At 50.6% G+C, this 57,671-nt stretch carries 52 protein-coding genes (1 of these 52 only partly in view); 22 read left to right on the forward strand and 30 right to left on the reverse strand.

Annotation, left to right across the window (positions count from 1 at the left end; genetic code table 11):
- Window positions 1-217: 217 nt before the first annotated feature.
- Both ABD852_RS21580 and ABD852_RS21585 read left to right on the forward strand, forming a co-directional pair.
- Window positions 218-2,110: an amidophosphoribosyltransferase gene (locus ABD852_RS21580; protein ID WP_345032719.1), complete on the forward strand. Its 1,893-nt coding sequence runs from the start codon at window positions 218-220 to the stop codon at window positions 2,108-2,110.
- 151 nt (window positions 2,111-2,261) lie between these two features.
- Entirely contained in the window at window positions 2,262-2,558 is a 297-nt protein-coding gene (locus ABD852_RS21585; protein ID WP_345032721.1) for a hypothetical protein, read from the forward strand.
- Between the two features lie 583 nt (window positions 2,559-3,141).
- Here ABD852_RS21585 and ABD852_RS21590 read toward each other — a convergent pair.
- The 4 genes from ABD852_RS21590 to tatC form a co-directional block, all read right to left on the reverse strand.
- Complete coding sequence (locus ABD852_RS21590; protein WP_345032722.1) at window positions 3,142-4,605, reverse strand: amino acid permease; 1,464 nt, start codon at window positions 4,603-4,605, stop codon at window positions 3,142-3,144.
- A 121-nt stretch (window positions 4,606-4,726) separates the two neighbouring features.
- Window positions 4,727-7,708: a protein translocase subunit SecDF gene (gene secDF / locus ABD852_RS21595; RefSeq protein WP_345032724.1), complete on the reverse strand. Its 2,982-nt coding sequence runs from the start codon at window positions 7,706-7,708 to the stop codon at window positions 4,727-4,729.
- A 100-nt stretch (window positions 7,709-7,808) separates the two neighbouring features.
- Window positions 7,809-8,186 carry a hypothetical protein gene (locus ABD852_RS21600; protein ID WP_345032725.1) on the reverse strand — a complete coding sequence of 126 codons (378 nt, stop codon included), beginning with the start codon at window positions 8,184-8,186 and terminating at the stop codon, window positions 7,809-7,811.
- Window positions 8,187-8,313: 127 nt separating this feature from the next.
- The gene (gene tatC, locus ABD852_RS21605; protein ID WP_345032726.1) at window positions 8,314-9,183 is read right to left on the reverse strand and encodes a twin-arginine translocase subunit TatC; all 870 of its coding nucleotides are present in this window, start codon (window positions 9,181-9,183) and stop codon (window positions 8,314-8,316) included.
- 118 nt (window positions 9,184-9,301) lie between these two features.
- Between tatC and ABD852_RS21610 the strand changes: the two genes are divergently transcribed.
- Entirely contained in the window at window positions 9,302-9,637 is a 336-nt protein-coding gene (locus ABD852_RS21610) for a translation initiation factor (protein WP_345032727.1), read from the forward strand.
- 45 nt (window positions 9,638-9,682) lie between these two features.
- Here the strand turns inward: ABD852_RS21610 and ABD852_RS21615 are convergent, their stop codons facing one another.
- Both ABD852_RS21615 and ABD852_RS21620 read right to left on the reverse strand, forming a co-directional pair.
- Complete coding sequence (locus ABD852_RS21615) at window positions 9,683-10,159, reverse strand: hypothetical protein (protein WP_345032728.1); 477 nt, start codon at window positions 10,157-10,159, stop codon at window positions 9,683-9,685.
- A 64-nt stretch (window positions 10,160-10,223) separates the two neighbouring features.
- On the reverse strand, window positions 10,224-11,465 hold the full coding sequence (locus tag ABD852_RS21620) for an ABC transporter permease (RefSeq protein WP_345032731.1): 1,242 nt from the start codon (window positions 11,463-11,465) through the stop codon (window positions 10,224-10,226).
- 193 nt (window positions 11,466-11,658) lie between these two features.
- On the opposite strand from ABD852_RS21620, the gene ggt reads away from it, so the two are divergent.
- Window positions 11,659-13,422 carry a gamma-glutamyltransferase gene (gene ggt, locus ABD852_RS21625; protein WP_425568828.1) on the forward strand — a complete coding sequence of 588 codons (1,764 nt, stop codon included), beginning with the start codon at window positions 11,659-11,661 and terminating at the stop codon, window positions 13,420-13,422.
- Here the strand turns inward: ggt and ABD852_RS21630 are convergent.
- Window positions 13,419-14,399, reverse strand: a complete 981-nt coding sequence (locus ABD852_RS21630) for a hypothetical protein (RefSeq protein ID WP_345032734.1) — start codon at window positions 14,397-14,399, stop codon at window positions 13,419-13,421. The genes ggt and ABD852_RS21630 overlap by 4 nt on opposite strands.
- Before the next feature lie 90 nt (window positions 14,400-14,489).
- Complete coding sequence (gene pdhA / locus ABD852_RS21635; RefSeq protein WP_345032735.1) at window positions 14,490-15,518, reverse strand: pyruvate dehydrogenase (acetyl-transferring) E1 component subunit alpha; 1,029 nt, start codon at window positions 15,516-15,518, stop codon at window positions 14,490-14,492.
- A 221-nt stretch (window positions 15,519-15,739) separates the two neighbouring features.
- On the opposite strand from pdhA, the gene recF reads away from it, so the two are divergent.
- From recF to ABD852_RS21655, 4 genes are all read left to right on the forward strand, one after another.
- Complete coding sequence (recF, locus tag ABD852_RS21640) at window positions 15,740-16,831, forward strand: DNA replication/repair protein RecF (protein ID WP_345032736.1); 1,092 nt, start codon at window positions 15,740-15,742, stop codon at window positions 16,829-16,831.
- Window positions 16,832-17,300: 469 nt separating this feature from the next.
- Window positions 17,301-18,569 carry an aspartyl protease family protein gene (locus tag ABD852_RS21645; protein WP_345032737.1) on the forward strand — a complete coding sequence of 423 codons (1,269 nt, stop codon included), beginning with the start codon at window positions 17,301-17,303 and terminating at the stop codon, window positions 18,567-18,569.
- A gap of 64 nt (window positions 18,570-18,633) precedes the next feature.
- A complete protein-coding gene (gene mnmC2 / locus ABD852_RS21650) occupies window positions 18,634-19,314 on the forward strand; it encodes a tRNA (5-methylaminomethyl-2-thiouridine)(34)-methyltransferase MnmC2 (protein WP_345032739.1) in 681 nt (226 codons plus the stop codon).
- A gap of 37 nt (window positions 19,315-19,351) precedes the next feature.
- Entirely contained in the window at window positions 19,352-20,212 is an 861-nt protein-coding gene (locus ABD852_RS21655; protein WP_345032740.1) for an aminotransferase class IV, read from the forward strand.
- 57 nt (window positions 20,213-20,269) lie between these two features.
- On the opposite strand, the gene gldF is transcribed toward ABD852_RS21655, so the two are convergent.
- From gldF to folP, 11 genes are all read right to left on the reverse strand, one after another.
- Window positions 20,270-20,998 (reverse strand): gliding motility-associated ABC transporter permease subunit GldF, encoded by a 729-nt coding sequence (gldF, locus tag ABD852_RS21660; RefSeq protein ID WP_345032742.1) that lies wholly within the window; start codon window positions 20,996-20,998, stop codon window positions 20,270-20,272.
- A gap of 42 nt (window positions 20,999-21,040) precedes the next feature.
- Entirely contained in the window at window positions 21,041-21,556 is a 516-nt protein-coding gene (locus ABD852_RS21665; protein WP_345032744.1) for a DUF4199 domain-containing protein, read from the reverse strand.
- An 87-nt stretch (window positions 21,557-21,643) separates the two neighbouring features.
- The gene (locus tag ABD852_RS21670; RefSeq protein ID WP_345032745.1) at window positions 21,644-22,189 is read right to left on the reverse strand and encodes a DUF4199 domain-containing protein; all 546 of its coding nucleotides are present in this window, start codon (window positions 22,187-22,189) and stop codon (window positions 21,644-21,646) included.
- 15 nt (window positions 22,190-22,204) lie between these two features.
- A complete protein-coding gene (locus tag ABD852_RS21675) occupies window positions 22,205-23,488 on the reverse strand; it encodes a dihydroorotase (protein WP_345032746.1) in 1,284 nt (427 codons plus the stop codon).
- 147 nt (window positions 23,489-23,635) lie between these two features.
- Window positions 23,636-24,016 carry a glycine cleavage system protein GcvH gene (gene gcvH, locus ABD852_RS21680; RefSeq protein ID WP_345032748.1) on the reverse strand — a complete coding sequence of 127 codons (381 nt, stop codon included), beginning with the start codon at window positions 24,014-24,016 and terminating at the stop codon, window positions 23,636-23,638.
- A gap of 121 nt (window positions 24,017-24,137) precedes the next feature.
- Entirely contained in the window at window positions 24,138-25,262 is a 1,125-nt protein-coding gene (gene hemW / locus ABD852_RS21685) for a radical SAM family heme chaperone HemW (protein WP_345032751.1), read from the reverse strand.
- Between the two features lie 71 nt (window positions 25,263-25,333).
- Entirely contained in the window at window positions 25,334-25,774 is a 441-nt protein-coding gene (rplI, locus tag ABD852_RS21690; protein ID WP_345032754.1) for a 50S ribosomal protein L9, read from the reverse strand.
- A 27-nt stretch (window positions 25,775-25,801) separates the two neighbouring features.
- Window positions 25,802-26,053, reverse strand: a complete 252-nt coding sequence (gene rpsR, locus ABD852_RS21695; RefSeq protein WP_345032756.1) for a 30S ribosomal protein S18 — start codon at window positions 26,051-26,053, stop codon at window positions 25,802-25,804.
- A gap of 2 nt (window positions 26,054-26,055) precedes the next feature.
- Window positions 26,056-26,430 carry a 30S ribosomal protein S6 gene (gene rpsF, locus ABD852_RS21700; protein WP_345032759.1) on the reverse strand — a complete coding sequence of 125 codons (375 nt, stop codon included), beginning with the start codon at window positions 26,428-26,430 and terminating at the stop codon, window positions 26,056-26,058.
- Between the two features lie 185 nt (window positions 26,431-26,615).
- Entirely contained in the window at window positions 26,616-27,437 is an 822-nt protein-coding gene (cdaA, locus tag ABD852_RS21705; RefSeq protein ID WP_345032762.1) for a diadenylate cyclase CdaA, read from the reverse strand.
- A gap of 85 nt (window positions 27,438-27,522) precedes the next feature.
- A complete protein-coding gene (gene folP, locus ABD852_RS21710; protein WP_345032764.1) occupies window positions 27,523-28,350 on the reverse strand; it encodes a dihydropteroate synthase in 828 nt (275 codons plus the stop codon).
- Between the two features lie 101 nt (window positions 28,351-28,451).
- Between folP and ABD852_RS21715 the strand changes: the two genes are divergently transcribed.
- From ABD852_RS21715 to ABD852_RS21730, 4 genes are all read left to right on the forward strand, one after another.
- The gene (locus ABD852_RS21715; RefSeq protein WP_345032767.1) at window positions 28,452-28,988 is read left to right on the forward strand and encodes a DUF1599 domain-containing protein; all 537 of its coding nucleotides are present in this window, start codon (window positions 28,452-28,454) and stop codon (window positions 28,986-28,988) included.
- A 97-nt stretch (window positions 28,989-29,085) separates the two neighbouring features.
- Window positions 29,086-30,183 carry a BT_3928 family protein gene (locus tag ABD852_RS21720; RefSeq protein ID WP_345032769.1) on the forward strand — a complete coding sequence of 366 codons (1,098 nt, stop codon included), beginning with the start codon at window positions 29,086-29,088 and terminating at the stop codon, window positions 30,181-30,183.
- Between the two features lie 2 nt (window positions 30,184-30,185).
- Window positions 30,186-30,701, forward strand: a complete 516-nt coding sequence (locus ABD852_RS21725) for a shikimate kinase (RefSeq protein WP_345032771.1) — start codon at window positions 30,186-30,188, stop codon at window positions 30,699-30,701.
- Window positions 30,702-30,798: 97 nt separating this feature from the next.
- Window positions 30,799-31,683, forward strand: coding sequence for a sulfite exporter TauE/SafE family protein (locus tag ABD852_RS21730; protein WP_345032773.1), 885 nt, complete (start codon window positions 30,799-30,801; stop codon window positions 31,681-31,683).
- A 48-nt stretch (window positions 31,684-31,731) separates the two neighbouring features.
- On the opposite strand, the gene ABD852_RS21735 is transcribed toward ABD852_RS21730, so the two are convergent.
- The 3 genes from ABD852_RS21735 to ABD852_RS21745 all read right to left on the reverse strand — a co-directional run bounded on the left by ABD852_RS21735 (window position 31,732) and on the right by ABD852_RS21745 (window position 36,105).
- Window positions 31,732-32,442, reverse strand: a complete 711-nt coding sequence (locus ABD852_RS21735) for an SAM-dependent methyltransferase (RefSeq protein ID WP_345032776.1) — start codon at window positions 32,440-32,442, stop codon at window positions 31,732-31,734.
- A 39-nt stretch (window positions 32,443-32,481) separates the two neighbouring features.
- On the reverse strand, window positions 32,482-34,113 hold the full coding sequence (locus ABD852_RS21740) for a M28 family metallopeptidase (protein ID WP_345032778.1): 1,632 nt from the start codon (window positions 34,111-34,113) through the stop codon (window positions 32,482-32,484).
- A gap of 78 nt (window positions 34,114-34,191) precedes the next feature.
- Window positions 34,192-36,105 carry a S9 family peptidase gene (locus tag ABD852_RS21745; RefSeq protein WP_345032780.1) on the reverse strand — a complete coding sequence of 638 codons (1,914 nt, stop codon included), beginning with the start codon at window positions 36,103-36,105 and terminating at the stop codon, window positions 34,192-34,194.
- A 221-nt stretch (window positions 36,106-36,326) separates the two neighbouring features.
- Between ABD852_RS21745 and ABD852_RS21750 the strand changes: the two genes are divergently transcribed.
- The 10 genes from ABD852_RS21750 (at window position 36,327) to ABD852_RS21795 (ending at window position 50,381) form a co-directional block, all read left to right on the forward strand.
- Complete coding sequence (locus ABD852_RS21750; RefSeq protein WP_345032783.1) at window positions 36,327-37,715, forward strand: 3-keto-disaccharide hydrolase; 1,389 nt, start codon at window positions 36,327-36,329, stop codon at window positions 37,713-37,715.
- Between the two features lie 145 nt (window positions 37,716-37,860).
- Window positions 37,861-39,201 carry a Gfo/Idh/MocA family protein gene (locus ABD852_RS21755; RefSeq protein WP_345032785.1) on the forward strand — a complete coding sequence of 447 codons (1,341 nt, stop codon included), beginning with the start codon at window positions 37,861-37,863 and terminating at the stop codon, window positions 39,199-39,201.
- Between the two features lie 143 nt (window positions 39,202-39,344).
- On the forward strand, window positions 39,345-40,538 hold the full coding sequence (locus tag ABD852_RS21760; protein ID WP_345032786.1) for a cytochrome-c peroxidase: 1,194 nt from the start codon (window positions 39,345-39,347) through the stop codon (window positions 40,536-40,538).
- Between the two features lie 150 nt (window positions 40,539-40,688).
- Entirely contained in the window at window positions 40,689-41,405 is a 717-nt protein-coding gene (locus ABD852_RS21765) for a FadR/GntR family transcriptional regulator (protein ID WP_345032788.1), read from the forward strand.
- Between the two features lie 23 nt (window positions 41,406-41,428).
- Complete coding sequence (locus ABD852_RS21770) at window positions 41,429-42,364, forward strand: dihydrodipicolinate synthase family protein (RefSeq protein ID WP_345032789.1); 936 nt, start codon at window positions 41,429-41,431, stop codon at window positions 42,362-42,364.
- A gap of 1 nt (window position 42,365) precedes the next feature.
- On the forward strand, window positions 42,366-43,301 hold the full coding sequence (locus tag ABD852_RS21775; RefSeq protein WP_345032792.1) for a hypothetical protein: 936 nt from the start codon (window positions 42,366-42,368) through the stop codon (window positions 43,299-43,301).
- 23 nt (window positions 43,302-43,324) lie between these two features.
- Entirely contained in the window at window positions 43,325-44,374 is a 1,050-nt protein-coding gene (locus ABD852_RS21780) for a hypothetical protein (protein ID WP_345032793.1), read from the forward strand.
- 105 nt (window positions 44,375-44,479) lie between these two features.
- Window positions 44,480-47,590, forward strand: coding sequence for a SusC/RagA family TonB-linked outer membrane protein (locus ABD852_RS21785; RefSeq protein WP_345032795.1), 3,111 nt, complete (start codon window positions 44,480-44,482; stop codon window positions 47,588-47,590).
- 6 nt (window positions 47,591-47,596) lie between these two features.
- Entirely contained in the window at window positions 47,597-49,075 is a 1,479-nt protein-coding gene (locus tag ABD852_RS21790) for a RagB/SusD family nutrient uptake outer membrane protein (protein WP_345032796.1), read from the forward strand.
- A 67-nt stretch (window positions 49,076-49,142) separates the two neighbouring features.
- On the forward strand, window positions 49,143-50,381 hold the full coding sequence (locus ABD852_RS21795) for an MFS transporter (protein WP_345032799.1): 1,239 nt from the start codon (window positions 49,143-49,145) through the stop codon (window positions 50,379-50,381).
- A 24-nt stretch (window positions 50,382-50,405) separates the two neighbouring features.
- Here ABD852_RS21795 and ABD852_RS21800 read toward each other — a convergent pair whose 3' ends face one another.
- The 8 genes from ABD852_RS21800 to ABD852_RS21835 form a co-directional block, all read right to left on the reverse strand.
- On the reverse strand, window positions 50,406-51,758 hold the full coding sequence (locus ABD852_RS21800; protein WP_345032801.1) for an LTA synthase family protein: 1,353 nt from the start codon (window positions 51,756-51,758) through the stop codon (window positions 50,406-50,408).
- A 382-nt stretch (window positions 51,759-52,140) separates the two neighbouring features.
- Window positions 52,141-53,364, reverse strand: coding sequence for a hypothetical protein (locus ABD852_RS21805; protein WP_345032803.1), 1,224 nt, complete (start codon window positions 53,362-53,364; stop codon window positions 52,141-52,143).
- On the reverse strand, window positions 53,354-53,935 hold the full coding sequence (locus tag ABD852_RS21810; RefSeq protein WP_345032806.1) for an RNA polymerase sigma factor: 582 nt from the start codon (window positions 53,933-53,935) through the stop codon (window positions 53,354-53,356). The genes ABD852_RS21805 and ABD852_RS21810 overlap by 11 nt, the downstream gene beginning before the upstream one ends.
- Before the next feature lie 42 nt (window positions 53,936-53,977).
- Window positions 53,978-54,892 carry a hypothetical protein gene (locus ABD852_RS21815; protein ID WP_345032809.1) on the reverse strand — a complete coding sequence of 305 codons (915 nt, stop codon included), beginning with the start codon at window positions 54,890-54,892 and terminating at the stop codon, window positions 53,978-53,980.
- Between the two features lie 43 nt (window positions 54,893-54,935).
- The gene (locus ABD852_RS21820; protein WP_345032812.1) at window positions 54,936-55,583 is read right to left on the reverse strand and encodes a hypothetical protein; all 648 of its coding nucleotides are present in this window, start codon (window positions 55,581-55,583) and stop codon (window positions 54,936-54,938) included.
- Between the two features lie 50 nt (window positions 55,584-55,633).
- On the reverse strand, window positions 55,634-56,278 hold the full coding sequence (locus ABD852_RS21825; protein ID WP_345032815.1) for a hypothetical protein: 645 nt from the start codon (window positions 56,276-56,278) through the stop codon (window positions 55,634-55,636).
- Window positions 56,279-56,416: 138 nt separating this feature from the next.
- Window positions 56,417-57,076 carry a bifunctional 4-hydroxy-2-oxoglutarate aldolase/2-dehydro-3-deoxy-phosphogluconate aldolase gene (locus ABD852_RS21830; RefSeq protein ID WP_345032817.1) on the reverse strand — a complete coding sequence of 220 codons (660 nt, stop codon included), beginning with the start codon at window positions 57,074-57,076 and terminating at the stop codon, window positions 56,417-56,419.
- Between the two features lie 3 nt (window positions 57,077-57,079).
- Window positions 57,080-57,671, reverse strand: the 3' portion of a protein-coding gene (locus tag ABD852_RS21835) for a sugar phosphate isomerase/epimerase family protein (RefSeq protein ID WP_345032819.1). 260 nt of this gene lie beyond the right edge of the window; only the last 592 of its 852 coding nucleotides appear in the window; the start codon falls outside the window, past its right edge; the stop codon is at window positions 57,080-57,082.

Here is a 57,671-nt window from a genome sequence, read left to right on the forward strand (position 1 = left end):
TTTTCTGAGGCTTTTTTTAGGGGTGGAAATCGGGGCCCGACGCCGGGAAAGTATTCCCCTTATTTATATCTCTTCTTTGCTTTCAATATTCGTAACTTTATGGTCACATTGGCGAACTAATTGTACACACAACAGGTTTTCCAGTTATTCGTTACAGTCATGGAGAGGACGGGGCCGTCCATCTTCGGGTTGCATTAGAAACTAGTATGCGTTAACCATGAGCGATGCTATCAAGCATGAATGCGGAGTCGCACTGATTCGATTACGCAAACCTTATCAGTATTTTATTGATAAGTACCAAACGCCACTCTATGCGGCATACAAGCTTTCCCTGATGATGGAAAAGCAGGTAAACCGGGGGCAGGACGGAGCAGGAGTGGCCAACATCAAAATGGAAGTCCCCCCGGGCAAACGCTACATCAGCCGTTACAGATCAGTAGGCGCTCAGCCTACCAACGAGATTTTCAAAAAAGTACACAAAAAGTTCCGAAAAGCTCTTAAGGGAAACAAAAGCAAGACTTTTGACGCCAAATGGCTCCAGGAAAACGTTGCCTTCACCGGGGAGCTATGGCTCGGTCACCTGCGCTATGGTACACACGGCGCCAACGAGATTGAGAACTGTCATCCTATGCTGCGTCAAAGTAATTGGCGGAGCAGGAACCTGGTCATGGCGGGTAACTTTAACATGACCAACGTAGACCAGCTGTTCAATAAGCTGGTATCGCTGGGACAGCACCCCAAAGACACGGTTGACACGGTTACCGTGATGGAAAAGATCGGTCATTTCCTGGATGAGGAAAACCAAAGGGTATTCGATCGGTTCAAAGGAATTTTCGAAAATCCCACGCTTTCGGACGTCATAGAAGATAACATTGACATCCAGCGTGTGCTGCATCGGTCCTGCCGCGATTTTGACGGCGGGTACGTAATGTCCGGATTGCTGGGCCACGGGGCTGCATTCGTTATCCGGGACCCCTCAGGGATTCGCCCGGCATTTTATCATGCTGATGACGAGGTGGTGGTAGTAGCTTCCGAGAAGCAGGCCATTAAAGCAGCGTTTAACGTTGATTTCGATGAAATCCGGGAGCTTACACCCGGCAGTGCCCTTATTATTGATAAGTACGGCGGGTATTCGGAAGTTCCTATACTGCCTCAGCGGGAGAAAAGGCCGTGTTCGTTTGAGCGCATTTATTTCTCCCGGGCTACTGATCCGGATATTTACAACGAGCGTAAGATGTTGGGGAAATTGTTAATCCCCCAGATTCTGAAAGAAATTAATTACGATCTCGAAAATACGATCTTCTCCTATATCCCCAATACAGCGGAAACAGCTTTCTTCGGGATGATAGACGGCCTGGAAGAGTACCTCTACCAGAAACGGAAGCAGGCGATTGTCCAGGGGATTCTGTTTGAGGAGGAGCTGGACAAGGTGCTTTCGTTCAGGCCCCGTATAGAGAAGCTTGTGGCGAAGGATGTTAAGTCGCGTACTTTTATTACTGCCGATGAGTTCCGGGACGAAATGGTTTCCAACGTTTACGATACTACTTATGAAGTGGTGCGGAAGGGCGTAGATACGGTGGTGGTAATCGACGATTCCATTGTAAGGGGTACCACTCTGGAGAAAAAAATCCTGAAGATGCTGGACCGCCTCGGTCCGAAGAAAATCGTGATTGTTTCTTCAGCACCACAGATCCGCTACCCCGATTGCTACGGGATCGATATGTCCAAAATGCAGGAATTCGTGGCTTTCCGGGCCATGTTGAAACTGCTCGAGGAAAATGACATGAATTACCTCAAAGAGGAAACCTATACGCAGTGTGTTTCAGCGCTTGCCTCTAAGAATGCAGGCTCCAGGAACATTACTTCGGCGTTGTACGAGCCGTTTACCTACGAAGAGATTTCGGAGAAAATCGCCGGGATTATTCGTCCCGATGACCTGAAAGCCGAGCTTTCAGTGGTGTATCAGACCGTTGAAAACCTGCATGCTGCCTGCCCTGAGCACAAAGGCGACTGGTATTTTACCGGGAACTATCCGACTGAAGGCGGGAATCGTACCGTAAACCGCGCTTTTGTTAACTTTTACGAAGGGAGAAAGGTCAGGGCTTATTAACCCCGGGCTGCTTTCTTTGAATCACCTGGAAAAGCTCCTGCATGATTGTCTCATTGCAGGAGCTTTGACGTTGTCGCCTCGGGTTTTCTGCAGGCAGGCGTAGCCACTCATCTCTATCACCGTGCAGCAGCAGCCTATATACGAAGTCAAGGTGGAGCCTTTTTTAAGTGTCGATCCGGACAGGCCGCACGTCGCTGAATACACCTATTTTTCTAATCTGAAGAAGGCGGTTGATACCATTCGGCTGGTGCTGGAGGCAAATGGGTGGCCGGTTACGGTCAGCTATTCATCGGTATACCGCCAGATTCCTGAAAAGGGTTTTTTCTCGACAGTTTTCACCGTTGAAAATGTCCGCTATTTCCGGTTGACGATTTCCCGCAGGATGATTAACCCGGTGCTAACCGGTTTGGGGATAGAAGAAATGCCTCGCCGGAGGCGAGGCATTTGATGCTGATATGATTTTTACTATCGATCCCTATCCTGCGTCGTTAAATTATCTTCTGCTAACACTTTTTCTTCTTTTTCTAAATGTTTTCTAAAGATCACTCCAAACGTCGTTAGATAGGCCCTAAATGGCATTTTTGATATGCTGTTCTTCTAAATCTTCTTCTAAGTCTTCTTCTAAATTGTCTTCTTGGAAATTATCCAACTGGGATCTCTGTACGTCCCCATATTTTTTATTTTACCCAGAGTCCGTAATTCATAGACCAGATTTTTTACCTTATTTTTTTTCTGAACTTCGTCCATCCAATCGGGTAGCTTCATCCAGAGCAACTCATCTATTTCTTTTCTTGACATGCTTCCATGCTCTGCTATTGCTTTTTGAACCAAGTCAAGATAATTTCATTCAAAAAGCGATAAATGGTAATATCTCAAAGCTCCTGGTTAGCATACGCAAAAGCATTACACGCCAATGGATAGGGTGTAATGCTTCATAACGAAATAAAGCAAGGAAGGCGTTTAAAGATCTGGGAAAAGCCCGGGTATCTCCGGATTTAAAAAGTCCGAAAGCAGCGCTGACTAACCCTTGCTTACTTGTTATCGCTCCCCTGGTGTAATTTGCTGTGTTTTTTGCTGTAGGACCAGTAAATCACAAGTCCCAGTGCAAGCCAGATGGCCAGCCGTGCCCAGCTTTCGTTCGGGAGAGAGTACATCAGGTACAGGCAAACTACAATTCCCATCAGCGGTACGAAAGGCACCCAGGGGGTTTTGAAGCCCCGGGGGAGATCCGGGCTTTTGACGCGCATGATCCAGACGCCGATACAAACCAGGCAAAACGCAAACAAAGTCCCGATGCTTACCATATGCCCGAGGTCGCTGACGGGCACAAAGCCCGCAAAGATGCTTACAAATCCCATGAAGAACAGGTTGGTTTTCCAGGGGGTACGGAACTTCGGATGAACTGCCGAGAAGAATTTCGGGAGGAGCCCGTCACGGCTCATGGTATAGAAAACGCGGCTTTGACCGAGCAGCATGACGAGCATTACCGAGGTATAACCTGCCAGGATGGCGATGATCAGGGCGTTCTGGAGAAAATCATACCCGGTTACGGCAAAAGCCGTCGCTGCAGGTTTGGCGTCGCCGGCGAAGTCCTTGTAATTCACCAGGCCGGTCATGACGTGCGCAAACAAAACATAGAGAATAGTGCAGACGACCAGTGATCCGAGGATTCCGATAGGCATGTCGCGTTGCGGGTTTTTAGCTTCCTGGGCTGCGGTAGAAACGGCATCGAAACCGATAAAAGCGAAGAATACTACCCCTGCACCGGCAGCGATTCCCGACCACCCGAAATGCAGGTAATCGCCTGTGTTTTCCGGAATATAGGGAGTGTAATTCGCCGGGTCGATATGGCTCCAGCCTAAAACGATAAATACCAGTACTACCACCACCTTCACTACGACGAGAAGGTTGTTAATGAACGAACTGCCTTGCGTACCGCGGATAAGCAGCAACGACAGGAGGCAAACGATGAAAATGGCGGGGAGATTGATTATCCCGCCGTCGAGTACTTCTCCGTTGCTTAATTTGAGTGTTTCAAAGGGAGAGCAGACCAGTTCGGCCGGCAGATGAATGCCGAAATTGGAAAGAAATTCAAGCAGGTACCGCGACCAGCTTACGGCCACCGTCGCTGCGCCTAGAGCATACTCAAGCACGAGGTCCCAGCCTATAATCCATGCCAGGAACTCACCCAGCGTGGCATAAGAGTACGTATATGCGCTTCCTGCGATGGGAATCATCGAAGCGAATTCGGCATAGCAAAGTCCGGCGAAAGCGCAGCCAACCGCGGCTAAAACGAAGGAAAGGGTAACAGCAGGGCCTGCGTGCTCGGCTGCAGCAATTCCTGTCAATGAGAAAAGTCCGGCCCCGATGATCGCACCGATTCCAAGCGCGACGAGGCTCGTGGCGCCCAGGGTACGCTTTAACTGGTTGCCTTCGTTGGACGATTCAGTCAGGAGACTCGAGATCGGTTTTTTAGCCCAAAGTTGGTTTGCCATGCTGAAGATTGGTTAGAGGTAAAGTACGCCGTCTATAAAACTAACTAAAAAAGTGTAAACGGTCCGGTTTGTGAAATAAAAAAGGGGAAAGCACCCGCTTCCCCCTTTTTTATTTCACAAATCAAGACTTTGTTTTCTTCGCTGCCTTCGCCGGTGTTTCCACAACCGCCGCAACCGTTTCCGGAGTCTTGGCACGCTGACGCTGGAGTGAATCAACTACGATAGGCGCTGCGATGAACAACGACGAGTAGGTTCCGACGATTACCCCGATCAGCATTGAGAACGTAAAGCCACGGAGAACTTCACCACCAAAGATCATGAGCACCACCAGTACCATCATGGTCGTAATACCTGTTACGGCCGTACGGCTGAGGGTCTTGTTCAAGGCGTTGTTGATAATGACCGGGATGCTTTCTTTCCTGCTTTTCGGGTCGTTCAGGTAAGAACGGATACGGTCAAAAATTACCACGGTATCGTTCATGGAGTAACCCATGATGGTAAGGACGGAACCGATAAATGCCTGGTCTATATCCAATGAGATAAAGGGAATCCAGCCGTTGAAGAGAGAGAAGACTACGAGCAGGACGAAAACGTCATGCGCGAGAGAAATCAGAGCTGCATACCCGAACGCAAGGTTGCGGAAACGGAGGAAGATATAAACAAAGTTCACCACAATGGCCAGCAACACGGCCCAGAATGCGGAGTAAATCATATCGTTCGCAATAGTAGGCCCTACTTTGGATGAGCTCACAATTGTACCCTTGTTACCCGGAACCTTAGCGGCTGCATCGGCGATCAGGTCCTGGGCTTTCCGGTCGGCTTCAACGGAAGTGTCCTCAATAAGGTAGTCCGTCGTCAGCTTGATCTGGTCAAAGCCGTCGAACGTTTTTACTTCGGGGGCTTCGCCTAAAGCGTCGGTGAAAACCTGCCTTACGTCGTCGGTGCTGACATTCTGTTCAAAACGAATGGTATAGGTACGGCCGCCTTTGAAGTCTACGCCCAGGCCGAATCCTTTGAAGATGAACGAAGCGATCCCGATCACGAGAATTACCCCGGAAACAATGTAGAATTTCCTTCTCTGGCTGACGAAATCAAACTGGGTGTCTTTGAACCAGTTTTTGGTCAGGCCGGAAGCGAATGCCAGTTTGTTCCCTTTTTGCACCTGGTAATCCAGAAGCAATTTTGTGATAAAGATGGCAGTGAAAAGCGACGTGATCAAACCGATCACGAGCGTTGTGGCAAAGCCGAGGACAAGCCCTGTACCAAAGATGAAGAGGATAGAACCGGTAAGCAGTGTAGTTACGTTGGAGTCGATGATGGCAGTAAGCGCGCCCTTGAAACCGTCCTGAACTGCCTGCCCGAAAGGTTTTCCTTCTTCGATTTCAGCTTTTATCCCCTCGTAAATAAGCACATTGGCATCTACCGACATCCCTATGGTAAGTACGATACCGGCTATCCCCGCAAGCGTGAGAACGGCTCCCAGCGATGCCATAATCCCCATCAGGAAGAAAAGGTTAATGAACAGCGCGATGTCGGCAATCCACCCGGCTTTGCTGTAGTAAACTACCATGAATGCAAGTACCACGATAAGCCCCACCAGTGAAGAAATGAGCCCTTTGGTTACCGCTTCCGAACCAAGTGTAGAACCTACTACGGCTTCCTCTACGATATGGGTAGGGGCAGGCAGCTTACCTGCTTTCAGGACGTTGGCCATGTCCTTGGTTTCATCAATTGTGAAGTTCCCGGAGATACTTGAATTACCGGTAGGGATTTCACCATTTACGTTCGGCGCGGTGTAAACCAGGTCGTCAAGAATAATAGCGACCGGGCGGCCGATGTTCGCAGCAGTGAGGGTCCTCCATTTGCGGGCGCCTTCACCGTTCATGCGCATGGTCACTTCGGGTTTGCCGTACTGGTCAAAATCGCCTACGGCATCCACGATCACATCACCTTCAAGCGGGGCAACACCACCCGGCTTTTTGATGAAATAAAGCGGGAGCAGGGTTTGGCCCGGTGCGCCGCTCATTTCTTTCCTGTCCCACATAAAGACCAGGTCGCCCGGGAACATGGCTTTTACTTCCGGGTTGCGTAATATTTCGTTGGCTCTTGCGGTATCTTTTATCTGAACGCCAAGTGCGCTGTTGGATATCGGGATAAAAAGATTGGTAAGCGCGGCATTTTGTTTGTTAATCGCGCTGGTATCGGTAGCCGTAGAATCTGTAGTGGAGCGTTTTGCCAATTGTGAGGCAAGGTCGCTGCCGGCAGCGGTCGTATCTTTGGCTGCGGTGGCGGCGGTCGTTTTGGCGGCTGCGCTTTCGGCTTCCTGCTTTTTGAAAAGGAACGCGCCCAGCTGATCAAGTCCGAACCCGATTTCGTTGAGGTTATAAACTTCCGCGAACTCAAGTTTAGCAGCGCCGGAAAGGAGCCGGCGTACGCGCTCAGGGTTGTCGATACCCGGAAGTTCAATTAAAATGCGGTTTGAACCCGGAAGACGTTGGATATTGGGGTTGGCTACCCCGAATTTGTCTACCCGCGCCTGCAGGATCTTGAACGCGCGATCGACCGACCCGTCCAGTTCGGTCTTAAGAAGGCTGATTACCTCGCTTTCCGAAGAGTTGATATTGATGTGGGTCCTGTTGGCGCTATTGGAAAACAGCAATGCCAGGTTGGCATCCGGAGCCAGCTTTTTATATTCCCTCACGAAAAGGTCCACATAATTTGACTGGCTGCTGACGGCAGCCTGAGTGGCATTCTTGAGTGCCTGCTGGAAAGCTGCGGCTTTGGCATTGTTCCCGCCCATGCCTTTGACTATGTCCGCAGGAGATACTTCCATTACCACGTGCATACCACCCTGAAGGTCCAGGCCGAGCCCAAGCTCCCTTTCTGTGACCTGCTGCAGCGTCTGACCGAGGTATACTTTCTCTTTCCAGAGAGAGTCAATAAAGCGTTGTTTTTTTGTAAAGTCTACTTTTCCCTCAGCATCGGTGGCAAAAGCCTGCGCCTTGTCTTTGTAATGTTTGGAAACAAACGTAAAAGAGAGATAGTAAATACTGATTAGCCCGAGCAGGACGGAGAAAAATATAACTCCCGATCTATTACTCATTTGGTAACTTCTTTAATTGGAACAATTTGTTAGTAAGGAGAATACAACTATAGCAGGCCACCTGGAACAGGTTGCCGATTGGCCATATGCCGGCTTAGCGCTAGGGTGCGTTGGCGGCTATTTGTTTGCCGAATACTTTTTGGAAATAGGAGAAGAAGAATAGCGGCTCCGAGAAACAGGCCGCGAAAATGGCGCTGGCAAGTTCAGGAAAGCCTGTTGAAAGCTGCGGAGCAGGAAGGAAATATTGCGAAAAGTGAAAGCTGAAAACCGAAATAACGACGGCATCCAGCGTAAGCGCCCGTACTTCTGTTTGTTCGGAGGGGGTTTCAGAAGCGGCTTTCCCTTCCTTTTGCCGGGTAATTTCGTGAGAACTCGTCCCCGCTTCAGGGGAAACCGTTGGAAAACCAATAGATACCACCAACAGGATGGTCGCAACCATCCAGCAAAAAAAGGACCTTATTCCCTTTGTATGTGGCATTACCGGAGTTCTTTGATAATTAGGGTGCAAATTTTAGCTTAAATATTTAAAATTCCAAACGGCCGGCTTCTCCATTCAGGGGGAAGCCGGCCGTGAAGAGGTTTATGTTTTCGGAAATCTGCGCGGTTTAATCGCCTTCTTCCAGTCTTTTTTGCAGGGCAAGATCATCCGTTCTGCGTTGCCGTTCTACCCGCGCAGATACAAAAATACCCACTTCGTACAGCAGGAAAAGCGGCAATGCGACGATCACCTGGCTGAAAATATCCGGTGAAGGGGTGATAATTGCAGCGACGATCAGGATTACTACTACGGAATGTTTCCGGTATTCCCGCATAAAGGCCGGCGTAACGATACCCGCTTTCGATAATACAAAAATAACAATAGGCAACTGGAAGGCCACCCCGCAGGCGAGGGTCAGCGTTGCTATCGTCGAAATGTAGGATTTGATATTAAATTCATTGACAATAGATTCATCCAACGTGAAATTGGCAAGGAAGTTAATAACCAGGGGGGTGACGACATAATACCCGAATAAAACGCCGGAAAAGAAAAGGAGCGTAACAAAGAATACGGCGCCACGTGCTGCTTTTTTCTCACTGATTTTGAGACCCGGCTTAATAAAGCGCCAGATCTCCCAGAATGCATAGGGGAAGGCAAACAACAAGCCCACAATACCTGCGGTTGTAAGCGCCATTTTAAACTGGCCGCCCACTTCGATGTTTTGTAATTTAAAGTTGATAGACTCTACGCACAGGCCGTCAGTTCCCATCATGTGTCCTACTTTACACATCATCTGGTAGGTCCAGAATTCCGGTTTGCTGGGGCCGAGTATCACTACGCCGTAAATCCATTCCCGATAAACCCATGCCAGAATAGCGAAAATTACAATAGAGCCTACTGCCCTAATAATGTGCCACCTGAGTTCTTCGAGATGTTCCAGAAAGGTCATTTCCTGACCCTCATCAATTTCACTTTCAAAGTCCTGATCTGAAGCCATTTGTCTCTTACCAAGGTTGCACAGACAACCATCTGAATAGTTTTTGGTATATTCCGGGGTTGAAATTACTCAATTCAAATTGTTAGTTAAAATAACCTAAAGAAAAAACAGAATAATAATGTCGAAAAGAAATCATTCGGGAATTGTTTATTCTACCGATCCGGATTTTAACTTTGACGAGGATCTGTCGGACGAATCTGAGACGCCGCCGCCGGGGAGCCAGGACCTGCGCATATGGCTGGAACGAAAGGGCGGAGGCAAGGTCGCGACCGTCGTACGCGGCTATGCCGGAAGGCTCAGCGACCTGGAGCAATTGGGGAAACAATTGAAGGCGCTGTGCGGAAGCGGTGGTACGGTAAAGGATTTTGAAATCATTGTCCAGGGGGATCACCGCGACAAAGTACTGTCCTGGCTGATCTCGAAAGGGTATAAAGCAAAAAAGGCGGGTGGTTAGCCAGTCCGCCTTTTTTGCTTTATACCGGATTTTGTTTCGTGCAGGTTACAGGGTAACGGCAGTGGTGTCTGCCGGTGTCTGCCTGGGCGTAGTATCTTCGGGTGTCGCCGGGTTGGGAACGACGCCATTCTGGTAAGGCATAATGCCCGGTCCTGATCTGAGTACTTCTACATCGGTGATAAAGAATTTTGTATCACCATTCCAGGGTAATACAAAGAATTTCTCTTCATAAGTCAGTGAGGCGCGTTGACCGGTTGCGATCGCTTCTTCCAGTTTTTTGATGGCTTCCTGGTTGTTCGAGGCTACGGAAAATGCCCACTCTGTGGCGTTCATGGTTCCTTCTCCGTCATAGAGTCCACCGATACGGAGCTCGCCTTCGTAGGTTTTGAAAACGTATCCCTTTTTGCTGAGTTTCAAAACGAAACCTGCGCGGCGGCCTTCACTGTAGGAACCGAAACTGATGTAATACAGGATTCCCAGTAAAAGAGCCAGGAAAATAATAAGGAAAGTCCACTTGCGCATCGTTGAAAGTCGGTTGGTTTTCGGCTGCTAACTTCGGAATAAGTTTGTTGAATTGCAATACGGGCTATTTGGCGCGGATGGCCACCACCGGATCCATACGTGAAGCCATCATGGCGGGTATGAGACCGGATAGCATACCGATCAGGGAAGAAACCCCAAGACCAAGGATGATGTTGCCCGCCTTCATCACGAGCTGGAATTCTCCCAGGGGGATCAGCGTGATCAGGTAAACCAGCAGAACACCTACCAGGCCCCCGACCAGGCTGAGCATAATTGCTTCAAACAGGAATTGCAGCAGGATAAAGTAGTTTTTAGCCCCCAACGATTTCTGGATTCCTATGAGGTTGGTTCTTTCCCGGACTGATACAAACATAATGTTGGCGATTCCGAAACCGCCCACCAGTATTGAAAAGCTGCCGATTATCCAGCCGGCCAGCGTGAGTACGGCGAACATTCCATCGATAGCTTTTGCGGCCGCATCGGGGCGGTTGATGGAGAAATTGTTCTCGTCACGGGGCTTGAGCGCACGCTTGGAACGCATTAGCCCGGTAATTTCTGCCTCTAGTTCCTGCAGGCCGTGATCCCGCTCAAAACCTTTTACGGCGATATCTACATTCATTCGCCCTGAAGAAAAGTACTTGGCGAAGGCCCCGTAGGGGATATAGCATTTTTCATCCGCTTTCCCGTTGAACTCCAGCATACTGCTTCCTTTGCGCTTCTGGAGACCTATTACGGTAAATTTATTCCCGGCTATTTTTATAACCTGCCCCAGCGGGTCCTGTCCCGGAAAAAGCCAATCGGCTACTTTTGCACCGATTATGGTGACGTTTTTGGAGGTATTGGTTTCAAGCGGGGTAAAATAACGGCCGCTCTCAATTTCGATTTCCGAAATCTTGTTATAATCCTGGGTGATCCCCCACACGCTCCCTTTCCCATTGTTTGACCCGTGTTTGAAGTCAATGGACCCGCGCGCATCAAGCACGGCAACCGCTTCGGCATTTTCCAGTTTGTCTGCCAGGAAGCGGAATTCGTTGTAGTTCGGTTCCGGCCACCTGAAATATTTCCACCAGGCATATTCTCCACCGAATCCCCAAGGCCATTTTTGTACATATACCACCCGGTCGCCAATTTCTTTCAGGCTTTCTTTGACATTTTTTTCGAGAGAATCGACGATGGTAAATACCGCTACAATAGCAAAAATGCCCACCGTAACGCCGAGCAGTGACAAGGTAGTGCGGAGAATATTGGATTTTAACGCCTGCCAGGCGAATATGAAGCTTTCTATGACTTGTCGGATGAATACCATGCGGGCGATATCGGTTTTCCAGCTAAGAGCACAAATTTTGCGCAAACAAAAGGAAAAAAGCAATTTAATTCATGATGAATGGTTCATGCGGCCTTTGAGCTGTGTTATGCGGTCGTGATGACGGCGGGTTTTCCGGACGAGACCACTTTTTGTTAATTTCACTGTTCCCTTGTTAACCAGTCCCTGAATACGTATGAGGAAATTTATTGTGGCCTTTTTGATGTCCGTCACCGTTGGGTCGGCAGTTCTTTCGCAAAACCCGGCCAGGGAGCCCGGCGGCTTTTACAGGTTCCTTTCTGATGAGCCCGGTCACCACCCCTTTGTCAGTGACCGTGAGGGAGTAAGGGGCCGGAACGGGATGGTGGCCTCGGCGCATCCTTTGGCCTCGGAAGTAGGCGCCGAAATACTGAAAAAGGGTGGAAATGCCATTGATGCGGCTATTGCGGTACACTTTGCACTGGCAGTGGTGCACCCTTCCGCCGGAAATATTGCAGGCGGTGGTTTTCTTGTTTTCCGATCGGCTTCGGGTGAAAGCTTTGCGCTGGATTTCAGGGAGAAAGCCCCGCGAGCGGCATCGAGGGATATGTACCTGGATAAGACTGGGAATGTGGTAGAAGGTTTGAGCACACTGGGCCACCTGGCGAGCGGGGTGCCCGGATCGGTAGATGGAATGGCGGCTGCCCATGGTCGCTTTGGCAGGCTTCCCTGGAGGGAACTGCTGGATCCGGCGATCAGGCTGGCCGCAAACGGGGTTCCGCAGACGGAGAAGGAAGCGCGGGGGCTCAATGCCTTTAGACCGACGCTGGAGGCGGTGGATCCTGCCAACCCGTATTATGTGAAGCCCGGCGGGACCGATTGGAAAGCCGGGGATACCTTGATTCAGAAAGACCTCGCGCGGGTGCTGAGCCAGATCAGGAAGAAGGGGCGAAACGGGTTTTACCGGGGGAGAACCGCGCGGCTGCTGGTCAGGGAAATGCGTAGGGGGAAAGGGTTGATTACCAGAAAGGACCTGGCGGAATACCGTTCTGTCTGGCGGGATCCTATAGTAGAAGGGTACAAGGGATATCGGGTGATTACTATGTCGCCGCCATCGAGCGGCGGCGTTGCGCTTGTGCAGTTGCTTCGCCTGGTGGCGCCTTACCCGTTGAAGGAATGGGGCTGGAATACGGACTCTACCGTCCAGGTGATGATTGAAGCCGAAAGGCGGGTATATGCCGATCGGGCGAGGTATATGGGCGACCCCGATTTTATAAAAATACCGGTGAAGCAAATGGTAGATGAAGCCTACCTTCGCCGGCGCTGGGCGGATTTCGATTTCAGCCGGGCAACCGAAAGCAACAGGGTAAGCGGGGGGAGTATCCCAGGTTTCGAAAGTATGGAGACTACGCACTTTTCTATCGTGGACGGGGCAGGCAATGCAGTTGCGGTTACCACAACGTTGAACGGGAGCTACGGCAGTGGTGTGGTGGTTCGGGGCGGCGGGTTTCTCCTGAACAACGAAATGGATGATTTTAGTGTGAAGCCCGGCGTGCCCAATATGTTTGGTTTGGTCGGGAACAAAGCCAATGCCATCGCTCCGGGGAAGCGGATGCTCTCGTCCATGACCCCGACCATTATCGAGAAAGAGGGCAGGCTGCTGATGGTGGCCGGTACCCCCGGCGGCTCAACGATTATTACATCCGTTTTCCAGACCATCCTGAATGTGTTGGAGCACGGTATGACGATGCAGCAGGCGGTGAATGCACTGAAGTTTCATCACCAGTGGCTGCCGGACAAAACAGTATTTGAGTCCGGGGCATTTACACCCCGGACTATCGAGATGCTGACCAGCCGGAATTATGTACTGGAACCGCAGTTTAATACGATAGGGCGTATGGACTGTATACTGGTGCACCCTGACGGAACGCTGGAAGGCGGATCCGATCCGAGAGGCGACGACACCAGCGTAGGCTACTAAGGTTGCTGGGCCGTTAGCCGGATACTGTAAAGTGTCTGGTTATATACTTTCTGATCGACCTTTCCGGTGTAGCCGCCTACCAGGTAGAGCACATCGTCGAGATAATACAATTGCGGCTCACATACAGCAGGCCCGTCGGTGATGGTGGCGGTGGTTTTCAAATCGGTTACCATCAGTTTATTCTCCGGAACATATTGTCCGTCCGAAACCCTGGGCGCCCACCCGTAAACCAGCCTGCTGTCGAGAGACGTCATGGCCGGAATTCCGTTATCAGCAGGGTGATCCAGCTGCAGGTCAACACCGGGGGCATCCTGGAGCTGGTTGTTTTTTAGTTCGTTTACCTTGCCGTCGCTGAAGAGCAGGTAAATTTTCTCGTCTACTTTGAAAGTCCTGGCCAGGTCGACTGAATTGTCGATTTTTACTTTGAACAATACTTTGAAAGCCAGGTCGCAGGCATAAATGTATTTCTGGTAAACCGTGGTGTTTGTCCCCAATTGCCTTTCATTGACGACAGTCAATAAATGGTCGGCAACGGTATGGATTTTGCCCGGGTAAGGCGCGCCGAAGTATACGTCAGGGATACTTTCCGTGGCCTTGAGATTGCCGTGTTTGTCGTAGCGGTAAAATGCCCAGGAAACGTACGCCTCTCCCTGCCTGTAACCGCCGCCGGTAATCAGGTCCCCATTCTCCGCCACGACGGCAAATTTGTCGACAATGTTCTGTTGCGGATATTCGGCAATTTTAGTAAAGCCTTCAGACGTATGGGTATAAATACTGTTGCCGACGTAGTAAGCGATTTTGTTGTTTGAGGCAACCGTTGTGTAGGCGTCCCAATGGCTGCTATATTCCGAACGCCACGTATTGGTTTGAATTTCCTGATCGATCTTTTCTTTCCGGCATCCGTAAAAAGCCAGGGTAAGGAGGCAAAGAAAGATGGCTTTCCCGCGGAACGGGAGAGTGGTAACAGGGTGAAGCATAGTGAATCAATTTAGTGCGTAGGAAGAACCCATAAAGCTATGGAAGAAAACGGGAGAAAGCCGGAACCGGCTTTCTCCCGCAGGAAAGCGCTAGTCAATCGTAAACGGGTAATTTTCCTCCAGATACACGTCCGTATAGGCCTCTTTGGGGTCCGGGAACGCGGACTCTTCGGAGAACCGTACTGATTCGGCGACGATCGCTTTTATTTTGTCTTCAATCGCGGTAAGGTCTGCCTCGGTAGCATATTTCTCTTCAAGAATGATGCTGCGTACCATTTCGATAGGGTCAAGAAGCTTGTAGGACTCAACCTCTTCTTTGCTCCGGTACTTTTGAGGGTCAGACATGGAATGACCGCGGTAGCGGTAGGTCCGGAATTCGAGGAAAGTCGGGCCATCGCCTTTCCGGGCGCGTTCGGCGGCCCTTTCAACCGCGTCGTGCACGGCTTCCACATTCATGCCGTCAACAGGTTCCGAAGGAATATCGTAGGCATCACCGATGGTATACAGTTCGGTTACGTTGCTGGACCGTGCTACCGAGGTGCCCATCGCGTAGCCGTTGTTTTCAACTACAAAAATTACAGGCAGCTTCCAGGTAACTGCCATATTTACCGCTTCATGGAATGCGCCCTGCCGGATCGCACCGTCGCCGAAGAGGCAAAGGCAGACTTTTCCGGTTTCCAGGTATTTTTCTGCAAATGCAATACCGGCGCCAAGCGGAATCTGCGCGCCTACGATACCGTGGCCTCCCATAAACCCGCGCTCCTTGTCGAAAATGTGCATGGAGCCACCTTTCCCTTTTGTGGTGCCGGTTTCTTTCCCGTAAAGCTCAGCCATGATTTTATTGGGGTCAGTGCCGAGCGCCAGCGGGAAACCGTGATCCCGGTAGGCCGTGATATACTTGTCGCCTTCCTGCAGGGCAGAAACCGCGCCGGAGGAGCATGCTTCCTGACCAATATACAAGTGGCAAAAACCCCTGATTTTCTGTTGTCCGTAAAGTTGGCCTGCCTTTTCTTCAAATCGCCGCTGCAGGAGCATGTTTTCGAACCAAAACAGGTATTGCTCTTTCGTATGCCTGCGTTTTTTTTCAGGTGCTTTCGTTTTGCCTTTTGCGGTAGCCATTTACTTGGTTCTAGATGTTAAAGACAGTACTTTGTCTGCCATTTTGTACAAAGAAAATTAACAGTTTTGAGGTGATACGAACGGGATACCCAAAAGTTTCACCCTATTTTTACCAGCCCTTTTCGGTTCCGGCAAGCTGAGCCCCGAAGGGGAATGCGTCTAGCCGGCCGCTTCCGGCCGACTGCGAAAATAAGTATAAACACCCGAACAACAAAGTAGCGGTGAGGATAGAGAAACTATTGTTGAGACAATTTAAGAATTACCGGGAAGCAGATTTTGAGTTCAGCAGCCGGTTAAATTGCCTGTTGGGTGAAAACGGTTCGGGGAAGACCAACTTAATGGACGCTATTTATTTCCTCGCCCTTACGAAAAGTGCCTTTCACAGCCAGGACCCGTTTTGCATCGCCCATGATGCGGAATATTTTATGCTGGACGGCACTTTCGCAGAGGAGGACCGGCGCACAGCCGTGAAATGCGTCGTTCACCGTACGCAGCGGAAGGCTATCTGGGCGGACGGCAAGCTTTGCGATAAATTCAGTGAGCATATCGGTCGGTTTCCGGTGGTGCTGGTCGAACCCGCTGATACCGACCTGATCCGGGAAGGCAGCGAGGTCAGGCGCAAGTTTTTTGACGGGGTGATGTCGCAGATTAATAGCGGCTACCTGGTTGATCTGCTGGCTTATAACCGGTATCTCTCCCAGCGGAATGCCCTTCTTAAAATGGCGGTATCGTCAGGCGGGTATGATGACGCGGTGTTGGGGATGTACGACGAGGCCATGATTGACCTCTGCGAGCGGTTGAGCAGGCAGCGCGCAACCTTTATCGGGCAATTTGAGACGGTTTTTCAAAAGCATTACCATTATCTCAGCGAAGGCAGGGAAGCAGTGGCGATTTCCTACGAAACCGGGTTGCTCGAAAATGATTTTCCTACGCGGTTCAAGCTGCAGCATCAGGCTGATTTGCAGGCCCAGCGTACTACGTTGGGGCTGCACCGGGATGACTACGGTTTTACATTTGACGGGGTTCCCGTCAAAAAATTCGGGTCCCAGGGCCAGTTGAAGTCTTTTGTACTGGCCATGCGGCTGACTCAGTTCGAGTTAATGGAACAGCTGAAAGGGGTTAAGCCCATTCTGTTGCTGGATGACGTGTTCGACAAGCTGGATGAAAAACGGGTAAAACGGCTGCTTTCGCTGGTGGAAAACGGTTTTTTCGGCCAGGTATTTATCTCGGACGCCCGCCCGGACCGTTCCAGGCAAATTCTCGACGGGTTGGCATGCGAGAAGCGTTTTATCGAAGTGAAGCCCGCATCATAAGCAGGCTTGCCGGTTAAAACCCGACACCTGACCGCAGGCGGGATAGAAAATGGTATTTTGTTTTTTTGTCAGAACTGCCGCCTGGCAGTCACAAGGTAAAAATTGCATTCCGCAGTTGCATCGTATAAGGGTTCGGGTGAATGGGAGAGGATTAGGCCGCTTTAGAGGATTAGGCCTTTATTTAATTATCACTATATTTTGCTCGTGCGACTTCCTGGCTTTGGATAGTTATTGCACTTTTTTGTAACGAATTGATTCCCAGATAATTTTCTTGGATACAATAGGATATATCTCAGAAAAAATGATTTATTTTGATGAGGTTGTTGCGTGAACAGGTTCGAGGTGCTATGTTCTGAGGGAAGAGGTGGTTGGCAATATCGCACGCGCCAATACCGCCTGAGGCATCCTCTCTCTGCAGGTACTCGTACCATTCGCCGATACGACTCAAACCTTTTTCGAATAAAAAGCCATGAAAACGATATCCGGGGTGTTGGTGGTGTGGCTGACCTTGTTTGCCGCCGTCTCCACAACGATAGCCCAAAAATCAAATGAAAATGAACAGGATCGCTACGGCTATTTTCTTACTGATCATAAAAAGAAGCTCAAAATTCCATTTGAGGTTCATTCCAACCTGATTATTGTTCCGGTCCAGGTCAACGGTGGTGATACCTTGCGTTTTATCCTGGATACCGGTGTGAGCACGACCATCATTACCGAGCCTGCGGCACTACGCCCGGAAAATCTCAGGTATACCCGTAAAGTAAGCATTTCGGGAGCGGGTGAGGGAAGCGCCGTAGAGGCGCATATTGCAATAGGCAACACCATCAATATGTACGGGATGCGGGCGAATCACCAGAATATGGTGGTGCTGGAGAGCGATGTGTTGCAGCTTTCAGAATTTGTGGGTATTCCCGTGCATGGAATTTTCGGATATGAAATATTTAACAATTTTGTCGTTACCATCGATTTTCAGCACAAGGAATTAACCCTTCGTGTACCGGGAACGTACCGTTTCAAAAAACGGCACGGGGACATTTACCCGATAACCATAGAAGACACCAAACCGTTTACGCAGGCTGTGACACTGCTGGCCGACGGCCGGGAGCGCCCCATTAAGCTTGCGATCGATACCGGCGCCGGCCACGCTCTTTTGCTGGATCGGAGCGCCGGTTCACACATAGAGCTGCCGCAGAAAGTGATTTACACCCAGTTGGGGCGGGGCCTGAACGGTGTTATTAACGGGAATCTGGGGAGGATAGAAATGATTAAAGTGGGCAGGCACACGATCGGAGACGTCGTGGCCTCTTTTCCGGATAGTACGTCTTTCGGCGTAAAGCTCCCCAATCACGACGAGCGGCAGGGGAACATTGGCTGTGAATTGCTGCGGAGATTCAGGATTACGATGAATTATCGCGAGGAGTATATGGTCATGAAGCCTGTGAAGAGACGGCTCCGGGAAAAATTTGAACACGACATGAGCGGGTTGGAAATAAGGGCAGGCGGAGAAAAGTTCAAGGATATTTTTATTACGCATGTGCTTGATAAATCACCGGCCAATGTAGCCGGGCTACAGCCCGGTGATCAGTTGATGTTTCTGAACAATCGCCCGGTGCAGGAAATGAATATCAGCGAAGTGTACAAGCTGCTGCAAAGAGGACATGGGAAGTCCGTCGAAATGCTGGTGAAGAGAAAAGGGGAAGTGTTCTTTACGCAGGTGGTCCTGCGCCGCCTGATCTGAACCGAGCGCGCGGGCATTTGGCCGCTGCGGTATATTTTTCCTGGGAGTTGCGTATTTTTGCCGGATGAAATCTCCGGAAGATCTGGCCCCTTTTCCTGTTCCTACTGCCGACGGCTCGCACACCCTGTTGCACCCGGTACTAAATGAACATTATCATTCCAGGCATGGCGCCATTCAGGAGTCAGAGCATATTTTCATAAATCTCGGCCTGCGGCCCAAACTAACCGGGTCGGAAGGCCGGGCAGTGCGGGTGTTTGAAATGGGGTTCGGCACCGGTCTGAACGCACTGCTGACCTGGAAGCTCGCCGATCATCTCGGGAGCGTGGTCCATTATACCGGTCTTGAAGCTTACCCGGTTGAATCAGCTGCCCAACGGCTGCTCAACTACGATACTTTGGTCCGGAAGCAGGGCTTTGACCTGCTTCATGCCTGTTCCTGGGAAGAGCAGCACCAGCTTTCCGCTTTTTTTTCTTTTACAAAGCACGAAGGATTTCTTCACCGATACCAGGCAGACAGTGCGTATGACCTGGTCTATTATGACGCTTTTTCTCCCGGCGCTCAACCCGAACTCTGGACAGTTGAAATTTTTGAAAGAATTTCGGAAATGATGACAGCGGGGGCATTCCTGGTCACCTATTCTTCGAAAGGAAGTGTAAGACGGGCTTTGGCGGCAGCGGGCTTTTCTGTTGAAAAACATCCCGGTCCCAAATGGAAACGTGAGGTGATCAGGGCGGTCAGAAAGTAGCGCCGTTCGTGTCATTGTATTAGCTAACTATTCATATATGCCATTCTTTTGTTATTTCCGGGAGCAATTTTACCCGCTTGATACGCCGATTCTGCAAAGCAATGACCTTGGGCTGCTCCGGGGCTATGGACTGTTTGATTATTTCAGGACCTACAATGGCATTCCTTTTCGTTTTGAAGATTATTGGGCAAGATTCACGAATTCTGCGGCTTCGCTGGGGCTTGAGGTTCCGTTAAGCGAGGTCGGGGTGCGTAGCATCCTGCAGCGTCTCTATGATCTTTCGGAGGAAAGGGAAGTGGCCTACCGCCTGCTTCTGACAGGAGGTTATGCACCGGATGGACTGTCTGTCAGTCAACCTAACTTTATCATCAGAACCGAGGCTTTGCCGGTTGACAATCCGGAGGGGCGGAAGAAGGGAATCAAGGTAATTCCATATGAATACGTGCGGGACCTTCCTTATGTAAAGTCCACCGGTTATGTGCACCTGATTAAAATGCGGACGGAGTTGAAACAGGAGTCCGCTGCGGATTTGCTGTTTTACAAAAACGGCCTGGTAAGCGAACTGACAAGAAGCAATATTTTCATAGTCCGGTCGGGGATACTGATTACCCCTTCAAAAGATGCATTGCGGGGAATTACGAGAAAAGTGGTCATGGAAAAAGCTGTCGGAAGATACCCTGTAGAGGAGCGTGACATAACGCTGGCGGAAGTCCTCGCTGCCGATGAGGTGTTTACTACGAGCACTACCAAATGGGTAATGCCGGTAACGATGGTAGGCGATACTAAAATCGGTTCGGGCCTTCCCGGCCCTGTGACGGCTGAATTACTGGCGGCTCTTGAAAACGAGTTTGTAGCGTATGGGAGGTCGGAAATCGGAAGTCGGAAATCGGCGGGCTGACCTCTGATTTCCGATCTCCGATCTCCGATTTCCGACTTCCGATCTCCCATTCCATCCTCACACCCTGATGCGCCGGATGCGAAGCAGCGTCAGGGAGATAAAGAAAAAGATCAGGCTCAGGAGATAGATCACGTTCCTGGAATCGATTAGCCCTTTTCCGAGTGCTAGGTACTGCCGGTCAAGGGCAAGCCAGCCGAAGAGGTCGGATAGCGGACCTGACACCAGCAGGTCTGAAAGTGCTCCAAAGCCCATATACCAGATAAAACCGACGAAAACACTGAGCACGAAGGCGACTATCTGGTTGTCATTGAGCGCTGAAATCCATACGCCCATGGCAACGAGCGCACCGCTTAGCAGGAAAAGTCCTATGTAGGAGCCGGCGACGGCTGCGCCGTCAATATTACCCCGCGGGTTGCCAAGCTGGTACAAACTGAAATAATAAACTACTGTAGCGAGCAGCGTAACTGTTACCAGCAGCCAGCAGGCCAGCAGCTTGCCCAGGACAAGCTGAAGGTCATTCAAAGGCTTGGTCAGGAGAAGTTCCAACGTTCCGTTTTTGCTTTCTTCGGCGATGGTGCGCATGGTCACAGCCGGAACCAGGAACAGCAGCACAAAGGGAGTGAGATTAAAGAACACGCCCATATCCGCATACCCGTAATCGAGTACATTGGAATCCGGAAATACCCACACGATGAGTCCTACCGCGATAAGAAAAACCGTGATGACGACATAGGCGATAACGGAACCGAAAAAAGCACTTACTTCCTTGCTGAAAATAGCGAACATGTAAAAAAGCGGAATTGCGGAAGTTGAATATGTCGTTTTTTACTATTCGAAAGTCGGGCGTTTCCGCTGGAGGACCGCAGAGATGATCAGGGCAAGTATGAAGCCGATCAGGATGGATCCGAGTACAGAGAAAAGGAAAAGAAGCCCCGGGGACTGGAATGACTTGCTCATCTCGAGGGCTTTTTCGATTTCTTCGTCGCTCATCCCTCTTTTCTCAAGTGTTTCCCGGGTTACATCGGCAATTCTTTGAAGCGGTGTATTGTCGATCACCTGCAGGTAGAAAGTGTTCAGCATGCCGCTTATCAAACCGATGATCGCGCCGGTCAATGCACCGATCCCGAGCCCCTGGCCATAGGATACAAATCCCTGGTTCTGGCGCCTATAGTCTTTGATGGCCTGGGTGATAGCCAGGATCAGGAATATCCAGGCGATGTAGGGCAACACGGGGTTGGTCTCCAACTGGAAAACATATAGTAAGATGCCATAGATACTGGATACGAGACCAAAAATAAGCCCGTAGCGAATGGCAACGCGGGTGATTGGTAAGTCTTCTTGCATGGTGACGGTTCGTGAAAAGGTGTTAGAAAGGGATGAAACTACGAAATGTTCAAACCTTCTGCAACGAAATAACCCGGGCCAGTAAAATTAACGCTGAGGTTGCTGCCTTCTGAAGAACAGGGAAATCAGCAGGATCGGAATAATTCCAAGCATGAATTTTTTACTGATTTCGTCTGTAATAAGCGTGCTGGGCTGATTTTCCTTTACCTTGTTGAGCAAAACACCGAACTCTTCTTCGCCGATCTGTTCAACAAGCTCGGTTTTCTTGGAGAGGAGCAGGTCCTGCATTTCCTGCAGGTAATTTTGAAACACCTGCGGGTCGATATAGCTAACAAACAGGTAGATAAGCCATCCGGTAACGAAGGCGGCCGTCATGTTGATCACATAGCCTATGGTCAACCCTTCCCACAGGTGCATCCAGCCCTGGCCGTATTTTTTCCGGTAGTGCCAGCAAGCGTAGCAAACCAGGATAATGTGTATCCCGAAGTCGGGTGTACGTACATTTCCCAAGGGAGAAACGTTGAGCAGGTAGAGTCCTAGAAAGTAGAAAAAAGCCAGCACGCCGGTTAGGAGACCGAAGAGCAGGGGAACCTTCAGGAGGGGTTTATTAAAGTACTCGAAAAATGTATTCATGAATTCCGGATGCTGTTAGAACCAAATAAGCTCCCCGCGGTTGCAGATGCCGTTTACGGCTCCTTTGAGCTCCTGGTTCAGGAACGGCGAGTTCTGGGAAAGGGAGCGTGATTGCGCAAACACCCATTTTTTCCCGGGGGAAAAGAAGGTAAGGTTGGCGGCGGCGCCTTCCGAAATGCTTACTTCAGGCAGACGCAGAATTCTTCTCGGGGCGTGAGTGAGGCTCGTTATAAGCGTGTCCAGTGAAGCTCCGCTGTGCATAAGTGCTACAGAGAATGCTGTTTCCAGCGCCGTGATTCCAAACTCCGCGTGGTCAAACTCGGTTTCCTTGTTTTGCGGCGCATGAGGTGCGTGGTCCGAAACGACAGCGTCGATGGTTCCGTCAGAAAGCCCTTTTTGCAATGCCAGCCTGTCGGCCCGACTGCGGAAAGGCGGGTTTACCTTGAGGTTGGTATCAAAGCCCAGCAGTGCGTCGTCTTCGTAGGCGAACTGATGAGCGGCGACATCGCATGAAACCGGCAGCCCTTTTTTCTTGGCTTCGCGTATGAGCGCTACTGACTTTTGGGTGGAAAGCATGGCAAAGTGCAGCACGGGACCCCCGAGGTCAGCGCTGTCAGTGCCCTCCAGGGCATATTCGAGAAGTTTCAGATCACGGATGATCATCATTTCTTCAGCCAGGGAAGGAATACCTTTTAACCCGAGCAGGGTACTGGTAATGCCTTCATGCATTTGCCCGTAGAGCGAGAGGTATTGTTCTTCCGGGCGATTGATCAGCAGCGCGTCAAGCGGCCTGAGGTACTGCAGCGATTTGAGGAGTATATCGCTGTTATGAAGGGGATTTACACCGTCAGTAAAGGCGACTGCACCGGCCTGGTGAAGATCGATCATTTCGGTGAAGTCTTTCCCTTCGGCGCCTTTTGTGACGGTAGCGGTCGGAAAAAACTCTACCGGACCGGTCTGGCCTTCCCGCAGCAGGTAAGTGAGCGTGCCTTTGGAGTCTACGGCCGGTTGGCTGTTGGGCATCAGCGTAAGGCCGGTAAAGCCGCCTCTGGCGGCGATCTCCTTCAGACTGGAAAGGTTTTCATCCTGCTCCCGTCCCGGGTCCCGGAGACCGGTTCGCATGTCCAGCCAGCCGGGCGAGGCATGAAGCCCCTCCACTTCGAAAACCTTTGCCTTCCCGGCTTCGAGTTTTTCCCCGATGGCGGTAATCGTTCCGTTTTCGATCAGTAAGTCCTTTATTTGTGCATGGTGCACGCTTCTTTTATCGACAATCTGGACTGACCGGAACAATAATTTCATCTGTATACAAGATTTGAGCAATGAGTGGTCAGGTTCAAGCGGGTTTTATTCATCGCAGGTTCGTGCGCCGGCCCAAACCTGATACCTCACCGCTCATGCCTATATTGGAACACCATTAAAAAAGCCCCATAGAAGGAGCTTATTGACTTACAATCCTATTAATGCCTGGTAGGCGTCGGCCGTTAGGAGCGAATCAAGTTCGTCTGCGGAGCTTAATTTTACCTTTACAATCCAGCCAGCCTGGTAGGGATCTGAGTTAACCAATTCGGGGGCGCCTTCCAATGCGGAGTTGAATTCAATAATTTCTCCGCTAATTGGCAGGAAAAGATCGGACACCGTTTTTACGGCTTCTACTGCTCCGAAAACTGCGCCTTGTTTCAGCGTTTCGCCTACCGTGGTTACATCTACATAAATAATGTCGCTCAGTTCATTCTGCGCGTGGTCGGTGATGCCAACGGTTGCAATGTCTCCGTCTACCAGAACCCACTCGTGGTCCTGCGTGTACTTTAGCTGTTGAGGAAATTCCATGAGATCGTTTTAAGTTGTCATGCTGAAACGGTGCGCAATTTACTGAGCTGGCGGCTAATTTTCAAATGTGTTTGTGCCATTGCGGTTGCGGAAGGCACGGCAAAATGCTTTTGACCGGAAGTCAGGCCAGGAAGAGGTCGGATGAGATCCGGTCGGCGAACAATTTGCCTGCGTCAGTTACAAAAAGTACACCGTCGGTTACCTGCATCCAGCCGCGTGCCACCAGCTCTTTCACCGTGCTTCTGTGTATTTCGCGGAACCGGCCCTCAGAAAGCTGGTCCAGTACATCAAGATGGCAGCCCCATTTGGTACGGAGCCCCGTGAGGAGATATTCGTTGACCTGGTCCTCGGCAGTGAGGAGCTCGACCGTGGCGGGAGATGTTCCCGCTTCCATGGCGGCCAGGTATTGGTTGTTGTTGCTGACGTTGAATTGCCGGTTGTGCCCATTGAAGCTGTGTGCGCTCGGGCCGATTCCAAGGTATGGTTTTCTTTGCCAGTAAGCCGAGTTGTGGCGACTGTATTGGTTATCGCGGGCAAAGTTCGAAATCTCGTACTGTTCGTAACCGGCGTCGGTCAGGCTTCTGACGGTGATCTCAAACTGTGCGGCGGCAAACTCTTCATTGACGGGCTGCATTTTGTCCTGCGCGACCCATTTCCCGAAAGCCGTTTCCGGCTCGATAGTAAGGCAATAGGCCGAAAGGTGCTGGGTGTGGAGGGACTGTAATTTCTCCAGGTCCAGCAGGAGCCTGCTGTGATCGGGAGCGGGCAGGGCATAAATGAGGTCGAGCGAAAGGTTGGTAATCCCGATTTCCTGGGCATTCCGCACGGCGTTCATGGCTTGCTCACCGGTGTGCGCCCGGTTGAGGAAAAGAAGCATTTCATCGTCGAAAGTCTGAATACCGATGCTGAGCCGGTTGATGCCGGCCCGGAGGAGCCGGAGAATGGTGGCGGTATCAAGGTCGTCGGGGTTGGCTTCCAGGGTTATTTCCGCTTTCTGATCCAGGCTGAAATTGGCGGCTGTCTCACTCAAAAGCAGGTCCAGTTCCTGGTCCGTTAGCAGGGAGGGAGTGCCGCCGCCGAAATAAACCGAAGTCAGCGGCTCATCGGGGAGGTAGCTTTTTTGCCGGCGTATTTCTTCAGCCATCGCCTTTATAAGCCGGTTTTTTTGCGATAGGTTGGTACTGAAGTGGAAATCGCAATAGTGACAGGCCTTTTTACAGAAAGGAATATGAAGGTACAGATGCATGCCTGGAGTGATAAAAAAATAGCGTGAGAACCGCAGGTCCTCACGCTACAAAGGTAACTAAAACCGGTTGCTTAGATCGCAACGATTTCGAGTGCCACTTTGTGTTTCACTTCTTTGTGAAGATCGATCAGGGCACTGTGGTTGCCGAGCGTTTTGATCTCGTCAACGGTGATTTTTTTGCGATCGATTTCGAATCCTTTGGCCCTGAGCGCGTCAGAAATCTGGGTAGTGGTAATACGGCCGAAGATACGTCCGCTGTCACCAGCCGCCGCCGGGATGGTCAGGATGGTTTCGCCGATTGCTGTTGCCAGGTCTTCAGCGTCTTTTTTGAGTTTCTCCGCTTTGTGCGCGGCTTGTCTGATGTTTTCTTCAACCACCTTACGGTTGGTTTTGGAAGCAAGAACGGCGAATCCCTGAGGGATCAGGTAGTTACGACCGAAACCGGGCTTCACGGTTACGATGTCGTTTTTATACCCTACGCCCGCTATATCTGTCAACAGAATAATTTCCATGTTCTAATACAAAAACCTTTATGATTGTTACTTCAACTGATCACCTACGAATGGCAGTAATGCGAGGTGACGGGCTCTTTTGATAGCCTGCGACACTTTGCGCTGATATTTCAGGCTGGTGCCGGTAAGTCTCCTTGGGAGAATCTTGCCTTGCTCGTTTACTAACTTCAGAAGGAAGTCAGCGTCTTTGTAATCGATATATTTGATACCTGCTTTTTTGAAGCGGCAGTATTTCTTTTGGTTGCGGCTTTTTTCAACCGGTTCGTTTACGAGTGTCATGGTTATTCTGCGGTTTTAGCTTCTGCTGAATTTTCTTTTTTCTTGCCAACTGCGCCTTTCCGACGTTTTTCGCTGTAAGCGATCGCGTGTTTGTCCAAAGCAATAGTGAGATCGCGGATAATGCGCTCATCCCTGCGGAACTCTGTGTTAAGAACTTCGATTGCAGTACCGGGAGCAGTGTACTCCAGCAAATGATAGAACCCTGTGTTCTTTTTCTGAATCGGATAAGCAAGCTTGCGAAGGCCCCAATCCTCTTCATTGATGATGGTAGCTCCATTGTCCGTCAGGACAGTCCGGAACTTGTCAACGGCGTCCCTTACCTGCGTTTCAGATAAGACGGGAGTTAAAATGAACACCGTTTCATACTGTTGTGACATGATCAGTTACAGTTAATATTGATAAATAAATGTTAGAACTCCGGTAGTCACGCTTTTAGTGAATGGCTGAAAATCAGCTCAGAACACATTTTTATAAACGTTTTTCCTGAAAGTGGGTGCAAAAATAGCTTTGTTGCTGCTCTTTTCCAAGTAGTTGGCGTAAAAAAGAGCGGTTGCAGGCGAGGTCAGGATTCGTTTGCGACCTTTTCGGTGACCGGTATAACATTCTCATAGAGATAGGCCCCGAGCATTTCGCCCAATTTTTTTACCGGAAGATTGCTGTGCAGTTCTGACTGAATTGCCAGCCCGATCCGCCCGGTCTGTTCGGAGATCACAATAACTGCGGCATCGGTCGACTCACTCATGCCGAGGGCTGCCCGGTGGCGGAATCCCATCGAGGTCGGGACTTCAGTTTCTTCATTCACCGGCAAAACGCACCTGGCCGCTACGATTTTGCCGTCGGCGATGATGACCGCTCCCTCGTTGAGTGCACTGTATTGACTGAAAATGGAGAGTAAAAGCTGCTTGGAAATCTGGGCATGCAATAGTACCCCCGTTTCGGCATACTGCGTGAGGTCGTCCTGTTTGGTGACCACAATAAGAGCCCCGTTGAAATCCGACGCTATACTCCGCGCCGCCTCAATAACGGTGGCCAGGTTTTCTGCTTCGATATTTTTGACCGCGTTTCCGAAAAACCGCGACAAGAACCTGCTGTTTGTGATCGTGGCATTGCGGCCGAGAACAAGCAGAAAACGGCGTATTTCCTGCTGGAAAATAACGATCAGCGCTATAGCACCCACCCCCATAAAGTACTGCAGAATGGCCGTCATCAGGTTGAGGCCCAGTGCTTTTATGATGAGGTAGAAGACATACAGCAACATGTAACCCGCAAACACACGGCTGGCAATGCTCCCCCGCACCAAATAGTAGACCTGGTACAGAAGCAATGATACCAGAAAAATGTCGAGAATGTCAGTCCAGGTAATCTTGATGAACCCTATGTCCATAGTAATGCAGGCGGGTGGTGTAATGTTAAAGGGTAAATATATCAAGTTTAACGATGATAAGGCACTATTGTGATACGTTATGGGTTCAAAGTTTGATTTTTTTGACTTTTTCTGTGAGAAGAATAGCTTCCCGGGCCGCTTTGGGATCGTGTACCCGCAGTATTTGCACGCCTGCCATCAGGGCCAGGGTGTTCAGGACTGTTGTGCCGTTCAGCGCATTTTCAGCGGTAGTACCGAGGGTTTTTACTATGGTTGATTTCCTGGAAACGCCCAGCAAAATGGGGCAGTCGAGGGTATGAAAAATCTCGAGGTCGGCTACCAGTGAGAAGTTCTGTTCAGGAGTTTTGGCAAAACCGAAGCCAGGGTCCACGATGACATCAGAAACGCCCATTTGTCTGAGCCGGAAAATTTTCTCCCTCAACTCCGTCATCACGTCCGCGGTTACTTCGTTGTATTCTGTCAGCGTATTCATGGTAGCGGGTGTACCGCGCATGTGCATGAGTACATAGGGGACCTGAAGAGCGGCTACTGCAGAAAACATTTCCGGGTCAAGCGTACCGCCGGAAACGTCGTTGACAATATGTGCGCCTGCTGCAACGGCCGCAGTGGCAACGTCGGCGCGGAATGTATCAATCGAAATAGGGGTTTCAGGGAAAGCGCCGGCGAGCAGGGCAATTACCGGGATGACGCGCTCCAATTCGGCTTCGGGGTCGACCTGCGCCGCCCCGGGGCGGGTTGAATAGCCGCCCACATCGAGAATGTCTGCGCCCTCGGCCAGCAACCTGGCCGCACGCTCCTTTATCTGCGTAAGATCGTCGGTCCGAAGTCTGCTTTCCGCGAAAAAGGAATCGGGTGTGATGTTCAGGATTCCCATCACCAGCGGGGGCTCGAGACGCAGTATTTTCCCCCTCAAGTTGAGTGTTTTTTTACTAACTTGCCGCACAATTATGTTAACTGAGGCCTTTCAGCCGGTGTCAAATGGTTGTAAGTTCTCTTTCGATTCCAGCAAATAACGTGAAATCCACCGAATCCGCCTACCAGGAAATTATAACAGAATGCAGGGACTTGTTTGAAAGGAAGAACCTTGACTACGGTACTTCCTGGCGGATCCTGAGGTTGCCTTCCATTACCGATCAGATTTTTATCAAAGCCCAGCGGATCAGGACGATCCAGGAGAAGGGGGTGCAGCGGGTAGAGGACGGAATTCCCGGCGAGTTTGTGGGAATTATCAATTATTGCGTAATGGCGTTGATCCTGTCGCAGCCGGGCGGGCTCCCGGCCGAAATTTCGCCGGAAGAGCTGCTGTCACGTTATAACGCCCAAACCGAGGAAGTAAGGGAGCTGTTGTTCAACAAAAATCACGATTATGGCGAGGCCTGGCGTGATATGCGTGTCAGTTCCATGACCGATATTATTCTGATGAAACTCCTGCGCATCAAACAAATCGAGGAGAACCAGGGACAAACGCTGGTTTCGGAAGGCGTACGTGCAGGTTACCAGGACATTATTAATTATTCAGTTTTCTGCCTGATTAAACTCAGAGAGGTGTGAGCTGCGAGGTTTTTGGCTTTAGCCCCATGTATGGGGCCAGCCACAGATGAACAATCAGTCCACGACTCACCCCTCAAGGCTCAAACCTAACTACACCATGAAAATAGTTTCCCGGATTGCCCGGTTTTTAGTGGGCATTGTGTTTATTTTTTCCGGTCTTATCAAGCTTAACGACCCGGTTGGAACACAGATAAAACTGGAGGAGTACTTCGAGGTATTCGCCCATGACATGGCGTTCCTGCATGGGTTCTTCCATGCCATTGTACCTTTTGCGCTTTATTTCGCCGTTTTCCTTTGCGTAGCCGAAGTTGTTCTGGGAGTAGCGCTGCTGGTCCGGTACCGTCCCAGGACCACCAATTTCCTGTTGCTTCTGATTATTATTTTCTTCTCGTTCCTTACGTTCTATTCCGCATACTTTAACAAAGTCACTGACTGCGGGTGTTTCGGGGATGCATTGAAGCTCACCCCCTGGACTTCCTTTACTAAGGACCTCATTTTGCTGGTTTTGATCGTCATTATCATCTGGTACCAGCGGGATATCAAACCGTTGCCGACGGCCATGGTCGTGGCGGTGGCTACCGTAGGGTCGCTTGTGCTCGCCTTTTATGCAATTACACATCTGCCGCCGCTGGATCTGCTCCCTTATCGGGTTGGCAACAGCATCCCGGAGCAGATGAAGCCCTCCGAACCTTATCAATTTGAGTATATCTTTCTGAAAGACGGCAAGACCCACCGGTTCAAGGAGTTCCCGGACGACAGCACCTATGTGTACCAGGATATGGTCACGCTAAACGCAGATAAAGCCAAGCCCAAAGTAACCGACTACCGGGTATGGAATGACACGACCGACTACACCCAGGAGAGTTTTAAGGGGAACAAGCTGATTGTTATCGTTAAAAACCTTAAAGATATCAATGCGGCGGCTTTCCCGACGATAAAGAAGCTCGTCGACGAACTGGCGGGCTCGGATATACAACCCCTGATCTTTACGTCGGCTGCGAGCAATGAAATAGAAGATTTCCTGCATGCCCAACAGCTGTCGGTGCCTTATTACTTTGCCGATGCGACAGTTTTGAAGACAATTTCCAGGTCAAATCCGGGGATTTGGCTGCTTTCGGACGGTGTGGTGAAAGGAAAGTGGCATTATAATGATACTCCTGCCGCGGCAACCGTAAGGAAACTCGTTAAGCCGTAATTATGCAGAATATATTTTTGATTGGTATGCCTTCGTCGGGCAAATCCACGCTCGGCCGGGAGCTCGCGGCTTCACTCGGATATACTTTTGTTGACCTGGATATCAGGATTGCAGAGGACCAGCAAATGACCATTCCCGAGCTTTTCGGGAAGTTCGGCGAGGGGTACTTTCGCGAAGTTGAGCGCCGCTTGCTTCTTGGTTTGCCGCCGGACAGCGGCTTGCTCGTCGCAACAGGCGGAGGAGCCCCCTGCTTTTTCGACAATATGGACTTTATAAAGAAAGCGGGCTTAAGCATTTTCCTGGATGTGCCCGCCGCCGAGCTGGCCGGCCGGATCCGCGCGCATGCCCGTGACGACAGACCGCTCCTGTCAGGCGTTTCTGACCTGGAAGCCGACCTGGAGGCCAGGTTGAACGCCCGCCGGGCTTTCTACGAGCGGGCCGATCTGACCATTCATGCAGGTACGGATATCGCTTCGCTGCTGCAGTTGTTACGGAATTCATTGAAGCATAGTCGATAAGAATTTTGGAAAAAATATACTCTATCTTTTTTATAGATTTTATAGCTTATATATATTTGCCCTGTAAATCAGTCGGCAACTACAAAGAGGTTATGGAATGTCGGAAAGTAAATCTGCAGTTTTGAAGCAAAGCAGCGCAATTTGGTGGGCACTGGGGGCGGCCGTGGTCTTTTTTCTGGGTGTCTTTTTTTGGTTGGGCGGTGCAACGACACTGACATTGGATCGTGTCGGCGATTTTCTCTCCGAGGATTTCTTTTTTTACCTGCTGGTGGGTTTAGGCGCGCAGTTGGTTGACGGCGCGCTGGGGATGGCCTACGGAGTTACCTCCACTTCCTTTCTCCTGTCGTTGGGAGTACCGCCGGCCATAAGCAGCGCCAGTGTGCATGTGGCTGAAATTTTTACTACCGGAGCATCGGCCATTTCGCATTTCAGGTTCAAGAATATCAACAAAAAGCTTTTTCGTTCCCTGTTGATACCCGGTATCCTGGGGGCTGTAACAGGCGCCTATATTCTTTCCGACCTGATTGACGGTGCTGTGGTCAAGCCTTTTATTGCCGCCTACCTGGCTTTCCTGGGGATTCTGATATTGCGGAAGGCGCTGGCCGTCAAGCGGAAAAAAACGAAAACCAAACGGATTGGTGTTTTGGCTGCAATCGGCGGGTTTATGGATTCTATTGGCGGCGGCGGCTGGGGGCCTATCGTTACTTCCACACTTTTAGGGCAGGGCCGCGACCCGCGCTATACCATCGGCTCGGTAAATGCGGCCGAGTTTGGCGTAACTTTCGCGAGCGGTATCACATTTTTGATCCTGACCGGCGTAAGCAGCTGGCAGGTGGTCGCCGGGCTGGTCATTGGCGGCGTGATCGCCGCTCCTTTCGGCGCGCTGCTCGTAACGCGGATAAGCAAGCGCAGTTTGATGCTGATCGTAGCAGTACTGGTAATTGCTTTGAGTATCCGTACCATGTGGATTTCCTGGATGTAAGCTTCAGAAGCTGCATTTGCCGGGAACTTCCTTTCTATCTCAATCTCTCTAATCCAGATTGCCCAAAAGAAAAATGGTGGGCCGCCGGTTAAGGTCGGGCGGGTTTCTGCGCCATTGCGCGATGGTTTGGGTAAGAATCAATTCGTCTGGTCCGGTGATGTTGGCTGCTACGCACAAGCGCGTGCCCGGGTTGCAGGTCTCCAGTAACGACTGTAACAATTGGTTATTACGATAAGGCGTTTCCATAAAGATCTGGGTCTGACCCGACGACATCACCAGCTTCTCCATGTGCAGGATCGCTTTCGCCCGCGCAGGCCGTTCTATCGGGAGATAGCCCGTGAAAGCAAACGACTGACCGGAAAAGCCGGACCCCATCAGTGCCATTAAGATGGAAGACGGCCCTACCAATGGTCTGACGCGGAACCCCAGTTGATGTGCACAGGCGACCGCGATACTCCCTGGATCGGCTACGCAGGGGACACCGGCTTCCGAGATCACACCGGCGTCCGACTGCAGGTTCTCCAACCTGCTTTTTATTAAATGCGGAGGGGTGTCTTTATTGAGCTCGACGAATTCCAGGTCGTCAATTACGATCCCAAGCTTAAGGCTGCTGATAAAACGTCTTGCCGTCCGGATGTTTTCTACGAAGAAAACATCCAGCTTCCTGATGGTTTGAATCACATCGGCAGGAATGGTAGCAGATGCTGTGCCTTCGGCAAGAACAGTCGGAATCAGGTAAAGTGTAAACGTGGAAGACATGCCAGGATATTGGGTGCTTGAAAATTGGACCTGTAATAATTACAGGCCCTTTAGGCTTTTTTCCCGGATTTCGCGAAACTCCGAACCTGCTTTCCAGCCGGGAAAGGTAGTCTCGTTCGATAGTTTTTCGCCTACCTCATACAGTAGCCGTATGTCTTCGAGAATACCGGAAGTATCCCAGTCGGGGCGGTATTGATCGGAGGGTGAATGGTAGTGGTTTTTCCCGTATTCTTTGTGTTTGGCATCGCCTGCCGTCTCGCCTCCGTTTCTCAGGTCTGTACCGCTGTTTGCATAGAGCGCAGGCACACCGATTTTTGCAAAGTTGAAATGATCGGACCTGAAGTAGGTCCCCCCGGAAGGATTCTTTTCCGGTTTCAGGTAGCGGCCCTGCTTTTTGGCGGCCGCTTCAATGTATTCGTCAAGCTCTGATTGCCCTTTTCCTACGATAATAATGTCTTTCGTGCGTCCGAATGGGGCAAGCGCGTCTATATTAATGGCGGCAACCGTTTTGGAGGCGGGGAAAATAGGGTGTGCAGCATAAAAGGCGGAGCCAAGCAAGCCCTGCTCTTCGGCGGTCACGGCAAGGAACAGTACGGAACGAGCGGGTTTTACCGGGTTCCGGGAAAATGCACGGGCTATTTCCAGGATAGCGGCAACACCGGTGGCATTGTCTACAGCGCCATTGTAAATGGAATCTCCGTCTACTTTTTCGCCGATACCGAGATGATCCCAATGCGCAAGGTATACAACGCACTCTTCAGGGTGTTGTTCTCCCGGCCATACGGCTGCCACGTTGTGCGAGACCGACTTTTTAACCGCGTTGCGCACGGTTAATGAAGCGGTCAGGCCCAGGGGGATTGCTTTAAAAGATTTTTGAGCGGCTTCTTTTAGGAGATCTGTCGATTTGCCTGCTGCGCCGAAGATTTTTCCGGCAGCTTCCATGGAAATCCACCCTTCTACCAGCGTTCTCTCGCCTTTCCCGTCCTCCAGGCTCAATTTTGGTCCCGACCAACTACTCCTTACCACCTTCCAGCCATAACTTGCCGGGCCCTCATCGTGAACAATGAGTACACCGGCTGCTCCCTGGCGTGAGGCTTCCTCGAATTTATAGGTCCAACGACCGTAATAGGTCATGTTTTTGCCGCGGAACAATGTACTGTCGGCGTATCCCGGATCATTTACCAGCACCACCACGGTTTTGCCTTTTACGTCAAGTCCTTCATAGTCGTTCCAGCCAAATTCAGGTGCGACGATACCGTAACCCGCGAAAACCATTTCGGATTTTTTCAGGCTTACGAGGGCATCCGTTCGCCTGGAATTGATCACGTAGTCGTCCAGGTACCGCAGCGAAAGGGACGATTTTCCGCCTCCAATCTCCAAGTGGCCGGTTGGCTTCGAGTCGATCTCTACCAGCGGGACTTCCTGGAAGTAAGAGTCGCCGTTTCCAGGCTTCAGCCCGAGCGCAGAAAATTCTCCTGCGAGATAGGCAATGGTTTTGGCTTCGCCGTCAGTGAAAGGCTTTCTGCCCTGGAGAGAATCGTCAGCCAATACGGAAACATGGCGGAGGAAATTCTTGTCATCCGGCAGGTCCGCAGTGTTTTCCACCGTATTTGCACCGCCGCAGCCGGCAAAGAGGGCCGCAGCCCCAAATAGAAAGATTGTATTTTTCATATGAATGTCTTTGTCTAGGTTTGAGGGGTGAGGTTTGAGCTGTGAGCGCACTCCAACCTCACCCCTCAAACCTCACACCTACTTTACTGTTTCTTCCAGCCAGCCGAAAAATTCGCGGTGCCAAAGGAGCGCGTTTTGGCCGGTTAATACCCAGTGATTTTCATCGGGGAGGTAAAGTAATTTGCTTTTTATACCACGTAATTGGGCTGCCTGGAAGGCCTGTAAACCCTGTTCAATCGGCACCCGGTAATCTTTTCCGCCCTGTATAATATAGATAGGGGTATCCCATTTATCCACGAAATTACTCGGCGACTGGCTGAAAGACCGCTGTGCCACTGCGTTTTGTTTGTCCCAATAAGGCCCGCCTTTCTCCCAGTTCTCGAAAAACATTTCGTCTGTTGTGCCGTACATGCTGCGGAAGTCAAACACCCCGTCATGCGAAATAAACGATTTGAAGCGTTTTTCGTGTACTGCAGCCAGGGCAAAAACGGAGAAGCCGCCAAAACTAGCGCCTACACAGCCCAGACGGTTCTTGTCGACATACGGTTGGGCGGAAACATGATCAATTGCGCTCAGGTAGTCTTTGATGACCTGCCCGCCCCAGTCTTTGCTTACCTGCTCGTTCCATTCAGTTCCATGCCCGGGCATCCCGCGGCGGTTCGGCGCTACGATGATATACCCCTGGGAAGCCATCAGCTGGAAATTCCATCTGAAGGAATAAAACTGGGTAAGAGCTGACTGTGGACCGCCCTGGCAATATAAAAGTGTCGGGTATTTTTTAGCCGGGTCAAAGTCCGGGGGATAGATCACCCAGGTAAGCATTTTCTTTTGATCTGTGGTCGGTACCCAAATCCGTTCTGTTTTTACCGGTCTGAGGTTGGCAACCGCCGATTGGTTGGCATGTGTGAGCTGTGTCATTTTGCCCGACGCTATGTCCGCGGTAAATAATTCGGGCGCGTGGTTCATATCTGCCCGTGAAACCACCAGGAGATTGCCTGACTGTCCTACGATCCCGTTCACATCAAAATCGCCCCTGGTTATTTGTCTTATAACCGGCATCATTCTGGTTCTGCCGGGATCCTTTACTTCGAAGAGCTGAAGCGTCCCGTCTATGGGGGCGGTAAAATACAGGAATTGCCCGTTATCCGCCCATACAAAGCTCTCTACGTGCAGCTCGTCGCGGTGTCCGGTTAAATTCAGCCTGGCTCCATTGTGGAGCACGACGAGGTCTTGCTTGTCGGCCTCATAACCGTCCCTTTTCATTTGCAGCCAGGCGAGCGTACCCTGCTTGCTGTAGGCAGGCGCTACGTCATAGCCGGCATTATCCGGTGTGAGGTTCCGGGTAGTGCCGCTTTCGAGGTCGTACTCGTACAGATCGGTATTGGTGCTGACGGTGTAGTCGGTGCCTGTCTTCTTTTTTGAAACATAGAGTACCTTTTTGCCATCGGGGCTCCAGATGTAATCTTCTCCGCCGCCGAAGGGCTTTTGGGGGCAATCAAATTGCTCCCCGGCCATTAGATCAAGGTCCTCAGCCGTCTTTCCATCGACTATTTTCGAAAGAAAAACGTGGTCGTAACTGCCGTCTCTCCAGGTATCCCAATGACGGTAGTCCAGCGATGTGTAGACATACCCGTCAGACTTGGGGAGGTCGGCGTACCGGTCTTTCCCGGTTATTTTTGACAATTTGACTGCCTTGTGGTGCAGCTTGAAGCGCCCGTCCGGTGATATCTTCTCATCGGGTACAACGGTAGCGGGGTCGGTAACCTCCACGGGCTGCCCGCCCCCGACGGCGATCATATAGGTTTTTCTGTTTGACTTATTTTCGGACACGTCTGGCGTAGATACCGAGTAGACGACTGATTTCTTGTCCTTACTTAATCCGACGGCCGAAACGCGGCCGAGCTGCCATAACTTTTCAGGGGTCAATACCGACTGACCAAAAATCGGGAGAGTGAGCAAAAAAAGGGATGCCGATAAAATTGTCTTTTTCATTTTTAGCATGCTGATGTTAAAATCCAAACATACGAATTATGGGGAGAAATCAGAGGCTGGAAGTCGGAAATCGGAGGTCGGAAATCGGAATCGCGCTGATTTCCAATTTCCGACCTCCGATTTCCGACTTCCCATAGCCAGAATCCCAGTGATTTCCGTATTAAAATTAAGGGTGTTACCTGCTAAATTTCGTTTTTATTTAAAACGTATTCTATCAAAGCATGTTCAAGAAATACAAAGTTTACGCGCGGGCCTTTTTTTATGCGTCCGCTCTGGTAATGGTACTGTCTGCACAGGAGGCAGCAGCGCAGAAGAAAGAGGCCGGTTGGGTCTCCCTTTTCAACGGAAAGGATCTGAAAGGCTGGAAGCAACTTAATGGAAGTGCTAAGTATGAGGTAGTTGACGGCGCGATTGTTGGTACATCGGTTGCCAATACACCTAATTCGTTCCTGACTACGGAGAAGAACTACGGCGATTTCATTTTCGAGTGCGATGTCCAGGTAGACGATAAGCTGAATTCCGGTATTCAGTTTCGCAGCCTGTCGAAACCGGATTACCGCGATGGACGCGTTCACGGGTACCAGTGCGAGATCGATCCTTCAGACAGGGCCTGGTCCGGCGGGATCTATGATGAGGCGCGGCGCGGCTGGCTTTATCCACTGGACGGTAACCCGGAGGGCAGGAAAGCTTTCAAAAGAAATGCCTGGAATCACTATCGTATCGAAGCGATCGGCAATACCATCCGGACCTTTGTAAACGGGATTCAGACGGCGCACCTGATCGACGACCTGACGCCGAGCGGGTTTATATGTCTCCAGGTGCACTCAATTCCCAATGCGGAACTTGCGGGTACCCAGGTGAAGTGGCGGAACATCCGGATCAAAACAACCGGTTTGCAGCCAAAGGCGGTCCAGAAGACCATTCACGTGGTTAATCTGATTCCGAATACCCTGAACGAAGTTGAGGAGGAGCAGGGGTTCAAACTTCTTTTCGACGGTAAAAACGCAGATCAATGGAGGGGCTATAAGCAGGAGGGGCTTCCTGCAGGCCGGTGGGATTTTGACAACGGCGCCATCACCATTGCCAAAAAGAATGAGAACAGCAAGGGCGGCGGTGATTTGATAACCAAAGAGAAATTCGGCCCGGTCTTTGATTTTAAGTTTGAGTTCAGGCTCACCGAGGGAGCCAATAGCGGCATCAAATATTTTATCGAAGAACTGCCTGACAAAGGCTCTGGGCTGGGGCCGGAGTACCAGGTACTCGATGATGAAAAGCACCCGGATGCAAAAAATGGTGTGGTAGGGAACAGGACTCTTGCTTCCCTTTACGACCTGATCCCTGCTGAGAAGCCTAAAAACAGCTTGAAGCCGATTGGCGAATGGAATTCGGGACGGATTGTTGCGTTTTCTGACGGAACGGTGCAGCACTTCCTGAATGAGCAGAAAGTGGTCGAGTACAAGCGGGGAAGCGCTATCTGGAAAGCCCTGGTCGCCAGGTCCAAATTCAAAGATGAAAAAGATTTCGGGCTGGCTCCGGCCGGGCATTTGTTGCTCCAGGATCACAGCGACCAGGTCTCGTTCAGGAGCCTCAGGGTGAAGCAAGGACTTTAATCACAGGGGTTAGCTGTGAGGGGCTAGCAGTGAGGTATGAGGTATTAGCTAAAAGCGCCTCAAATCTCACCCCTCAAACCTCACACCTCACCCCTCACCCCTCACCCCTCAAACCTTTTATACACTTGAAATACGATCTATCAAAATGAGTAACAGGAGAGATTTTCTTAAAAAGGCTGGATTGGCAACGGCCGGGTTTGCGCTGGGCGCCAACTCCCTGAATGCTGCCAGCTACCGTCGCATACTAGGTTCAAACGACCGTGTGAGAGTCGGTATCGTAGGTTTTTCGGATCGTTTCAGAAGCTCGCTGGCGCCGAGTTTCATGGACCACGCGAAAACACTCAATTTTGAATTTATGGGCGTGTCCGATCTTTGGAATCGTCGCCGGGATGAGGCCGAGCAGTACATGACGTCGAAGGGGTGGGCAGCGCCGAATTTTGTCAAGGCCCGCAACAATGAAGAACTATATGCCCGGAAAGATGTGGATGCGGTAATCATCAGTACCGCCGATTTTCAGCATGCGTTGCATTGCGCCGAGGCCGTGAATTCAGGTCGGGATGCGTATGTCGAAAAGCCTTTTGCAGAGTCGCTGGAAGACGCGAAAATTGCGTTGGCCGCCGTTCAGAAAAACAAGAAAATTGTACAGGTTGGTTCGCAGCGCCGCAGTGCGCCGAACTACTGGGCGGCATATGATTTCATAAAATCGGGCAAGTTCGGGGATATTACCACCGTTGAGATGACCTGGAACGTAAACCAGCCGGGACGTTGGCGGAGACCGCAGCTCGTATCCGAAATCCGCGAAAAGGATACCGACTGGAACCGTTTCCTGATGAATCGGCCTAAAGTCGCCTGGAACCCCCGGTTTTACCTCGAGTACCGTCTTTTTTACCCCTACTCCTCCGGAATTCCAGGGCAATGGATGGCACACCAGATAGACACCGTACACTGGTTTACAGGGTTGGAGGCGCCGCGCAGCGTGGTCGCCAACGGCGGAATTTACACCTGGAAAGACGGCCGGACCAACCCCGATACCTTCACCGCGGTGTTCGAGTACGGACCTTTTGACGATAAGAACAAGGGGTTCCAGGTGATATATTCCTCGAGGTTTAACAACTCAGCCGGTGGTACCAAGGAGTACTATTACTCGAACGGCGGGATGATCAACCTCGATACGAATGAGATTACGCCAACGGGTGGACTTGACGAAAAGAATGCGAAGCCGATGGGGCTTTCGGCCAACCAACTGGTCAAACAGGAACTGAAAAGCAATGTTAAAATTGAGACGGATGCCAATACCGGCGCAGATCCGATGACTTCGCTGCATATGCGGAACTGGATGGAGTGTGTTCGGAGCCGGAAAGAGCCGAATGCACCCGCAAGCGCAGGTTTTAACCACTCGGTTGCCAATATTATGTCGACAAAAGCGCTTCATACGGGAAAACGCGTAAGCTGGGATCCGAAGAATAAGGAAATCGTCCTGAGCTAGGAGACGGAGTCTCTTCTAAGAGGGTGCGGAGCGTCAACTGATGCCCCACACCCTCTTTTGTTAAATAAAATACAAAAATGTCTTTTATTTAATTGCTGCATTGTTTAGATTGGGCTGGTATTCCTTCAGACATTTTTACGCAAATGAAATCGTTACCGGCCCGACTGGCTTTTTTGGCTGCGCTAGTTTCCTGGTTGTTTTCGGTATCATGTTCAAGAGAAAAACCGGCGGGCGAGAGTAGGAAAAAGAAGACAGTCGAAACCCTGGCCGATCTGGGGGCGTTGCCGCTTCAGGCGACGGACCCGGCCGATAATGTGAGCAGCCCGGAAAAAATAGCGCTGGGCCGCCTGCTTTTTTTTGACCCGGTACTTTCCGGCAATAAAGACGTTGCGTGCGCAACCTGCCACCACCCGGATTTCGGCTACGCCGAGTTCCTGGAAACGTCAATAGGGGTTAATGGCGTAGGAACCGGTAGCAAACGCCGTTTTAAAGAACCCAATGATATTCCGAGGGGCAGGCGCAATTCACAATCTGTGCTGAATACCGCCTTTAATGGCTTGAATCTGACAAGTTCCTACCACGCTGCATCTGCACCCATGTTCTGGGATTTGCGGGCCAGCGGATTGGAGGAGCAGGCCCTTGCCCCGATTAAAACCCTTGATGAGATGCGGGGACACGGTTTTGCGGAAAGCGAGATTTTGGGCGTAGTGATCCAGAGGTTGAACGGAATCCAGGCCTACAAGCCTTTGTTCGCAGCCGCCTTCCCGGGTGAGGATAATGTGATTAATGAAACCAACCTGGCGCGTGCGATAGCCGCTTTTGAACGGACGCTCGTCAACGGGAATACGCGTTTCGACCAGTACATGCGCGGCGACAGTGCCGCGCTTACCGCCAGCGAAAAAGACGGCCTGAATCTTTTTCTTTCTTCCGGATGTGCAAAATGCCACAACGGCCCGATGTTCTCAGACTTCAAGCTGCATGCGTTGGGGGTGCCCGATGCTGATCACCTGAAAGAAAGTGACAAAGGGGCCGGGGAGGACTTTACGTTTCGTACCCCCACTTTACGTAACCTCAGGTACACCGCCCCATACATGCACAGCGGCAAGTTTGCAAACCTGAAACAGGTGCTTGAGTTTTACGAAGACATAGGTGGCGGAAAAATCAGGAACCCGCACATGAAGCCGGAGCAAATGGACGTGCTGGTCAGGGACCTGGATGTGAACTTCAGGGACATCTCCCGGATTGTGGAGTTTATCAATGTTTTGAGCGACGATAGCTTCGATCGTACCGTCCCGACGAGCGTGCCCAGCGGGCTTCGCCCCGGCGGAAACCTGTGACGGAAGCGGCAGATCTTCTGCTTACATCCCGGCCGGGATGTTTTTTTTATCACTTATTCCAAACAAAATATCAAAAAACCTTTGCGGGTTACAGAATAGTGCCTAATATTGTAGGACATATACCATAATTAGGATATACAGTACATAAACATGGGAACAGAAGTGAAGAGTACCACGCTCGTTGACTGGGTTGAGAGCAAGTTGATCCAGGAAATCCGGGACAACCAGTTGGAGTCGGGAGCGGAAATGCTCAATGAAAAAGAAATCTCTGAAAAATATGAGGTGGGCCGGAATGTTGTGAGAGAGGCGCTCAGCCGCCTGAGGATGCTCGGGATCATCGAGAGCCGGAAAAAGCGGGGTACGGTAATCGCTCAGCCCAATGTAATGTTCAGTTTTAAGAAAGTTATCAACCCGTTCATGCTGAGCAAAGCTACCATCCTGGACCTGCTCGGGATGCGGGTGTCACTCGAGATCGGCTGCGCGCGCATGATCATACACAACATCACCGACCAGGACATAAACGAGCTTAAAGACATTGTGGCAAGAGAGCGGGCTATCGATAGCATGAAGGTGGACATAGAAATGGAGCGGGCGTTTCATTCCAAACTGTATGCCGTTTCAAAAAACAAGGTAATGCTTGATTTTCTTGACACGTTGCTGCCGGTATTCAAGTACGTAAACGAAAACTTCGAGGATTTCGACCAGTTCAACCGGGAACGGCGGGGCAAAGGCCGGTTCATCCGCCATAATGATTTTATCCCTTACCTCGAGCAGCGCGACGTAGAGGGGTATCAGCGCGCTATGGAGGACCATTTGGTCGCTTACATCGATTTTATTAACCACCACAATCAGAATCCCGGTAAATAAACCAATCATTACAGTTATCCAAGATGCAGAAATTTAATAAACTCGAAGGCCTGATCGCAGCAGTCTTTACCCCCTTTTCCCAGGACGGGGCCATTCGCCCGGAAGTTGTGCCCGACTACGCAGCGTTGCTGTCGCAGCGCGGTTTGGCGGGAGTATTTGTGAACGGTTCCTCCGGTGAGGGGGTGTTGATGACTCCGGAGGAACGGAAAAAGCTGGCTGAGACCTGGAAGGAAAATGCAGGGGATCGGATGAAAGTGGTCGTGCATGTAGGCAGTACCAGTGTTGAAACCAGCAAGGACCTGGCGGCGCATGCCTCAGCCATAGGTGCAGATGCTATTTCCTGTATGGCCCCGCCCTTTTTGTCTTCTTCCAACGAGAACGTGATGGTAGAGTATTGTCGCCAGGTGGCGGCTGCGGCGCCCGATCTGCCGTTTTATTACTATCATCTGCCTGTCGCCACGGGCGCGCACATCAAAGTAAACCGGCTCCTTTCCAAAGGAAGTGCGCTCATTCCCAACCTGGCCGGGGTAAAATATACTTATACCGACTTTATGGATATGCACCAATGCGTCGCGCTGGAGGGCGGGCGGTTTGATGTCTTGCACGGCCATGATGAAATTTTGCTGAATGGGCTTGTCCTTGGAGTTCGGGGCGGAATCGGGACTACCTTTAATTTTGCCCCTGAAATCTACAGCGCTATTATCGATGCTTTTGTAAAAAATGACCTGGCAGAAGCCAGGAGGCACCAGCAGGTTTCCATCCGGCTGGTCGAAATTATGCTGGGCTATGTGAACGCAATTGTAGGCGGGAAAGCCATGATGAAACTGGCGGGCATTGATTGCGGGCCTTGTCGCCTTCCCTTAAGAAACCTGACTACAGAAGAGGAAAGCGCCCTTTATCGGCAACTCGAGGAAACCGAGCTGTTGCCGGTGTTACTTGGCGGCTATAGTTTGAAATAAAATGGGAAACTGGAGAATGTCCATACTGGCGTTCCTGCTCGGTGCATGTACGCTTCAATCCAACAGAGAAATGGAAAATGCATACCCGGCCGCTATTGAGGCAGTTGGTGCAGAAAGTACGGATTTTTGGGTGCGGGTACACGCAATTGAATTTCTGATAGATCTTGGCCACCGGGACCAGGCCCGGAGGCTCATCGAACAGTGCCGCGTTTACGAAGATTCGGTCCCGCAGAGAATCGGCTACTGGCGCATGATGTACCGGGTGAGCGAGGGGACCGGCCGGCAGAGCTGGCTGCAGAAAATTAAGGAAGCCTACCTTGATTCGACCGGCCATGACCGGATTCATGCCGCAGAGACCCTGGCCAAACTCGACTTTTCACTCGCGTCGCAGGACCGCGGGATAACGGCCCGCGACTTGAATGACCCGGGGGCGCTGGGCGCCTATGTAAATTGGGGAATGGCTCTTCGCGAAAACGCGGAACCGGATTATGAACGGATCCTGGCGGCATTGGAAGACACGTCGGCTGTCCGGAAGAGAGTAGCGGCTTACGCGCTGACCTTTATGAAACCGCTCCCTGCGGCATACGCACAAAGGCTCTTCCATATTGCAATAAAGGAACCGGCCGGGTCAGGTGCGCTGCCCTATCTCCTGCATGCGGCCTTTATTCAGAATGACGACTCAGTGGTTACACCCGATCGGGAAGCGCTGAACCGGCGGCTGTATGATTTGGCGGGCCTTCCCGGTAAGGACGGACCCATATCGTTCTGCAAGGCCGTGGCCGCAAAGGGAGACCGCGGCGCGGAAGCAGTACTTAAGAAGATTTATTCGGAACCGGTTTCCCCGACGGAACCGGGTCTTTCCGGGATAGCCAAAGCAGCACATGACGACATACGGGTTGCTGCTGCTTTTGCGCTCGCAAGCATTTTTTCAAAATAACAACTCCTAAATTCTTAAAACTTATGCGTGCATTTACGAAAATTAAATTCATGTTTCGCCTGCTCCCGGCCTTTCTGTTTTTGGGTTCGATCACCTTGCCGGCCCAGCACAAGGGAGATGTAGAAGTCTGGAAAATCTGGGACGGTTCGCCGCACAGCGCTTTTACGGACCTTTTGTTTTTCAAGGGGAACTACTATTGCTCTTTTCGCGAAGGGTCGGGCCATGTGCCGGGTACGGACGGAACGGTAAGAATTCTAAAGTCACCGGACGGCAAGCGTTGGGAAAGCATCGCCGACCTTAAAAAGGAAGGAATCGATTTGAGAGACCCCAAGCTTTCAGTTACGCCTGCAGGGAAAATTATGGTCATTATGGGCGGTTCGATTTACAACAACGGAAAGCTGGAAGGCCGGAAGCCGCAGGTGTCTTTTTCCGATGCAAACGGAGGAAATTACAGTGCGCCGGAGGAGGTACGCGTTGATCCCGCGATTACATCCTGGGGAGACTGGCTTTGGCGTGTTACCTGGCACAATGGTGTAGGCTATACCATAGACTACCAGATAGGACCCCAGGAGCGGAAAGGCCCGACCGCTATGTACCTGCTTAAAACCACGGACGGGAAATACTTTGAAAAAGTCTCGAAGATTGAAATGGACGGCTTTCCCAACGAGGCTACCATCCGCTTTGACAAAAAGGGCGTTATGCACGTGCTGATCAGAAGAGAGCTGGAAGACCAGATGGGTGTTCTGGCGGAGAGCAAGGCTCCTTTTACCAACTGGACATTTCACAAACTCGATCAACGCCTCGGCGGACCCAATTTTGTTTTTACAGAAAAAGGGAAAATACTCATGGGTACCCGCGTGCATGAGGGGAGTGTCGTATATACAGGATTGTTCCTCGGAGATACGAAGGGGAATTTCCACAAGGTAGCCACTTTTCCTTCTTCCGGCGATACCAGTTACCCTGGAATGGTGATCAGGAATGGTTCGCTATGGTTTTCTTACTACTCGTCTCACGAGGGGAAAACTTCCATTTACATGGCTTCGCTTCCGCTGAAAGCGCTGGAGAAGAAATAAGGTGCCGCAAACGATGCGGCGCTTCAAATAAAAAGGAGCTGCGCCAACAGCTCCTTCATTAAAACCCGTAAAACGAAGTCTTAATCCTTACTAATTTTCAAAATTATGAAAAAAAAGATACCGACCCGAATCGGTAGACTGCGGTTGCGGCTATGTCGGGTCCCGGGATCCAGGCTAATGACCGGGCTTATCTGCCTGCTCATTTTTTTGATCCCGGCCGGAACTCTTTTTGCCAATGTCCCGGCTGTACAGGAGGTCGCCGGAAAAGTACTCCACGCAAAGAGCAGGGAACCCTTGCCGGGGGTGAATATCCTGGAAAAGGGTACCAGCAACGGTACGATCAGTGACGCAAACGGCAGGTTCAGCCTGGCTGTTTCTCCCCAGGCTACCCTCATTTTTTCCTTTATCGGCTTCGCGACCCGCGAAGTATCTGTCGGCGCAGCATCGGAAGTAGAAATTTTGCTCGAAGAAGATGTCAAAAGCCTTGGGGAACTGACGGTGATCGGCTATGGAAGCCAGAAAAGTACACAGGTTACCAGCGCCATTGCGAAGATAAAAGCATCGGACCTGGACGAACGGCCAATAGGCCGCGTGGATCAGGCCATGGCGGGTAAGCTGGCGGGGGTGCAGGTGCAGGAGGTTAGCGGCGCTCCGGGCCGGGGCCTGGCCGTGAAGGTACGCGGTGTTGGTTCTGTGAACAACTCCACCGCCCCGTTGTACGTAGTCGACGGATTCCCGGTAAATAGCGGGCTGGATAATATTAACCCCAACGATATCGAATCGATCGAGGTCCTGAAAGATGCGGCCTCGGCTGCTATCTATGGTTCGCGGGGATCAAACGGTGTGGTGCTGATTACCACCAAAACGGGTAAAACAGGCAAGCCGACGCTGCAGCTTGACACCTATTACGGTGTACAGGAGCGGTTCAGCAAGGTAGATGTACTTAACCGGGACGAGTACATTGATTTTGCGATAGAGGAAAGAAACAATACCTGGATTTTGCAGGGAGGAAAAGCTGACGACCCCAATTCTGTCCGTACCAATGCCAATTACTGGATTGACCCGCTTTGGCTTACCAACCCGAAATCGTTCCCGGATCATGACTGGCAGGACCTGATTTCGCGTTCGGCCCCGGTGCAGAACTACCAGCTGTCGGCGTCCGGCGCCAATGATTTTGTCAACTATTTTGTTTCGGGAAACTATTTTGACCAGAAGGGAATTATCATCGGTTCGGATTACAGGCGTTTCGCTTTCCGGGCCAATGTGGAAACCAGGCTGGGTCGCCGGGTTAACATCGGGCTCAACCTGTCAGCCTCCTCGATGGACCGCAACGACTCGGAGGGCGACAGCAACCAGGGCCCGGTAAGTCGTTCGGCAAGGGTGGCGCCCATAGTGGGCCTGGACCAGCAGACGCAGCGGGGTGGGTATTATCCGTACCATGCCGCATTCTACCTCAACCCCCTGGCGTTGGCACGCGAGCTCACCAACAACACCAACAGCCGCAATATCCGCGCCAATATGTATGCTACGGTGAAGCTTGCCGAAGGACTGAAATTCAGAACTTCTTTCGGCGGAGATTATTTGTCGAATCTTACCCAATATTTCAAACCGGACAATATCAACCGGGGCACCGGTCATGTCGGATCGGTTTCAACGGCGACGAGGGATAACCTGCTCAACGAAAATACGCTGACTTATGATCTGAACCGCGGGGACTGGAGTTTGAATGCACTCGGTGGGTTTACCTACCAGCAGGACCGGCTTGTGAATACGAGTCTCTCAAAAACCGGCTTCCCGGACGATGAAATTACCACGCTCAATATGGGATCCATCCTCAGAGACGGCTCGTCCAGCGCAACAGAATGGACGCTGCTTTCATTTCTCGGGCGCGTTAACATGGCCTGGAAAGACAAGTACATGGTCTCGGCGAGCATTCGGCGCGACGGCAGCTCCCGTTTCGGGGCCGACAATAAATGGGGCTGGTTTCCGGCCGGCTCTATCGGGTGGCGCGTTTCCGAAGAGCCATTCCTGCAGGATGTGAATGCCATCAGTGAATTAAAGCTGCGTGCGAGCTACGGCGTGGCGGGCAATAATAACATCGGGGACTACGCTTCAATCGGGACCCTGTTGGGGTTAAATTACATCCTCGGTTCGAGCCAGTCTGTGGCTTCGGGCTTCGGACCGGGTTCGTTCAGCAACCGCAACCTGGGTTGGGAAAGGACCTATACTTTCGACGGCGGAGTTGACCTCGGCCTGTTGGGTAACCGGATTAACCTTGCGCTCGACTACTACCTGTCAGACACCAGGGATTTATTGCTGAATGTACCGATTCCATCTGTTTCCGGCTTTTCTACTACGTTGATGAATATCGGAGCGGTAAGGAATGCCGGTGTTGAGGTAGAATTGTCGACCGTCAATACAACAGGCGCATTAAAATGGACTTCGTCCGTCAACCTTTCCCATAATCGGAACAAGGTACTGGAACTGGGCCCGGGCGGCGCTCCTATCTACACCACCGGCGATGGCTTTACCACCATTACGAAAATCGGGGAGCCTATAGGCAGCTATTTCGCTTTTGTACAGGATGGTGTCTTTCGTGACAAAAACGAACTGGATACTCACCCGCATTACCGGGTGCAGAACGTAGGCGACATTAAATTCAAGGACATCAATAATGACGGTGTCATCAACGAAGACGACCGCACCATAGTCGGCAACAACAACCCGAAAGTGTTCTGGGGCATGCAACATGTGTTCAATTACAGGAATTTTGACTTTACCGTTTTTGCAGACGGGCAGTGGGGCAACAAGCTGCTCAACGTAGCGGTGGGGCAGCACGGGCAATCAAGGGGCAACGTTGACGGCTACTGGCGTGACCGCTGGCGGTCCCCCGAAGATCCGGGAAACGGCTGGGTGCCAAGAGCGGCAGTAACGGCCAACCTTACAACACCGTCTACCTTCTGGCTGAGAAGCGCAGCTTTCGTCCGCCTGAGAACCATATCGCTGGGTTATAAAGTGCCGGTTCCTGAAAGCTTTCCCGGCATATCTTCTGCCAGGATATATGCCAGCATCGACAATGTCTGGATGCACGATCACTACAACCGGAACCCGCAGACCGGGAGCTACTCCAACAGTAACACGCGCCCGGGTGTGGATTTCGATGCGACTTACCCGCTCGCCCGTACCTATACTTTTGGCCTGAATATCAAATTCTGACAAATCATGAAGTTATATCCATATGCCTGTTTGCTGCTGATCCTGGCGGCGGCGGGCTGCAATCAACTCGACCTGGTACCGGTGTCTTCCAAAAGCGTGGAAGGCTTTTATAAAACCGAAACCCACTTTGACCAAGCGGCCATCGGACTTTACAACGGCCTCAGAAGTACCTGGGTGAATTCGGAGGCGTCGTACATGTTAACGGAGGCCAGAAGTGACAATGCATTTCAGGGGACGGCCTATGATGACGGGCCTATCAGCAGGTTCCAGGAGACTTCGATGCTCCCGGTGCTGAGTTCGGCCTGGTCGGCCTACTATGCGGGCATTAACCGCTGCAACCGGATTATCGAACAAATAGGGAATATAGAAATGCCTGCCGAAAGAAAATCCCAGTTTGAAGGCGAGGCGAAATTTGTGAGGGGCGTTCTTTACTTCGATCTCGTTCGGATTTTTGGCGGGGTCCCTATAGTTACCACCTCCCTTTCCATCAGCGAAAGCCAGAAAGTCGATCGCGGAACGGATGAAGCCGTATATGACCAGATAGTCAGCGACCTGAAGTCAGCATCGGAATTGCTCCCGGCGGCTCACAATGCGGCCAACAAGGGGCGGGCTACCAGCTGGGCCGCCAAAGGTTACCTGGGAAAAGTTTACCTGTTCCGGAGTGGGTACCCGCTTAAAAAGAACGAATGGAAACAAGCCGCGGACTTGTTCAGGGAAATTATTGACTCCGGCGAGTTCCAGTTTTTTGACCGCTACGAAGACGTGTACAGTTTCGAAAAAGAAGGTGGCAAACAACAGGTTTTTTCGATTCAGTTTAAAGCCGGTGTAAGCGGTCACGGAAACCCTTTCCCTACCAGAAATGCTTCAAACGACATTGTACCTTTACCGGAAGCGCAGGGAGGGCTTCCATTTGGCGGAAGCCCGTTTAACCTTTTCCTGTCAAACGACCTGCTGAAAAGTTTCGAAGCAGGCGACCTCCGGAAAGACGTAGCCATCCGTCAGTCGTGGCGGCACAAATCGGGAGAGATCATCACCACCCTGCCGACTTGCAGGAAGTACCAGAACGGGCCGGTAGTGGCCGCCAACGACTGGGACGTAGACTGGATCGCGCTTGGGTACACCGACGTACTGATGATGTACGCGGAATGCCTGAATGAAATGGGCTTTGTCCCCGACGGTGAGGCGTTTGACCTGCTCAACAAAGTGCGCAAGCGCGCCGGGTTGAAACCGAAAACAGCGGCCGATATCCCCGATCAGTCGGCTTACCGGCTGTGGATGGAGGCGGAGCGCCGCCATGAATTCTGTTTTGAAAACCTCCGCTGGTTTGACCTCGTCAGAACGGACCGCGCATTGGATGTAAAAAAGAAGTTCCTGGAGGCGTACGGAATGGCCGACAACCTGCGTGACCGCAACCGGTACCTGTACCCGATCCCGCAGTCCGTGAGGGACGTTACCCCTCATATTCAACAGAATCCGGGTTATTGATGTTTTACCGGCATCTTCCTGTGGCGTTCACGGGAGGATGCCACCTTTTTGACTGTCATCTGTGGAAATGCAAAGTGAACATACGCGCCCTCCGCTGAAAGCCTGGCTGATACTGGGGATGCTTTGCGTAGTGGGCTGCCTCAACTACATAGACCGGATCATGATCACTACCATGCGTGGCTCGATTATGGAGGCCATGCCCATGACTGATGCGCAGTTCGGCTTGCTTTCGTCTGTTTTTTTGTGGGTTTACGGCGTTCTAAGCCCATTTGCGGGGTTTCTTGCCGATAAATTCAAAAGAAGCCAGGTGATTATCGTAAGCTTGTTTGTCTGGTCTGCAGTTACCTGGCTTACCGCCCATGCGGGCACTTATGGCGAACTATTGCTTACACGTGCGCTCATGGGCGTGAGCGAAGCCTGCTACATGCCGGCCGCGCTGGCGCTTATCGCTGACTATCATCGCGGACCGACAAGGTCGCTGGCCACAGGGATTCACATGATGGGCGTGGGCCTCGGGCAAAGCCTGGGTTTCGTTGGCGGTGCGCTCGCCGAGCAGCATGACTGGACGTATGCTTTCAGTCTCTTTGGCGGGATAGGGATAGGGTTTGCCTTTCTGTTGGCATTCGGACTCAGGGATGCCCCGAAGCAGAAGACAGAGTCCGCTGCGACAAAGGAAAAGACAGACCGGATTGGTTTTCGCAATGCCCTTGAAAAACTATTTGGCAGGAAAGAATTTTTGCTGATACTACTGTTCTGGGGGCTTCTCGGGGTGGTTGCCTGGTTGATTGTCGGCTGGCTTCCGACTTTTTACAAAGAACGTTTCGGGCTTTCGCAAGGGACGGCCGGCCTTTATGCAACCGGGTACATCAACGTGATGGCCATGGCGGGTGTTTTGCTCGGCGGGTTCCTGGCAGACCGGTGGTCAAAAGTGAACCGGGGCGCCAGGATCCTGGTTCCGGCTATCGGGATGCTGGTGGCGGCCCCGGCAGTATTCGTGGCGGGTTATGCGCCGGTCTTGTGGCTGGCGGTAGGCGGTTTTATGCTGTACGGTCTTACCAAGGCTTTTACCGATGCGAATATGATGCCTGTTCTTTGCATGGTGGCCGACGAACGCTACCGCGCGACGGGTTATGGGGTGTTGAACATGTGCAGCTGCATCGTCGGTGGTATCGGGCTTTATGCGGGCGGCAGCCTGCGGGACGCGGATGTGCCGCTAGGCCTCATCTTCCAGTCGGCATCGGGACTTATGCTTGTATGCGCCGTGCTGATGTTCGGGCTGAACCGGAGGTTAAAAAAGGGCGGGTAAGGTGATAGCTTACTACCGGAGCTGTCAGCGATTACTTTTCCGCTCACGTGACAAATATTTTGCAAAAAAAGAATCAGGCGTGCCAAGCTGTTGGTCTATTAAGTATCCCTTGTCAAATTGACTAAAAGTGGGATGATTTCTGAAGTCGATCTGGAAGTTTCGTACACTATAATTTATTTCTTCTATCGCAGTTAGCCAGCTTATTGAGAGGGTCGCCACGATTAGAATTCCGAAATAACGAAATCTGAAAGAGCGGACTATTATCAAACCGGTTATGATGCTTAAGAAAAAAAGTGGGGTGATAGCATTTTTTATACACCAGTCGCTCCAAAGACCTAGACGAACAAACGGGATTAATAATAGCCACAGAAAACTAACAATTGTTAATTTCCGCTCGAGAGGCGATAGACCTTTGAAACCATATAAAATAACTAAAATAGATGCCCCGAGTTCTACGAGGAGGAAAAGAGGATATTTCGTCCAAAAATTGGGGAAGGAGTGAGGCGCCCATTCCAATGGAAAGGAAAATTCATTAGACAAGATAAATGAAGCCAGCACTGAAAAGAGAACAATGGATACAAAAGTAGAAGCTGAAAAAATCAAACTACGATGCTCTCTGACCAAATAGATAAGTAAAATAACCACAAAAGGCAGGAGGCTGATAAGCGACAAGGGAGACCACAATGTAACCGAGACAAGAGAAATGGAAGCCAGGGATAATATCCTCGGGGACAAGGACCTTAGATGCAATATAGTGCAACCAAAAAGCCAGATAGGAAGGGAGTGGTGCGGTGACCAAAATAGCGTACGCGTATTGGAAAAGAAGAAAAAAGGCATGCTCCACATTTCTGACTGATCGGAGGTAATTTTGAAAACGAAATTAAACGCGGAATCTAACCCACCGAATAGAATAATTCCTAAGAGAAGAAGACCCATCCTGTACACGTTTAAAGATGCATAGATGCATATAAGGGAGAATACCACGAAAAGACATAGCCAGGCCCAGCAGAAGAGGGCCAAATTAGCAGCCGTCCAACCAAATACTTTACCCACCAGGGCCGCCGGCAGATAGTACGCGAGAGAAAATACAAAAGGTTTATCTTCGCCGATATCCAGGTATTCCGCATCGAACCAAATGGGCCATGGCTCGTTTACAATATGCCAGAACCTCGCATCAATTATGGGTGAATCAAAATGCTTGTATCCGATTCCTCCGATACTTGATATGAACAGCCAGGCCAGAGACACCATGATTGATAAAATAAGTACGCTGCCTTGGCTGCGTACCGCCTGAACCAGGGTATTCAGAAAGTGCACCCAATAGCTTTTTCTTTTCCCAGGCAGATTACCACTTTCAGGTACTATTGTAGAATTCAAATATGAGCGGATTTTACTGCTTAAAATAAGCAGTAGCGAGAGTAATATTGGCAATGAAATAATTAGTCTCGTATAAAAAAGTAGAAAAATAACGACGGGAAGTACTAAGAGTAAATACGTTAGCAGAATCAGAAAATTAATCAGAAGGCGTTTTTGAGGGATCATATTTATTGACGTATAGTGTATTAGGTGGTTTTTCGCGGCATGACTTTCCTGGCTGGCTTAGACCGGCGTAAGTAAAATTTCGATTTCTTCCGATGGCGGGCCGATAGGATTAAGCTGCCCGGGCTCAGCCCCGGTGGTGCCGGAAGAAACGCCCGGGCAGCAGATGACGGTATGACCGTCGGTATTCAGTAGTGTGTGTTCAGAGTTGGGTTTAGTATCAATTTCCTGCAATTCTCAGATTCATACTCAAGCCTACCAATAAAGGCCTGAATCGGAACTCTGCATTTGTACTTTTTAGCCTTCCTATACTGTATTCTGCATAGGGTGCAACCGAGAGTTTTAGATTTGGATTTACCATAATATTTTTTCCGCCGCCTATGGAGAGCCATCCGGATTTTCCGGCGGATTGTACATCAATATTTCCCGAGACGCCCAGATATCCATAAAAATCCCGCAAACCTGGCGAGCGGAAATACAATTGTTTTTTTAAGGAAAGTCCGAGCAGATTGAAATCGGCACGCTCCTTCACCGGGATTCCTTCGCTCCTGGCCGCGTAATTACCCAGATGATCTTTCACAAGCACATAGGCGCCGGTTGCAATTTCATAAGATAATTCCTGCTGAAAACGACTATACCCGGCTGTCAGGCTCATGCCTTTTTTCTCAATTCCCAGGTGGGCTGAAAACCCGGTATTTTGAAAAGAGACGGGTACGTTAAAATTTTGAAGCCGGGCGGTAGGGTTTGGCATGACTATTAACTTTTGAAAGGTATTTATCCCCGCTAAACTGACTACAAAAGCGGTTTTAGAAGGCGGGTGATGCGTAGTTTTATCCGGTTTTCCATTTGCTGAATCTGTTAGGAAGGCGTGATTTGCGTCGGAAGCCAAGAGATTCGCCGGATTCAAACTGACTGCGATTGACGGGTAAGGGCGCCGTTTCTCGATAACGTCCAATTGAATCGTTTTTTCATTTGTAAGTAATCCGGTGTCGTTGGAAAGGCCAGGTTGCTCACTGGCAGAGACCTGTATTTCGCTTTGTTGCGTGTTGCTTTTTTGTAGAGGGCCGGGGAGCCTGTTTCGCGAAGTCCCGCGACCCAGCGCCGCTTCCTGATGGTGGGCCTTATTGGTGGTGCCCTGAAAGCCTGTTATCTGTTCGTCTGCTATGTGCCGGTCAGGTGTAATATGAAGTTTCGTGTTTTTGCCGGCTTCAACCGGTTTAACCGTTTCCTTTCCGTTTTCCACAAAGAGCAGGGCGGCAAGGAAAGCCAGGATAATTACGCCTGAGAGAACCAGTAGTTTATTGGGCGCCGGAGGGCGTGGTGTGCCGATATGGCCCAGTATCTTTTTATCGAGTTCCGGGTCGGGCGTTGCTTCGAAATCTTTGAATTTTTGCTGGAAGGCCCGCTGCAAATCCCGGTCTGTGGGGTGTTTTTCAGTGTTCATTTGCTGTTATGCCTGATTCCTGTAATTTGAGCATCAATAAGTTGCGTGCACGCATGTACTGCGACCGCGAAGTATTTTCCGACATGGAAAGCATTTTCGCAATTTCCGCATGCTGATAACCGTCGATGAGGTACAAATTGATAATCAGCCGGTACTTTTGCGGAAGAGCGTTGATGATTTCGAGCAAAGCTTCCACATTGGTTTGGTCTATAATCCTTAGGTAGTCATCGTTTTCTAGTTCGTAACTGGCTTCATCCAGGCCAGTATTTCTGAGTTCCTGCCGCGTGGTCCGGTTGTAATAGTTGATCGCGGTACGTATCACTACCGACCTCATCCAGGGATCGAGGAGCTCGGGTTTTTCCAGGTCGCTGATCCGGTTGAATATTTTGAGAATGGCCTCTTGGAATATGTCTTCAGCCTCGGCAACCGTGTGGGCGTACCGGAGACAAATGCCTAATAATTTTGCCTTCGATCGGTCATAAAGCGCTACCTGAGCCCGGCGTTCGCCGTTCAGACATCCCCGTACCAGTTCGGAGCGCGTTTTATAGGTCTTAGGCTTGAAGAAGGACATAAGTGTTTAGAACTTGCCTGCTTTTCTAATTTGGAATAGGGCTTAGTACCGGGAATATTCCATCCAGAGAGGCGTCCCGTCGGGCTTGAATTCCAGGGAAAGGCTTTCTGCGGTGGCGTTGTTGGTGAAAACTGCCCCATACACAATACCTGTTTCTGTTGAATTTCGTCTGCCACCGGAAAACTTGAGATTGCTCAGGAATGTCTGTTTTTGCAAAGTGTTTTTAACTGCGGCCGGAAGTTCGTCTCGCGTTTGAAACAATTGATCGGGACTAAAATTTGTTCCCACTATTTTTTGCTGCGCATTGAACCGGATCCAATAAATGGTGGTTGGGCTTTTTGCCACTACGTGGTATAGTTTATTATTGTTGTTGTCGTACCGAATCTCGTACCCGGTCATCGAAAGATAATTGTCGGATAAATATTGTTTGATACGGGAGGGTAGTTTGTCTTTGTTTGGCGAGAATGAAGATCCTGCCAGCAGGATTTTTGAATGTGGACTAAGTCTGATTTTAAACATGTGCCGATCCCACATGATTCGATATTGCTTACCTTGAAATAAATATTCGCCGTAGTTTACAAATTCATTTGCAAAACTGTTGGGCTGTATTACCTTCATATTGTCAATTGTTCCACCGGCAATCGTAGAGTTTTCGATATATTTAAGTACGTTATCCGGTGCTGGGGTGTTAGTAATTAATGCATTGTATACAATTTGTTCCCGATCAGTTGCTGTAAAATAGTTCAGACCATTCAGCGAATAGGTCGCTTCCCACAAGCTGTCCTTCTCTACGGTTTTTATCAGGATATCTTCGGCTCCAGAGAATTGGGAAGGAATAATCTGAGTTACAGATTCAGGAATAGGTTGATCTGCGTTTTGAAGGTCTTCCACCTTGCAGCCGTAAATTGACAGCAAAATGGCTAGCGCAAGTAGCGTAACGGGTAGTTTTTTTTTCATTGCAGGCTCAGTATTTCCGATCGTGACCGGATGGTGAAACGTGTTAATACAGTACCCGGAAGGTCATTGATTTCTGTCGATCGTTGGATAGAACCTCCAGGAACCATATTGCGCGCAAGCAATACACATAGGAGATCACTGAATTCCGGTTACCGTCCGGGTGTAGGATAAGCCTCATTCTCTCAGGATGTCCCAAAGCCTTTGCTTCCTGTGCATTTCTGCAGGTAGGTAGCCAGTTGGTATCAAGGTGTCCGCTCAACGTTCTTTTCGGAAAAAAATTGGAAAGCTGGATCGTCTGCCTGGCTTCATCCCAAAACCATTGTCCTTTGCGGTCTTCAAAAGACATAGAGCCGGTAGACAATCTGTCCTGGTCGCTGTAGTCTGTTTCCCCAAACGGTCCGATGCAGTCTTTTGCTACCAATTCCATTTTGTTTGAAAACTGGTAGGCAATATATTTGGTCCATGTCAGCGAGTCATTCGTTCCTTCGTGATGAACCAGGTAAGTGCTGTCCTTTCCTTTTACCTCAATAATGTATTCGATTCTCCAGAATCTTTCATTGGCGGTTAGCCTCGACAGCAATTCCGTTTTGTCAATTTGTGGTCTTTCCACTCCCGTTATGTCACTATCCCTGCAGGAAAACGCCAGCAGGACAATCACTGCGAATCGTGAAGCAAGTAGCAGGGTTTTCATTTATGTAAGTTTTTTAGATGCTGATCGTGGTATAAAGGCGATCGAGAATATTAATGTAAAACCCGAAACGACTTTGGTACTCCATGAGTGCTACCATTGGTCAGACGCTCAAGAGCCCACATTGCGCGCATACAATAGACGTATGATATTTCTGAATTCTGATTCCCTTCCGGGTACATAATAAATTTTATTCTTTCAGGGTATCCCAACGCCTTCGCTTCCTGCGCATTTTTACAAGTGGGTGGATGATTTGTATCGAGGTATCCATTCAGTGTGTTGTGCCGAAAGACATTGGAAAGTTGAATCGTCTGCCCGGTCTCGTCCCAAAACCATTGTCCCCTGTGTTCTTTATTATACATAGTTCCGATCGACACTTTTTGTTGGTCGTGGTGGTCCTGTTTTCCCCACAATCCAAAACTTACTATTTCCAATGATACTTGTGTATCCAAAAATTGGTAGGCGTAACCGTACCAAGTCATTGGATCGAGCGTATCTCCTGGATTAACCAGGTGAGTGCTGTCCCTACCTTTGACCTCGATTATATATTCGACTCTCCAGAATCTTTCACTGGCAGTCAGCCTGGCAAGTAATTCCGCCTTGTTTATTTTGGGTTTTTCTACTGCAGCTACTTCACTATCCCCGCAGGAAATTACCAGCAGGGCAATGCTCAGAAGAAACAATACTCGAAATCTCATAGAAACCGGTCAAATCGGAGATACATCTACATGACACCGGATGAGGGGGTGTGCGTTGCAATTTTGCTGCAACTATCGCAAAAAAAATGAAAGCGGTCGGTTACGGGTAATTAAAAGGGACGTAAACGCAGACTTTGTTTACTCCCCCCTTCTCAGTTTGGCAATCAGCGCAGAGAATTTTTCAAAATGCGCCTGAAGCCCGGTCCAATCTTTACGGTCAATTAGCGTCTTGTCAAACAAAGGGCTGCCGATCCCGTAGGCTGTGGCGCCGGCATGGAAAAAACCGGGGAGGGTATCAAGCGATACCCCACCCGTAGGCATTAGTTTTATTTCGTTCAGGGGGGCGAGCACATCTTTGAAATACCCGGCCCCGAGAGCTGTAGCGGGGAATACTTTCACTACCGACGCCCCCCAGCTCCAGGCGCGGTAAATTTCCGTGGGCGTATAGGCGCCCGGGAAGACCGGGACGTCGGACCGTACGCACTCTTTGACTACCTGTTCGTCGATAATGGGTGTGACAATAAAAGTGGCGCCCGCCTGTATGGCCAGCTCAAGGTCATACAGGTTCCTGACCGTTCCCGCCCCTACATTTAGGCGCCCCTGGTACTCGTGCCTTAACTGAGATATCATCTCAGCTGCACCGGGGGTGTTCATGGTAACTTCCAGGGTAGTCAGGCCGGCCGAAAGAAACCCGGGAACGATGCTGAATACTGATTCGGGCGCTATGTTCCTGACAATGCCGACAATCGGCATCTGTTCGAGAAGCGCCCAGGAAAAGGAACCTTGTGACAATTTCATAAGTTATTTCAACCCGTTCAGATACGCAACCGATTTAGGGATTTGCTGCATATAGCTCGGGCTTTCATCTTCAATAAAGTAATGCCTGATACCGGCTGCCTCGGCGGCCCGCATAATAGCAGGGAATTTGGCCTGGCCGGTACCCAATGCTACATCGTTGGTCTTTGGCGTCGACCCTGACAAATCACCTTTCACCCCCTTCTTCAGGTCTTTGAGGTGCATCAGCTTGAAACGGCTTCCGTACTTTTTGAGTAATTCGGCCGGATCTGCGCCGGGGTGGATCGCCCAGAGAATGTCCAGTTCAAAGGAAACATATTCGGGGTTGGTATTTTCTACCATGTAGTCGAACAGCGTACCCGTGCCATGCGGCGTGAATTCAAATCCGTGGTTGTGGTAGCAGAAAGTGATGCCGTTTTCTTTCAAAACTTTTCCGACCCGGTTGAAATCTTCTGCGGCCCGCATGGCGTCGTCGAGCTTAAACGGGCCCTTGTGAGGAATGGAGGCTACCATCACGAATTTGGCCCCCAGAGTCCTGGCGTTTTGAACAACAGCCATCGGGTCTTTCACGATTTCATTATAGTCGGCCCCGGTTCCG

It is taken from the genome of Ravibacter arvi, assembly GCF_039540405.1.
In the GTDB taxonomy this organism is placed as follows: domain Bacteria; phylum Bacteroidota; class Bacteroidia; order Cytophagales; family Spirosomataceae; genus Ravibacter; species Ravibacter arvi.

Coding starts and splice junctions, on each gene's coding strand:
- ABD852_RS21580 (WP_345032719.1), top strand. CDS start 218: ATGAGCGATGCTATCAAGCATGAATGCGGAGTCGCACTGATTCGATTA.
- ABD852_RS21590 (WP_345032722.1), bottom strand. CDS start 4,605: ATGGCAAACCAACTTTGGGCTAAAAAACCGATCTCGAGTCTCCTGACT.
- secDF (WP_345032724.1), bottom strand. CDS start 7,708: ATGAGTAATAGATCGGGAGTTATATTTTTCTCCGTCCTGCTCGGGCTA.
- ABD852_RS21600 (WP_345032725.1), bottom strand. CDS start 8,186: ATGCCACATACAAAGGGAATAAGGTCCTTTTTTTGCTGGATGGTTGCG.
- tatC (WP_345032726.1), bottom strand. CDS start 9,183: ATGGCTTCAGATCAGGACTTTGAAAGTGAAATTGATGAGGGTCAGGAA.
- ABD852_RS21610 (WP_345032727.1), top strand. CDS start 9,302: ATGTCGAAAAGAAATCATTCGGGAATTGTTTATTCTACCGATCCGGAT.
- ABD852_RS21615 (WP_345032728.1), bottom strand. CDS start 10,159: ATGCGCAAGTGGACTTTCCTTATTATTTTCCTGGCTCTTTTACTGGGA.
- ABD852_RS21620 (WP_345032731.1), bottom strand. CDS start 11,465: ATGGTATTCATCCGACAAGTCATAGAAAGCTTCATATTCGCCTGGCAG.
- ggt (WP_425568828.1), top strand. CDS start 11,659: ATGAGGAAATTTATTGTGGCCTTTTTGATGTCCGTCACCGTTGGGTCG.
- ABD852_RS21630 (WP_345032734.1), bottom strand. CDS start 14,399: ATGCTTCACCCTGTTACCACTCTCCCGTTCCGCGGGAAAGCCATCTTT.
- pdhA (WP_345032735.1), bottom strand. CDS start 15,518: ATGGCTACCGCAAAAGGCAAAACGAAAGCACCTGAAAAAAAACGCAGG.
- ABD852_RS21645 (WP_345032737.1), top strand. CDS start 17,301: ATGAAAACGATATCCGGGGTGTTGGTGGTGTGGCTGACCTTGTTTGCC.
- mnmC2 (WP_345032739.1), top strand. CDS start 18,634: ATGAAATCTCCGGAAGATCTGGCCCCTTTTCCTGTTCCTACTGCCGAC.
- ABD852_RS21655 (WP_345032740.1), top strand. CDS start 19,352: ATGCCATTCTTTTGTTATTTCCGGGAGCAATTTTACCCGCTTGATACG.
- gldF (WP_345032742.1), bottom strand. CDS start 20,998: ATGTTCGCTATTTTCAGCAAGGAAGTAAGTGCTTTTTTCGGTTCCGTT.
- ABD852_RS21665 (WP_345032744.1), bottom strand. CDS start 21,556: ATGCAAGAAGACTTACCAATCACCCGCGTTGCCATTCGCTACGGGCTT.
- ABD852_RS21670 (WP_345032745.1), bottom strand. CDS start 22,189: ATGAATACATTTTTCGAGTACTTTAATAAACCCCTCCTGAAGGTTCCC.
- ABD852_RS21675 (WP_345032746.1), bottom strand. CDS start 23,488: ATGAAATTATTGTTCCGGTCAGTCCAGATTGTCGATAAAAGAAGCGTG.
- gcvH (WP_345032748.1), bottom strand. CDS start 24,016: ATGGAATTTCCTCAACAGCTAAAGTACACGCAGGACCACGAGTGGGTT.
- hemW (WP_345032751.1), bottom strand. CDS start 25,262: ATGCATCTGTACCTTCATATTCCTTTCTGTAAAAAGGCCTGTCACTAT.
- rplI (WP_345032754.1), bottom strand. CDS start 25,774: ATGGAAATTATTCTGTTGACAGATATAGCGGGCGTAGGGTATAAAAAC.
- rpsR (WP_345032756.1), bottom strand. CDS start 26,053: ATGACACTCGTAAACGAACCGGTTGAAAAAAGCCGCAACCAAAAGAAA.
- rpsF (WP_345032759.1), bottom strand. CDS start 26,430: ATGTCACAACAGTATGAAACGGTGTTCATTTTAACTCCCGTCTTATCT.
- cdaA (WP_345032762.1), bottom strand. CDS start 27,437: ATGGACATAGGGTTCATCAAGATTACCTGGACTGACATTCTCGACATT.
- ABD852_RS21720 (WP_345032769.1), top strand. CDS start 29,086: ATGAAAATAGTTTCCCGGATTGCCCGGTTTTTAGTGGGCATTGTGTTT.
- ABD852_RS21725 (WP_345032771.1), top strand. CDS start 30,186: ATGCAGAATATATTTTTGATTGGTATGCCTTCGTCGGGCAAATCCACG.
- ABD852_RS21730 (WP_345032773.1), top strand. CDS start 30,799: ATGTCGGAAAGTAAATCTGCAGTTTTGAAGCAAAGCAGCGCAATTTGG.
- ABD852_RS21735 (WP_345032776.1), bottom strand. CDS start 32,442: ATGTCTTCCACGTTTACACTTTACCTGATTCCGACTGTTCTTGCCGAA.
- ABD852_RS21740 (WP_345032778.1), bottom strand. CDS start 34,113: ATGAAAAATACAATCTTTCTATTTGGGGCTGCGGCCCTCTTTGCCGGC.
- ABD852_RS21745 (WP_345032780.1), bottom strand. CDS start 36,105: ATGAAAAAGACAATTTTATCGGCATCCCTTTTTTTGCTCACTCTCCCG.
- ABD852_RS21750 (WP_345032783.1), top strand. CDS start 36,327: ATGTTCAAGAAATACAAAGTTTACGCGCGGGCCTTTTTTTATGCGTCC.
- ABD852_RS21755 (WP_345032785.1), top strand. CDS start 37,861: ATGAGTAACAGGAGAGATTTTCTTAAAAAGGCTGGATTGGCAACGGCC.
- ABD852_RS21760 (WP_345032786.1), top strand. CDS start 39,345: ATGAAATCGTTACCGGCCCGACTGGCTTTTTTGGCTGCGCTAGTTTCC.
- ABD852_RS21765 (WP_345032788.1), top strand. CDS start 40,689: ATGGGAACAGAAGTGAAGAGTACCACGCTCGTTGACTGGGTTGAGAGC.
- ABD852_RS21770 (WP_345032789.1), top strand. CDS start 41,429: ATGCAGAAATTTAATAAACTCGAAGGCCTGATCGCAGCAGTCTTTACC.
- ABD852_RS21775 (WP_345032792.1), top strand. CDS start 42,366: ATGGGAAACTGGAGAATGTCCATACTGGCGTTCCTGCTCGGTGCATGT.
- ABD852_RS21780 (WP_345032793.1), top strand. CDS start 43,325: ATGCGTGCATTTACGAAAATTAAATTCATGTTTCGCCTGCTCCCGGCC.
- ABD852_RS21785 (WP_345032795.1), top strand. CDS start 44,480: ATGAAAAAAAAGATACCGACCCGAATCGGTAGACTGCGGTTGCGGCTA.
- ABD852_RS21790 (WP_345032796.1), top strand. CDS start 47,597: ATGAAGTTATATCCATATGCCTGTTTGCTGCTGATCCTGGCGGCGGCG.
- ABD852_RS21795 (WP_345032799.1), top strand. CDS start 49,143: ATGCAAAGTGAACATACGCGCCCTCCGCTGAAAGCCTGGCTGATACTG.
- ABD852_RS21805 (WP_345032803.1), bottom strand. CDS start 53,364: ATGAACACTGAAAAACACCCCACAGACCGGGATTTGCAGCGGGCCTTC.
- ABD852_RS21810 (WP_345032806.1), bottom strand. CDS start 53,935: ATGTCCTTCTTCAAGCCTAAGACCTATAAAACGCGCTCCGAACTGGTA.
- ABD852_RS21815 (WP_345032809.1), bottom strand. CDS start 54,892: ATGAAAAAAAAACTACCCGTTACGCTACTTGCGCTAGCCATTTTGCTG.
- ABD852_RS21820 (WP_345032812.1), bottom strand. CDS start 55,583: ATGAAAACCCTGCTACTTGCTTCACGATTCGCAGTGATTGTCCTGCTG.
- ABD852_RS21825 (WP_345032815.1), bottom strand. CDS start 56,278: ATGAGATTTCGAGTATTGTTTCTTCTGAGCATTGCCCTGCTGGTAATT.
- ABD852_RS21830 (WP_345032817.1), bottom strand. CDS start 57,076: ATGAAATTGTCACAAGGTTCCTTTTCCTGGGCGCTTCTCGAACAGATG.